This is a genomic window from Hyphomicrobium sp. GJ21, from assembly GCF_001006785.1.
Taxonomy (GTDB): domain Bacteria; phylum Pseudomonadota; class Alphaproteobacteria; order Rhizobiales; family Hyphomicrobiaceae; genus Hyphomicrobium_B.
Genome location: NZ_CDHO01000003.1, coordinates 621,112 through 678,782 on the forward strand (window position 1 = coordinate 621,112; position 57,671 = coordinate 678,782).

The 57,671-nt window shown below is 58.2% G+C and carries 46 protein-coding genes and 2 pseudogenes (1 of these 48 running past the window's edge); 42 read left to right on the plus strand and 6 right to left on the minus strand.

Going from position 1 to position 57,671, the window contains the following annotated elements; translation table 11 throughout:
• The 19 genes from HYPGJ_RS11285 to HYPGJ_RS11375 form a co-directional block, all read left to right on the plus strand.
• A protein-coding gene (locus tag HYPGJ_RS11285; RefSeq protein ID WP_244466099.1) for a CpsB/CapC family capsule biosynthesis tyrosine phosphatase crosses the window boundary here: on the plus strand, positions 1-350 show its end. It extends 448 nt beyond the left edge of the window; only the last 350 of its 798 coding nucleotides appear in the window; its start codon lies beyond the left edge, outside the window; it ends in the stop codon at positions 348-350.
• Between the two features lie 169 nt (positions 351-519).
• Complete coding sequence (locus tag HYPGJ_RS11290; RefSeq protein WP_244466100.1) at positions 520-1,161, plus strand: polysaccharide biosynthesis/export family protein; 642 nt, start codon at positions 520-522, stop codon at positions 1,159-1,161.
• A gap of 37 nt (positions 1,162-1,198) precedes the next feature.
• The gene (locus tag HYPGJ_RS11295) at positions 1,199-3,529 is read left to right on the plus strand and encodes a polysaccharide biosynthesis tyrosine autokinase (protein ID WP_046847256.1); all 2,331 of its coding nucleotides are present in this window, start codon (positions 1,199-1,201) and stop codon (positions 3,527-3,529) included.
• Positions 3,526-4,110, plus strand: a complete 585-nt coding sequence (locus HYPGJ_RS11300) for a molecular chaperone DnaJ (RefSeq protein ID WP_046847257.1) — start codon at positions 3,526-3,528, stop codon at positions 4,108-4,110. The genes HYPGJ_RS11295 and HYPGJ_RS11300 overlap by 4 nt, the downstream gene beginning before the upstream one ends.
• Before the next feature lie 50 nt (positions 4,111-4,160).
• Positions 4,161-5,396 (plus strand): hypothetical protein, encoded by a 1,236-nt coding sequence (locus HYPGJ_RS11305; RefSeq protein WP_244466101.1) that lies wholly within the window; start codon positions 4,161-4,163, stop codon positions 5,394-5,396.
• Positions 5,397-5,620: 224 nt separating this feature from the next.
• Positions 5,621-6,895: an oligosaccharide flippase family protein gene (locus tag HYPGJ_RS11310; RefSeq protein ID WP_046847258.1), complete on the plus strand. Its 1,275-nt coding sequence runs from the start codon at positions 5,621-5,623 to the stop codon at positions 6,893-6,895.
• Between the two features lie 5 nt (positions 6,896-6,900).
• The gene (locus HYPGJ_RS11315; protein WP_046847259.1) at positions 6,901-8,022 is read left to right on the plus strand and encodes a glycosyltransferase family 4 protein; all 1,122 of its coding nucleotides are present in this window, start codon (positions 6,901-6,903) and stop codon (positions 8,020-8,022) included.
• Between the two features lie 16 nt (positions 8,023-8,038).
• Complete coding sequence (locus HYPGJ_RS11320; RefSeq protein ID WP_046847260.1) at positions 8,039-8,908, plus strand: FkbM family methyltransferase; 870 nt, start codon at positions 8,039-8,041, stop codon at positions 8,906-8,908.
• 17 nt (positions 8,909-8,925) lie between these two features.
• Positions 8,926-9,834: an FkbM family methyltransferase gene (locus tag HYPGJ_RS11325; protein ID WP_046847261.1), complete on the plus strand. Its 909-nt coding sequence runs from the start codon at positions 8,926-8,928 to the stop codon at positions 9,832-9,834.
• A gap of 8 nt (positions 9,835-9,842) precedes the next feature.
• Positions 9,843-11,006, plus strand: a complete 1,164-nt coding sequence (locus HYPGJ_RS11330) for a glycosyltransferase (RefSeq protein WP_046847262.1) — start codon at positions 9,843-9,845, stop codon at positions 11,004-11,006.
• A gap of 8 nt (positions 11,007-11,014) precedes the next feature.
• Entirely contained in the window at positions 11,015-12,142 is a 1,128-nt protein-coding gene (locus tag HYPGJ_RS19580) for a glycosyltransferase (protein WP_348270904.1), read from the plus strand.
• Positions 12,130-13,278 carry a glycosyltransferase family 4 protein gene (locus HYPGJ_RS11340; protein WP_046847264.1) on the plus strand — a complete coding sequence of 383 codons (1,149 nt, stop codon included), beginning with the start codon at positions 12,130-12,132 and terminating at the stop codon, positions 13,276-13,278. The genes HYPGJ_RS19580 and HYPGJ_RS11340 overlap by 13 nt, the downstream gene beginning before the upstream one ends.
• Before the next feature lie 82 nt (positions 13,279-13,360).
• Positions 13,361-14,515: a glycosyltransferase family 4 protein gene (locus HYPGJ_RS11345; RefSeq protein ID WP_244466102.1), complete on the plus strand. Its 1,155-nt coding sequence runs from the start codon at positions 13,361-13,363 to the stop codon at positions 14,513-14,515.
• A gap of 38 nt (positions 14,516-14,553) precedes the next feature.
• A complete protein-coding gene (locus HYPGJ_RS11350) occupies positions 14,554-15,891 on the plus strand; it encodes a hypothetical protein (protein WP_046847266.1) in 1,338 nt (445 codons plus the stop codon).
• 2 nt (positions 15,892-15,893) lie between these two features.
• Entirely contained in the window at positions 15,894-17,132 is a 1,239-nt protein-coding gene (locus tag HYPGJ_RS11355) for a glycosyltransferase family 4 protein (protein ID WP_046847267.1), read from the plus strand.
• A complete protein-coding gene (locus tag HYPGJ_RS11360; protein ID WP_046847268.1) occupies positions 17,129-18,289 on the plus strand; it encodes a glycosyltransferase in 1,161 nt (386 codons plus the stop codon). The genes HYPGJ_RS11355 and HYPGJ_RS11360 overlap by 4 nt, the downstream gene beginning before the upstream one ends.
• On the plus strand, positions 18,286-18,861 hold the full coding sequence (locus HYPGJ_RS11365) for a putative colanic acid biosynthesis acetyltransferase (protein WP_083984104.1): 576 nt from the start codon (positions 18,286-18,288) through the stop codon (positions 18,859-18,861). The genes HYPGJ_RS11360 and HYPGJ_RS11365 overlap by 4 nt, the downstream gene beginning before the upstream one ends.
• A gap of 48 nt (positions 18,862-18,909) precedes the next feature.
• Positions 18,910-19,704, plus strand: a complete 795-nt coding sequence (locus HYPGJ_RS11370) for a YdcF family protein (protein WP_046847269.1) — start codon at positions 18,910-18,912, stop codon at positions 19,702-19,704.
• A gap of 50 nt (positions 19,705-19,754) precedes the next feature.
• Positions 19,755-21,062 (plus strand): glycosyltransferase family 4 protein, encoded by a 1,308-nt coding sequence (locus HYPGJ_RS11375; protein ID WP_046847270.1) that lies wholly within the window; start codon positions 19,755-19,757, stop codon positions 21,060-21,062.
• Between the two features lie 49 nt (positions 21,063-21,111).
• Here HYPGJ_RS11375 and HYPGJ_RS11380 read toward each other — a convergent pair whose 3' ends face one another.
• Complete coding sequence (locus HYPGJ_RS11380; RefSeq protein ID WP_046847271.1) at positions 21,112-21,639, minus strand: transcriptional activator RfaH; 528 nt, start codon at positions 21,637-21,639, stop codon at positions 21,112-21,114.
• A 173-nt stretch (positions 21,640-21,812) separates the two neighbouring features.
• Complete coding sequence (locus HYPGJ_RS11385) at positions 21,813-23,444, minus strand: hypothetical protein (protein ID WP_046847272.1); 1,632 nt, start codon at positions 23,442-23,444, stop codon at positions 21,813-21,815.
• A 1,066-nt stretch (positions 23,445-24,510) separates the two neighbouring features.
• Here HYPGJ_RS11385 and HYPGJ_RS11390 point away from each other — a divergent pair.
• The 4 genes from HYPGJ_RS11390 to HYPGJ_RS11405 all read left to right on the plus strand — a co-directional run bounded on the left by HYPGJ_RS11390 (position 24,511) and on the right by HYPGJ_RS11405 (position 30,420).
• On the plus strand, positions 24,511-25,797 hold the full coding sequence (locus HYPGJ_RS11390) for an efflux RND transporter periplasmic adaptor subunit (protein WP_046847273.1): 1,287 nt from the start codon (positions 24,511-24,513) through the stop codon (positions 25,795-25,797).
• A gap of 10 nt (positions 25,798-25,807) precedes the next feature.
• Entirely contained in the window at positions 25,808-29,056 is a 3,249-nt protein-coding gene (locus tag HYPGJ_RS11395) for a CusA/CzcA family heavy metal efflux RND transporter (RefSeq protein ID WP_046847274.1), read from the plus strand.
• A 602-nt stretch (positions 29,057-29,658) separates the two neighbouring features.
• Positions 29,659-30,003, plus strand: coding sequence for a hypothetical protein (locus HYPGJ_RS19215; RefSeq protein ID WP_159108296.1), 345 nt, complete (start codon positions 29,659-29,661; stop codon positions 30,001-30,003).
• 69 nt (positions 30,004-30,072) lie between these two features.
• Positions 30,073-30,420: an XRE family transcriptional regulator gene (locus HYPGJ_RS11405; RefSeq protein ID WP_046847276.1), complete on the plus strand. Its 348-nt coding sequence runs from the start codon at positions 30,073-30,075 to the stop codon at positions 30,418-30,420.
• A 122-nt stretch (positions 30,421-30,542) separates the two neighbouring features.
• Here the strand turns inward: HYPGJ_RS11405 and HYPGJ_RS11410 are convergent, their stop codons facing one another.
• A complete protein-coding gene (locus HYPGJ_RS11410; RefSeq protein WP_046847277.1) occupies positions 30,543-30,890 on the minus strand; it encodes a four-helix bundle copper-binding protein in 348 nt (115 codons plus the stop codon).
• Between the two features lie 227 nt (positions 30,891-31,117).
• Here HYPGJ_RS11410 and HYPGJ_RS11415 point away from each other — a divergent pair, with 227 nt between their 5' ends.
• The 3 genes from HYPGJ_RS11415 to HYPGJ_RS11425 all read left to right on the plus strand — a co-directional run bounded on the left by HYPGJ_RS11415 (position 31,118) and on the right by HYPGJ_RS11425 (position 35,316).
• Entirely contained in the window at positions 31,118-32,422 is a 1,305-nt protein-coding gene (locus HYPGJ_RS11415) for a sorbosone dehydrogenase family protein (protein WP_101536152.1), read from the plus strand.
• A 277-nt stretch (positions 32,423-32,699) separates the two neighbouring features.
• The gene (locus HYPGJ_RS11420; RefSeq protein ID WP_046848347.1) at positions 32,700-33,881 is read left to right on the plus strand and encodes a succinylglutamate desuccinylase/aspartoacylase family protein; all 1,182 of its coding nucleotides are present in this window, start codon (positions 32,700-32,702) and stop codon (positions 33,879-33,881) included.
• 442 nt (positions 33,882-34,323) lie between these two features.
• A complete protein-coding gene (locus HYPGJ_RS11425) occupies positions 34,324-35,316 on the plus strand; it encodes an AI-2E family transporter (protein ID WP_046847279.1) in 993 nt (330 codons plus the stop codon).
• A gap of 51 nt (positions 35,317-35,367) precedes the next feature.
• On the opposite strand, the gene HYPGJ_RS11430 is transcribed toward HYPGJ_RS11425, so the two are convergent.
• Both HYPGJ_RS11430 and HYPGJ_RS11435 read right to left on the minus strand, forming a co-directional pair.
• Entirely contained in the window at positions 35,368-37,116 is a 1,749-nt protein-coding gene (locus tag HYPGJ_RS11430) for a metallophosphoesterase (RefSeq protein WP_046847280.1), read from the minus strand.
• Positions 37,117-37,268: 152 nt separating this feature from the next.
• Positions 37,269-38,294 carry a patatin-like phospholipase family protein gene (locus HYPGJ_RS11435; RefSeq protein ID WP_046847281.1) on the minus strand — a complete coding sequence of 342 codons (1,026 nt, stop codon included), beginning with the start codon at positions 38,292-38,294 and terminating at the stop codon, positions 37,269-37,271.
• Between the two features lie 430 nt (positions 38,295-38,724).
• On the opposite strand from HYPGJ_RS11435, the gene HYPGJ_RS11440 reads away from it, so the two are divergent.
• From HYPGJ_RS11440 to HYPGJ_RS11510, 16 genes and pseudogenes are all read left to right on the plus strand, one after another.
• Complete coding sequence (locus HYPGJ_RS11440) at positions 38,725-40,179, plus strand: GntP family permease (protein ID WP_046847282.1); 1,455 nt, start codon at positions 38,725-38,727, stop codon at positions 40,177-40,179.
• A 79-nt stretch (positions 40,180-40,258) separates the two neighbouring features.
• Complete coding sequence (locus HYPGJ_RS11445) at positions 40,259-40,771, plus strand: Na+/H+ antiporter subunit E (protein ID WP_070104066.1); 513 nt, start codon at positions 40,259-40,261, stop codon at positions 40,769-40,771.
• Complete coding sequence (locus HYPGJ_RS11450) at positions 40,764-41,030, plus strand: monovalent cation/H+ antiporter complex subunit F (RefSeq protein WP_046847283.1); 267 nt, start codon at positions 40,764-40,766, stop codon at positions 41,028-41,030. Before HYPGJ_RS11445 ends, HYPGJ_RS11450 begins: the two co-directional genes overlap by 8 nt.
• An 8-nt stretch (positions 41,031-41,038) precedes the next feature.
• A complete protein-coding gene (locus HYPGJ_RS11455; protein ID WP_046847284.1) occupies positions 41,039-41,335 on the plus strand; it encodes a monovalent cation/H(+) antiporter subunit G in 297 nt (98 codons plus the stop codon).
• Entirely contained in the window at positions 41,332-42,270 is a 939-nt protein-coding gene (locus tag HYPGJ_RS11460) for a hydrogenase subunit MbhD domain-containing protein (RefSeq protein WP_046847285.1), read from the plus strand. Before HYPGJ_RS11455 ends, HYPGJ_RS11460 begins: the two co-directional genes overlap by 4 nt.
• A complete protein-coding gene (locus HYPGJ_RS11465) occupies positions 42,267-42,608 on the plus strand; it encodes an NADH-quinone oxidoreductase subunit K (RefSeq protein WP_046847286.1) in 342 nt (113 codons plus the stop codon). The genes HYPGJ_RS11460 and HYPGJ_RS11465 overlap by 4 nt, the downstream gene beginning before the upstream one ends.
• Entirely contained in the window at positions 42,605-44,137 is a 1,533-nt protein-coding gene (locus HYPGJ_RS11470) for a proton-conducting transporter membrane subunit (RefSeq protein WP_046847287.1), read from the plus strand. The genes HYPGJ_RS11465 and HYPGJ_RS11470 overlap by 4 nt, the downstream gene beginning before the upstream one ends.
• Positions 44,134-45,756, plus strand: a complete 1,623-nt coding sequence (locus HYPGJ_RS11475; RefSeq protein WP_083984105.1) for a proton-conducting transporter membrane subunit — start codon at positions 44,134-44,136, stop codon at positions 45,754-45,756. Before HYPGJ_RS11470 ends, HYPGJ_RS11475 begins: the two co-directional genes overlap by 4 nt.
• A 221-nt stretch (positions 45,757-45,977) precedes the next feature.
• Positions 45,978-47,057 (plus strand): efflux RND transporter periplasmic adaptor subunit, encoded by a 1,080-nt coding sequence (locus tag HYPGJ_RS11480; RefSeq protein WP_046848350.1) that lies wholly within the window; start codon positions 45,978-45,980, stop codon positions 47,055-47,057.
• Positions 47,057-50,125, plus strand: a complete 3,069-nt coding sequence (locus tag HYPGJ_RS11485; RefSeq protein WP_046847288.1) for an efflux RND transporter permease subunit — start codon at positions 47,057-47,059, stop codon at positions 50,123-50,125. The genes HYPGJ_RS11480 and HYPGJ_RS11485 overlap by 1 nt, the downstream gene beginning before the upstream one ends.
• Positions 50,126-50,779: 654 nt before the next feature.
• The gene (locus HYPGJ_RS19475; protein WP_052750887.1) at positions 50,780-52,438 is read left to right on the plus strand and encodes a hypothetical protein; all 1,659 of its coding nucleotides are present in this window, start codon (positions 50,780-50,782) and stop codon (positions 52,436-52,438) included.
• A gap of 12 nt (positions 52,439-52,450) precedes the next feature.
• Positions 52,451-53,200, plus strand: a pseudogene (locus tag HYPGJ_RS18795) (TonB-dependent receptor); the annotation flags it as partial.
• An 86-nt stretch (positions 53,201-53,286) separates the two neighbouring features.
• Positions 53,287-54,330: an ABC transporter substrate-binding protein gene (locus tag HYPGJ_RS11495; RefSeq protein ID WP_046848351.1), complete on the plus strand. Its 1,044-nt coding sequence runs from the start codon at positions 53,287-53,289 to the stop codon at positions 54,328-54,330.
• Between the two features lie 49 nt (positions 54,331-54,379).
• Positions 54,380-55,423: an LLM class flavin-dependent oxidoreductase gene (locus HYPGJ_RS11500; protein WP_052750959.1), complete on the plus strand. Its 1,044-nt coding sequence runs from the start codon at positions 54,380-54,382 to the stop codon at positions 55,421-55,423.
• Positions 55,420-56,439: an iron ABC transporter permease gene (locus HYPGJ_RS11505; RefSeq protein WP_046847289.1), complete on the plus strand. Its 1,020-nt coding sequence runs from the start codon at positions 55,420-55,422 to the stop codon at positions 56,437-56,439. Before HYPGJ_RS11500 ends, HYPGJ_RS11505 begins: the two co-directional genes overlap by 4 nt.
• Positions 56,440-56,465: 26 nt before the next feature.
• Positions 56,466-57,275, plus strand: coding sequence for an ABC transporter ATP-binding protein (locus HYPGJ_RS11510; RefSeq protein WP_046848353.1), 810 nt, complete (start codon positions 56,466-56,468; stop codon positions 57,273-57,275).
• A gap of 139 nt (positions 57,276-57,414) precedes the next feature.
• Here HYPGJ_RS11510 and HYPGJ_RS18800 read toward each other — a convergent pair.
• Positions 57,415-57,555: pseudogene (locus tag HYPGJ_RS18800) on the minus strand (3,4-dihydroxy-2-butanone-4-phosphate synthase); the annotation flags it as partial.
• Positions 57,556-57,671 lie beyond the last annotated feature (116 nt).

The following is a 57,671-nucleotide window of genomic DNA, read 5'->3' on the forward strand; positions in this document are numbered from 1 at the left end:
GATGGGTCTCGGAGCGGTACTCGATATTCGAGCGGCTCGCCCGCCGCGGCGTCTGGATGCAAATCACGGCAGGCTCGCTGACGGGCCGCTTCGGCCGCGAGCCACGTTATTGGGCTGAGCGCATGATCGACGAGGGACGCGTGCACGTCATCGCAACCGACGCGCATGACACGCGCCACCGTCCGCCGGATCTGTCGAGAGGCTTCGAAACGGCCGCTCGGCGCGCCGGCGAGTGCGAAGCAACACACATGGTTTTGACACGTCCGCGGGGTGTATTAGAGAATGAACCGCCATCCAATCTGCCGTTGCCAGTCGGTCTTCAGAACACGGCGTTGCAAGATATGGCCTGAGCAATCTGCGATCATTCAACGCCGCAAATTCCGCTGCCTTTTCGCTATCGCGACGCTCGCCGTCGGGACCTTGCTGAGCGCTTGCGGCACGACGCTCTCCGAAACAGTTGAAGTCGATCCGTCCCAAGTAACGGTTGCTAAAACGGCGCCAACGGAAACTCCTGCGCCGATGCACTCCGTTGCAACCAGCAGCATAGCGTTGCCGCAACAAGCTTCACTCGAAGCAGTTCGCCTAACCTCAGCCGCCGATCCAACAAGCTCAGCCTACAAGATAGGCCCGTTGGATCTCCTCGACGTCACTGTGTTTCGAGTGCCTGAGCTCTCCAAGACCGTGCAGGTGGCCGCCACCGGTACGATCAATCTGCCGCTCGTCGGCGAAGTCCCGGCCGCAGGACACACGGCGCGCGACGTGGAACGCGATCTCACAAAACGCTTCGGCGGAAAATTCCTGCAGTCTCCGCAGGTGAACGTCACGATAAAGGAATACAACAGTCAACGCGTGACGATCGACGGCGCGGTGAGAAAGCCCGGCGTTTACCCGATCCGGGGCGAGACCACGCTTCTGCAATTGATCGCGACGGCCGAGGGGCTGACGGATACCGCGCAGACGGAAATCGCGGTGTTTCGTAAAGCAGACGGAAAAAGTCAGGCCGCGAAATTCGACCTGGATCAGATCAGATCCGGAAACGCCAAAGATCCCGCGATCCTAGAAGGCGATCTTATCGTCGTCTCCGACTCCTCTCTCAAGACGGCGTACCAAGGCTTGCTCAAGGCTTTGCCGATCACGAGCATGTTCATCACCCTTCTATAAGCCAGTCATCCAGATCTGGGACGGACGAGAAAAACGCATGGCGTCTTCCGGCGATGCAAATCAGAACTCCAAAGACGCCAAATCGCGGCAGCTCGAACCCACATCTGGCGTTCCTGGCGACGTCGCAGAAAGCTATCGGCTTTTGCAACCCGTGGGGCGCGATTTCGAGCCCGACGGCCCCGACATCGCGACCAGGATCCGCAACTACCTGCACATCATCAACAAGCGAAAATGGCTCATTCTCGCGATAGCCGCATGCGTGCTGGCAATCGGCACGACCAGAACGCTGATGATGGCGCCGCTGTATACCTCGACGATCCGCCTGCAGATCGATCGCAACGTCGCAAAAATCGTAGACGGTGGAACCGTCACGCCGGTCGAAGGAACCGATAACGAATTTCTCAAGACTCAATACGAATTGCTTCAAAGCCGGAGCTTGGCGGAGCGCGTCGCATCGGCCGCAGGACTCACAGACGACGCAAATTTCTTTCGTCCGCACGAATTTTCGTTCGTGGCAGCGGTGCGAAGTTTCTTAAAGGCAGACGCTGCCAAGGCCCAACAAAGCCGCAGCACACGGATTGATGCCGCCGCTGCAATCGTCCAGGGCAACGTCTCCATACGGCCCGTCGCCGGATCAAGGCTCGTCGATGTTGCTTATTCCGATCCCGACCCCGCTCGTAGCCAGAAAATCGCGTCCGCCTATGCCGACGCGTTCATCGCTTCAAATCTCGACAAGCGTTTTGAAGCCAACGCCTATGCCAAGACGTTTCTCGAAGACCAGATCAAACAGCTGAAATTGAAACTCGAGCAGTCCGAAAAAACCATGCTCGATTTCGCCGAGAAAGAGCAGATCGTCGCGACGAACCAGAACGCCTCCATCACCGAAGCCGATCTCGGACACGCCAACGTCGCCTTGGGAAATATCACGTCAGAGCGCATTCGAAACGAACAACTCTGGCGCCAGGTCGATGCCTCCAACGCGATCAGCTTACCCCAATTTTTGAGCAACGCGGTGATCGACGGCCTGCGCGCCAAGCGCAACGATTTCGTGACCAGCTATCAGGAAAAGCTCGAAACGTTCAAACCCGGTTATCCGGAAATGATTCAGATCAGGAATAAAATTTCGGAGATCGACAAGCAGCTTGCCGCCGAAGTCAAAACCATCCGGGCCTCTCTGAAAGGTGCTTATGAATCGTCCGTCAGTCAGGAGCGGGAGCTCAAGGCACGCGTCGAGCAACTGCGCGCCGATGTTCTCGATGTTCAAAAGCGCTCAATCAAATACAACATCCTGAAACGCGAGGTCGACACCAACCGCGGCCTCTATAATGATCTGCTGCAGCGCTTCAAGGAAGTCGACGTTGCGGGCGGCATCGGAAGCAACAACGTCTTCATTGTCGATAAGGCCAACCTTCCGGGCGCTCCGTCGTCGCCGAAACTCATGCGCGCGATGCTCATCTATCTCTTGATCGGATCTCTCGGCGGGTTCGGCGTCGCCTATCTCCTCGAAGAGTTCGATGATGTCATCGACTCGATCGAAGAAGCCGAGCGCATCGGCGGACTGCCGACTCTTGGCGTCATTCCGTTCACCAGCATCGCAGGCGGCGCCGAAACCGCGCTCGACGACGCGCGTTCGCCCTTGTCCGAAGCCTATCGGTCGCTTTGCACGTCGCTTCAATTCTCGACGGCGCGCGGCATGCCGAAATCTCTGCTGATCACCAGCGCCGATCCCGCCGAAGGAAAATCGATAACGTCCCTCGCCATTGCGCAGCATTTTTCGCGCCTTGGCCTCAAGGTTCTTCTTGTCGATGCCGACATGCGAAGCCCTTCACTTCACAAAGCATTACGAGCCGATAATTCCATTGGATTGAGTTCATGCTTGGCCGGCGTCAGCCAGCCGCCCGATGCAATTCAAACGACGGACATAGAAAATCTGGCTTTCCTCCCATCCGGGCCGTTGCCGCCGAATGCGGCAGACCTTTTAAGCAGCCCGCACCTGATGTCTTTGCTTTCGCTGAGCCTGCAAGCATTTGATCTTGTCGTCATCGACGGCCCGCCGGTTCTCGGCATCGCCGACGCCCCCCTGCTTTCCAACGCGGCGGAAGCGACGGTCTTCGTGATCGGCGCCGGCGTTGCCAGAACAGGGTCCGTCCGCGGCGCACTCAAACGGCTCGATGTCGCAAAAAGTCCGCTCATCGGCAGCGTCGTAACGCGGTTCGATGTCAAACGAGCGGGCTACGGATACGGGAGATACGGCTACGGGTATGGCTACGGATTTTCCTACGGCGAGCACGCATTCTCATATGGCAAATCCGTTCCGCGTTTTGAAACACCGCCTCCGATGGTGCCGTCTCGCGAGCATCCGTCATGAGCGATGCGGATGCCCTGAAAATCGCAATCGATCTTTTCTATCTGCCGTCGCAGGTTCGTGCGACACGCACACGTCCTCTCCCGGAAGGCACGAAGTTCTTATTGCTGATCGCAGCCGGTGATGCCGATGCGATGCTCACAGCACAGGATCTGAGCAGCCGTCCTTCGGCTGCGATTCATGAAGCCGCGACTTTTTTTATCGAGCAAATCCTGCTCGAGCACAGCGCCGACGAATATCGCACGCTCGGCCTCGACCGCACCGCTTCGATCGCCGAATTGCGGGCCCACATGGCGCTGCTGATGAAATGGCTGCATCCCGACATCAACAGCGATGAGCGCCGATCGGCGATGGCGCGCCAAGTTATACGCGCCTGGAAGCAGATCAACTCTCCCGGCAGCGCAACGCGCCGATCACCGAGCATCGGAATCGAAACAGCGGCTTCCCAGAATCGCATCGCCTATTTTGCAACTCCCAAGCGAGGCATGCCCTATCGCGTACCACCCGACGGGTGGCGCATGCGCAAACCCAGATGGATACGGAAGCTCGTCATCGCATTGGCGCGAAAAAGCGCCATTTCATGACGCGAATGGACCATCATCCAAAACATACGCCGTTGCGAATGCGCGCACGAGTGCAACGCCAAGCCTTCAAGTTCGCCGCCGCTGCAGCGTGCTTGGCGTTAGCACTGCTCATTCTTTCGAAATCGATGCTCGTCTCTCTGTTGTCTGCAAACCCGGAGCTTGCGGCTGCATTCGCGAAGTCATCATCCGCTGTTCGGTTTGCGTTGGCCAACCAAACGATCGCCAAAGCTCAGCAGAAAAATCTCGACCAGCTTTTGAAACAGCAAGCCACGGACTGGACAAGCTCGGCTTTGCGAGACGAGCCGTTCAACGCTCAGGGCCTGGAAATGATGGGCTTGCTCGCCGCAAGCGATGCCGATTTTACAACGGCGGAACGCTTCATGTCCGCGGCTTCCCGCCAATCGTTACGGCTGCAATCGGCAGCGTACTGGAACTTGAAAAGCAGATTGGCAGCGCAAGACTACACAGCAGCTGCGGGCTATGCCGACGCATTGCTGCGCGCCAAACCACAATCCATACCCTTCTTGATTTCAACGCTCGTCGCGTTCACCACAAGTCAATCCGGGCACGACGCGTTGGAAAAGTTGCTAGCCGAAAATCCTCCGTGGCGATGGGCGTTCTTTTGGTATCTCAAAGGCCACATCGAAAATCCGTACGTGCCACTGCGGCTTCTTCTGGCGCTGAAAGCAACCTCGCATCCACCGACATCACGAGAAGTCGGCGCTTATCTACGCATTCTGCTGGACAACAAGCTTTATCCATTGGCCCACTATAGCTGGCTGCAATTTCTGAGCGCCGATGAACTTACCCGCACCGGCTTACTCAACAATGGGTCTTTCGAATCCCCACCATCCGGATTGCCGTATGACTGGACGATAAATTCAGGCAACGGCGCCACGATCGAAATCACGCCTAGAGACGATCGCCCTGGCGAACATTCTCTCGCAATCGAGCTCGGTCCCGGCCGCGCCAAGTTCCAGCCGCCGTCTCAACTGTTGGCGCTGTCGCCAGGCCGATACACGCTGACAGGCATGCTGAAAGGAAGCGTCCGAGGCCACAGCGGCTTGATTTGGAAAATCGGATGCCTGCCGAATGCAAAAGCTCTGGCCAAGACCGAGCCATTGTTGGGCGAGCGACGCCAGTGGACCCGCTTCGCCGTTGCGTTCGAGGTACCCAAGGAATGCACGGCGCAAACTCTTGAGCTTGCGCTGGATGCTCACTCAGCCTCCGAAGCCATGATCTCCGGCTTTGCGAATTTCGATGAACTCAAAATCGCGCGGGATTAGTCCCCCACTGCTCACGCTGCAGCGGCCGCAACGAAGCGACTTATCAACAACAGAGCTGCACAAATTATCCCGCAAACGAAACATCTCGTTGCTCCACGAGCGAATTAAGTGTTAGTCCTTTTTAATCATTGGCGCCATTTTCTCCCGCGAGGTGAGTTTCACCAAGCGTGCGGTAGCTTTGCGCATTCCTAATCCATCAGTCGCATCAGCGAGTTTCATCTCTTTTGAAGTCCATTCCAGCATGGTCAGGGTCCGTTGCGACGAACGTTGTCAATCTCGCATTCGGAGTAGCGACCGGCATTCTCGCGGCGCGTCTTCTTGGTCCGCAGGCGCGCGGAGAGCTCGCCGAGATTCAATTCTGGGCAGGCGCAATCGCCGGCCTGGGTATCTGCTCTTTGCCGAGCGCCCTCAGCTATTACATCGCGCGCGGTCAAGGCAGTGTATCGATGGCAGGGAGCGCGCTGACGTCTGCCGTTGCCCTGTCCGCACTCTCGCTGATCGGCGGATTGGTTCTTGTCGCTTTCGCAGTCGGACCCGAACAGCGCAACCTGCAAATTCTCTACTTGCTGGCCTTCCTGCCTGCAAACTTCATCGCACTAACGCTCGTCGCGATCGATCACGGACGCCAGGATTTCGCGCGCTACAATCTATTCCGCTTGCTGCCACAAGCGACGTATCTCGCCGGAATGCTCGTGCTGTGGCAGCAATCAGCGTTGAGCGTTCCTACGTTGCTTGTCGCTTCGTGGCTCGGAACCGCATTGGTGTGTGCCGGCAGATGGAGTCTGATCAGACCTGGCGCAATCAACCTTCCGCGGTTGAGCGAAATGGCTGCACTGCTGAAAACGGGCATTGAATTTCACGCGACTGCCTTCGCGGGCATTCTTTTTCAGAACGCCGATCGTGCCATCTGCATAACCTATTTCTCGCACGCCGATCTCGGACGTTATGCCGTTGCACTGGCGCTGTCGGGGGCCGGACTTGGCGTTGTCTCGAGCGCAACGTCGATCGTGATCTTCCCAAAACTCGCTGCGGCACAAAGCTTCGCCGCACGCCGACACCTCATTCGCAATGCTCTCGGTGCGTCCTGCATCGTAGCGCTGCTCATCAATACAAGCATCGCGCTGGCTATCCCGTTGCTCCTGCCGTTTCTATTCGGGCAGGACTACGCAGAAGCTGTTCCTGCAGCGATCCTGCTTTGTATTGCGCAAATTCCCATGTGCTTCGTGCAAACGGCGACAGTCGCGCTCCGCGCGCTCGATGACTGGCGCGCCGGACCTTACGCTCAAATGACTGCGCTAGCAGTTTTTGTACCCTCCGCCGCCACGCTCATTCCGAACTTGGGGCTCGCCGGAATCGCGGCGTCACTGATGCTTAGCCAGATCGCGGCATCGGCCCTGTTGCTGCGACGCTTGCAGATCTGCATCGGCCTAGGTGTCGTCCAATGCCTGACGCCGGAGTTCCGCTGGATCGTCGATCGACTTCGCTGGAAAAGTGCTTAGGCTAGATGACAGACTACATTCCCAATCCTGCTTCTCGGCTTTTGCGAATCCTCGTGATCGCCGATTCGAAGATCACCGTACCGCCACACGGCTACGGGGGAGCCGAGCGCATATTCGCGCATCTCTGTGAAGGCTTCGCGCGGCGCGGCCATGCCGTTACGCTCATGGCCGCCGAAGGATCAACGAACTACGGCCGCCTTGTCACCTACCCGTGGGCCGGCCAAAGCGCCACTGCCTGGCGAGGCTACTGCAAATTCAATTTCGCCGTCCGAAGCCTGCGCGAACTCCTCGCCGGCCATGATGTCGTACTCGCGGGATGCCGCACCGATTACCTGATTCCATTCCTGCTGGCCGGCACACCTTTGATCTACCGGTTTGGAAATCCGATTGACCGGTCCGATGTCGACCGATTGCAAAATACAGCAAAAGGGCCGCTATCACTCGTCTCGGTCAGCGATCATCAACGCGCTGCATTTCCATCGCGGCGATGGACCACAATCCATAACAGCACCGCCACCCAGCGGGTCGCATTTTCAGAAGAAATCACCGAAGGCTATCTCGCTTTCGTCGGCCGTCTCACGGCAAACAAAGGCGCCGACATCGCGATCCGCGTCGCGAAGCAGACCGGGCTTCCGCTCAAGATCGCTGGAAATATCTCGGACGAGCCGGGCGGCCGCGAATTCTTCGAACGCGAAATCCGTCCTCATATCGGCGGCAACATCGAGTGGATCGGTGAAATCGCCGACAAGCAAAAGTTCGAATTTCTGGCCGCGGCCAGAGGCATGCTTGCGCCGATCCAGTGGGACGAGCCCTGCGCAAACGTCGTCATGGAGTCTCTCGCCTGCGGTACGCCGGTGATTACGACACGACGAGGCTGCATGCCGGAACTCATCCGCGATGGCGTGACGGGCTTCCTCGCGCATGACGAAGATGAAATGGCCTGCGCGGTCACGCGGATCCCGGAACTTTCTCGCTCAACCTGCCGCAAGGAAGCCGAAAACCGCTTCTCGACCGAGCAGATGGTCGAGGCATACCTCGACACCGCATGCGCACTAATCGCCAAGAAACAAATGAGTTCGCGAAAAGCCGAATTACTCGCCGTATCAACCCAACTTTTCCGCAAATAACTTCGAGGTCAACGTCATGGACTCGCACACGACGCTTCGAACCGCTGTCCGCGCAGCAACTCCATTCGCGGTCTGGCAAACGCTTGGCTTCGTCAAACGCATCCCAAGTTATTGGCGCATGGATCGAAGCGAAGCGCTGCGCGTCCGAAACCGCACGCCGGGCCTGCCGCTGTACATCAAAAATGGCGTCACGGTTTTTCCACCCGAGAGCGTGACAGCCTACCTCAACTGGCAGCATCATGGGATCGAGGTCAACGAATCCTCCCTCGAAGCCCGTGAGTTCCTCGAACTCTCAAAGGGTCGAACGGCTCTGATCGACATTGGCGCGCAGACCGGGTTCATGTCCGCGCTTTTTGCACGCTCACGACCGAGCGCGTGCCGCATCCTCTCGGTCGAGCCTGACCCGCAAGTGCTGCCGTTACTGGAACGCGCCGTCACGCTGAACAGCGGTCCACAAACAGAGTGGCGCATCCTGAACGAAGCGGTGTCCGACATTTCAGGCCGCCTCATAATGCCGATCAGCAATCGCCTGCACGAAAACGCGATGAAGGCCATCAAAGCATCCGAAATCGACGTGCCGGTGACGACGCTGCCCGACCTTCTGCGCAAAATCGATTGGCGCCCGGACATTATGAAAATCGACGTCGAATCGTTCGAGCACGAGATCATTTGTTCGTCGCTTTCGGCGATCGAAAAGATCAAGCCCGCGCTGCAGCTCGAAGTCCACTGGCAAATGCTTGAAAAGCGAGGCCGCAACCCGTCCGACTTCCTCGCTCCCCTGGCTTCGATGGGATACCGCGGCATTCGCCGCCAATATCGCGACTTGCAGGCTTGGATGCGCGCCGGACGCTCCGAAGCCGTTTCACGTTTCGCGATTGCCGCTTGACGAACGGGAAAACACACATGCTTCAGCAGAGCACAATCGGTCATGGCGTCAAAAGCCTCGTCAAGGCATCGTTGCCGTCGTCGCTGTTCCGTAGAGCGCGGTTCCTGAAGCGTCTTTCAATCTACTACCGCATGGAAACGTCCGATCTCATCCAGCGCGACATGAACGCCGGAGTCGATTGCATATTTCTAAACCGATCGCTTCGCTTACGTCTTCCGGACGATGCGCTCGCGCACAACGTCTTCCGCTTCATGGCATTCGAAGCCGAAGAATGGCGATCGTTTTTAAAGCTCGCCGCGGGCTGCCGCGCATTCGTCGACATCGGGGCATCCGGTGGCTTCTTCTCGGCGCTGTTTGCCGCAAGCCGCCAGGAACCCGTCCAGATTCTGAGCATCGAGCCGGACCCTCCGTCTCGCATCGTGCTCGCAAATGTGCGCGATCGAAATATGCGTGCAGACACGGAATGGATCATCGACGGCCGCGCCGTCGGATCGGCCCAGAAGGCTGAATTCGTATCGTCTGGATACGGTGTGGCGCGCAGCCATTCGCCAGCCGGAGATGCCGGCACTCAGCAAACCGCTGCCAGAAACGGTCGACCCTTCGCCCGCATCGAAGTCGAATGCGCCACGCTCCAAAGCATATGCCGCGAGCATGGCGTCGTCCCGGATCTACTCAAGATCGACATCGAAGGCATGGAGTGGGACCTCATACGCGCGTCATTGGATTGGCTCGCGCAGCAGCGGCCTCGCATCCACCTCGAAGTCCATCCCGCCTTTATCCGCCGCCAGCACCACGATCCTCGCGTTCTGCTCAAAAACCTCGAGCAAATCGGATACCGCGCGCTCGACGGTGCCGCCTGGGCCAGTGCATTCAAACGTGCGAATGACGACGCGAACTTTCATCTCGACCTCGTGGCTAAGGTCTAGGCACAGCGATGCCACGCAAAGACTGCGTCTTCATCGTGTTGATGTCGCTCGCGGCGGAAGGCACGCCTCGGTTGGCGCTCGAACTCAGCCGCGAATGGATCGACGCCGGGGTGCAGCCGCTCGTCGTCGTCATGCAGCGAACTCCCGATGACCTCGCCTCGGATTTCGCCGCACTCGGACTGACCTGCATCATGCTCGATCTGCCGGACAGAGGCTACGCGCGCTACCTCGCTCTCGCCTACCGCATACTCGCGATAGCACGAGAACATCGTCCGATCGCAATACTGTCAATGCCGCTCGGCTGGCACGCACTCATCGCCCTCGGCGCGCGAATGGCTGGTGTGAAGCGCATCATCGCTCACGTCGGCAATTATCCGAATACCGGCGCGCGAAACGCATTCCGAAAGTTCAAGCTTTTGGTGCAGTTGGGCCGCCCCTTCACAGATTGCTTGGTTTGCTGCAGTCATTACGTTCGCTCGGGCACTGTGCGCCACTTCGGCGTCAGAGCCTCAGAAACCGCCGTCATTTACAACGGATTTCCGGTCGCTTTCGGCGACGGCACGCGCAACACGCATCAGCAAAGCGACGGCGCGCCATTTATCATCGGCATGGTCGCGCGATTGGAAGGGCACAAGGATCAACCCACATTGATCCGGGCCGCGCGCATTCTCCGAATGCGTGGACGCAATGTGGGCATCTGGCTCATCGGCGACGGCAGCCGGCGCGAGGAATTCGAGTCCCTGATCGCAGCAGAAGACGTCGATGATACCGTCCAACTTCTCGGCATGCGCAAAGACATTCCTGACCTCGTAGCGAAAATGCATGTCTTTGCATTCTCGACGACGAAGGACGAAGGTCTAGGCATCGCCTTGATCGAGGCCATGGCAATCGGAGTGCCGGTTGTTGCGAGCAACGTGGGAGCCTGCCGCGAAGTCTTGGAGGACGGCCGCCTGGGAACGCTCGTGCCCCCTGGCGATGCATTGGCAATGGCAAACGCCATCGACGCGATCATCGCCGACGCGACCTTCGCCGAGGCACGCGCACACCTCACCCAAACCAAAGTTGTGCAGACATTCTCTATGGTCGAAATGGCGCGCGGCTATTCCGAGTTGCTTGGCCTGCCGTTGCCGGCAAAACCGGAATACGCTCCAATTCCGGACCGCGCCGCATGAAACGCGTGATGCATATCATCGCAGGACTCGGGACCGGCGGTACCGAAGTTATGTGCTTGCGCCTCGCACGCCACTGGCAAGGCCGTTTCGATCAGCACATTCTCGCTTGGGAAACATCATCGCGAAGCCTGGAACGGGATTTTCAACAGCTCTCGCAAACCAGCGTCAGCGTCATCCCACCCGACAAGCAAACACACCTGCAACGATGGCGATGGGTCAGAGCCAAAGTCGCGCAAGTGAAGCCCGATGCCGTTTTGATTCACTGCTTCGGCATTCCGCACATCATTTCCGCCGTCGCAGCTCGCAGCGTGGGCGTCAATTCCATCAGCGCATGGGCTGGGAACCCTCCCTCGCGAACTCTAATATCGCGACTACAATTCAGCGCAGTTCTAATGGCTTCGCGCGTGGTGCAATGCCCCGTCGTTTCATGCTCCTCAGCGGTCGCACAGGAATTCGGCAAGCTCGGCATCGGGATGCCGGCACGATACGCAATCGTACCCAACGCCATCGACGTTGCGGACATTCTATCAACAGCCCGCAGGTCACGTGACGGCCGGTGCGATCTCACGCCGACGATCGCAATGGTTTCGAGACTGGACGTCATCAAGGATCATGCGACGCTGCTGGACGCTTTCGCGAAAATACACCGCGATATTCCGAACGCGCGCCTTTGGGTCATTGGCGATGGCAGCTTGCGAACGTCACTCGAAGAACGCGCGCACAACCTCGGCATCTCCAGATCGACAACGTTTTTTGGCAATCGTACTGACGTCGCAAGTCTGCTGGGACAGGCCGACGTCTTCGCATTCAGCACGACCCGAGACGAAGGCTTCGGCATTGTCTTGATCGAAGCGATGGCGGCGGGAATCCCCATCGTTGCGACAGACGTCGCCGCCTGTCGCGAAGTCCTGGCGAATGGAGAAGCCGGACTCCTCGTCGCGCCGTCCGATGCAGACGCATTGGCGCTAGCGCTTTGCAACGTGCTGAACACGCCAGAACTGCGGGCACGCATGAGTTCAAATTCGCTCCGCCGCGTTCGCGCCGAGTACAGTATCGAGCGTTGCGCCCAACGCTGGGAAGCACAGCTTTTTGGCACACAACAACCTATCGATAGGCTGGTCGAATGCGAATCCTGACGTGCATTGGCGACGCCACGTCACCCGCGGCCTGGAGCGGCACGCCATTCCACTTGTTCCGCGCCGCGCAACGAGCCGGTTTTCTCGACGACGCCTGGACGCTCGATCCGAGACGCTACCGCCTTCGCAGAGCAATGTGGAATATCTGCTCTCAACTGCGTCACGGCGAACGCGGCGGGTTTCAATACAGCGCCGATTTTCTGCGCCGCCTATTAAGCCAAGCGAGCACAGTTGAAAGCGACGCCGAAGTTATCAGCCACTTCCCGCTATTTCCGCCTCCGAACCACGCTGGGCCGGTGAGCTATTACATCGACGCCACGCTCGCGCAAAACTTCGAGGAATACGGTCTCGCCGACAGCCGCACCGTCAGCCGCCATATGATGGCTGACGCGATGACACGTGAAAAAGAGCAATACAGCTCAGCAAAACACATTGTTTGCATGAGCCGCTGGGCGGCACGCTCCGTGGTTGAGCGTTATCATGTCGATCCCGCGAACGTCCACGTCGTTCCCGCCGGCTCGAATTTCGATGCTCCGAACTTCTCCGACCTCACCGATGTCAAACCGGCGTCGCTGTCGAAACTGCGGTTAGGATTTCTCGGCAAGGACTGGAGGCGAAAAAACCTGAACTTCGTCATCGAGATTGCCGAATGTCTTCACGATCGAGGCTTCGAAGTCGAAGTTGCCGCCGCCGGTTTCGCAGAATCCGACGGGCCGAGTCATCACCTGCTCCGGCCTATCGGATACATCGACAAACACAGCGAGCCGCAACGCTTCCTCGAATTCATGCGATCATGCCATTTCACGTGCCTCTTCTCATCCGCAGAAGCCTTCGGAATCTCAAATCGCGAAAGCCTGAGCCTTGGAATTCCAGTGCTTGCAAGCCGCACCGGCGGCATACCGGATACGGTCCCTGAAGGATGCGGCCATCTGTTCGATGCACAGGCGAGCGCAGACGAGATTGCCGACGTCATTGCGAGCTACGTCGATGACCCAGACAGCTACGCTGCGCTGTGCGCTCGCATCGTCGAGCGCTCCGCTACATTCACGTGGGAGTCTGCCGTCGAAAAGCTGGCGGCGATTTGGAACGGATCGTCCGACTATTCCTATGAACGTCTGAATTCAGACAATGCCTGAACCAAGCCAACTAAAATTCGCGGTTTTACAACCGGGCGCACGCTTGCATTATGCTGTGCCTGCGATCCTCGAACGCTCAGGAATGCTCCAGCGTTTCTACACCGATTTCTGCGCCAGCGTCGGACCGGCTCGCTTCGCGGAACGCATATGGCCCACGCGCCTTAGACCATCATTCGCGCGCCGTATGCTGGGGCGAAAGCTTCCGGCAAATCTCACCACCGCGAACGTGCGTCAGGTGAGCAGCGCCGTCGTCGCAGCACACATCGCCGGAAAAATCGGATTGAGCGCCATCCGAGGATCGATTTCCCACGCCTTGATAAAGCGTGCGCGGAACGACAAGTTGGGCGGCGCCAACGCCATCTATACCGTCATCGTCAACGACGACATCGAATTTTGCGAGGAAGCGAAGGCGCGCGGCTTTCGCATCGTTCACGAAGTGATGCTCAATCCAGATATCGGCCGGCATCTCACCGAAGAGCATCAGCGCTTCCCGGAAGTCCCCTGGAATATCCCGTCGTTCGCAGAAATCAGTGAAGGCCGCACGCGCGACCGGCGCAAGTATGAAGTCGCGGACCTGATCCTCGTACCATCCGAGTTCGTTTATCATTCCGTCATCGCACTCGGCGCCGATCCAAAGAAGGTTGAACTCGTTCCTTACGGCGTTGACGCCAGCTGGCTCGACACGCAACCGAACCCGATACCTGGCCGCGTCTTATTTGTCGGAACCGTCGGGCTTCTCAAAGGAAGTCATTACCTCGCCGCCGCCGCCCGTCTGCTCCGCGAACGCAACGTCCCCTGTGAAATTCGCGTCATCGGTCCCGTTACGAATGCACAAAAATCCGACCCGCTATTCCAAGGTCCAACTTACGTCGGACAAGTTCCGCGAACGTCCGTCCAGCGCGAGTTTCTTGCAGCAGATGTGTTTGTCCTTCCGACATTGTCCGATGGCTTCGCGCTGGCACATCTCGAGGCTCTTGCCTGTGCCCTCCCGGTCATCACGACACCGAACTGCGGCTCCGTCGTGCGCGATGGACAAGACGGCATCATCGTCCCAATACGAAACCCGGAAGCCTTGGCTGACGCGATCGAGCGTATCGTTACCGATCGCGATCTGCGCCAACGCATGTCTCGGAGTGCACGCGACCGCGCCCAAGAATTCACGTGGGAGAGATACGGCGAACGCCTGATCAATGCGTGCTCAAAACTCGAACCCGCCTGCGCTGACAAGCTTCCATGAAATCCCGGCAACACACCCAGCGACTGCAAACGAACTAGATGCCGGGTCTATTCTATGGACTGGCAGGCTTCCTCGCCGTCTTCGGACTGTGGGCAATTTTTCGTGACTGGATGCGATGGCGCGACGTTTTTCATCCGACCATGTTCTGCGTTCCGCAATGCCTGTTCCTTTATACGTGGCTACCAATCTACGGCGCAACCAGCGACGAATTCGAATTCGTCTCTCGAGCCGGCTATTGGGACGAACTGGCCAAATTCCAGCTCGTCGCAAACGTCATGTGCGTTGCGCTGATCCTTGGCATCTGGCGCGGCGGCCGTCACGCGCGCAAAGCCTCTGCTCCGATCCTTCAACAAAATCCAAACGCCATTCTCGCTGTCGGCGTCGCCTTCGGATCGCTGGGCGCACTGACGTGGCTGATCGGAATCATCAACGTCGGCGGATTTGCAGCCGCATACGGCCATGCATATGGCGGCGGCTGGGACGATAGCGGCTACGTTCGCGAAGCGGCGCAGTTCGGGTTTGTCGCAACGCCGCTCATTATACTCTCCAGGCGCCACGGAGGAATGCAGCCGAGGCATTGGATACTCGTGCTCATCTTTCTGACGCCGCTTTTGCTGCAAGGACTGCTCGGCGCGCGGCGGGGGCCGACATTCCTTGCGCTGGTCTGTCTTGCAGGCAGCTACATTCTCGTCTTTCGCCCGCGTATTCCGTTCGTCGTCGCGGCCATCGGCGCGGCATCCGTCGGTGTCTTGCTCCTCTGGCTGGTCGCCAACCGCGACGCAATCTATCTCGGCTCCGAGGAAAAGCTCGACGGCTCGGTATCGACGATGCTCGAGAACTGGTCCGGCAACGAATATCTCTTCAGTTCCGCGATCGTGCGATACGTCGAGGCAACCGACGACACTTTCGGAGGTCGGCGCATTTTCGCGCACATGAGCGCGCGCATCGTCCCGCACTCGTTATGGCCAACGAAATATGCCGACGTCGTTTCCGAGCTGGGCCTGAATATCGATCTGACGCGAGGCGCCGGCATTCCGGTTGATCGCATAGCGACGATCACCGGCTGGGACATCGCGGTGGGAGCCGCTCCGAGCTTCGTCGGAGATTTCTGCCTCGAGTTCGGATATTTCGCGCCACTTGCAATTTTCGCGGTTGGCTTTCTTTACGGCCGACTATGGAAACGGAGCCGCAGCGATCCCCGCGTTCAACCTGCCTACGTGCTGCTCGCCGCTCTCTCGATTTATCTGCTGACTCAAACAATCGAAGCCTGGATGTTTCGGGCGCTGCTTTTCGGCCTCCCGGCGCTGATCATTCTGCGCATCGTTGCGCGCCAGACGCCTACGCGCGCGCCGTATCGCCTTCGGCAATCGGCATAGCAATGGAAAACCGCCACACCTCCGTCAACCCGATGCGCATCGCGCTTTTATTCCGCAGCTACGGACCGTATCACTTGGCGCGCCTCACCGATCTCCGGCGTCGCGCGTCGGTTTTGGCGCTCGAATTCACGGACGTCGACAGCGAATATGACTGGCGCGTATCGGAAGAAAAGAAAAGCGCCGGCGTCGTCTCGCTAGCGAAACGCCAAGACAGTCACGCGCAAAGCTTGACGGCCTTGGACGGCTGGCTGAAGACATTCTCGCCCGATGTTGTCGCCATTCCCGGTTATGCCGAACCGCTCGCACTGCTGGCAGCATGCCTCTGCCAAGGAAGTGGCATTCCGGCGCTCCTGATGAGCGACTCTCACAATCTCAACGATCAGAGAAATCCCATCCGCGAATCTCTGAAGCGCCGGGTATTGTCCCTCTTCCATTCCGCACTCGTCGCGGGCACACCGCAGAAGGACTACCTCGCCGGATTGGGCTTTCCGTCGCGCCGGATTTCGCTCGGATATGATGTTGTCGACAACAGCCATTTCTCAAGCGTCGGAATGCTGCACGAGACTCAAAGCATAAGCAGCAATCTCGTTCGCCCCCGTTTCCTGTGCTGCTCACGTCTCATCGAAGGCAAGAATATCAACCTTCTGATCAACGCTTACCGCCGCTATCGCGACATGGCCGGGGACGACGCCTGGCACCTCACGATTGCAGGCGATGGCCCGCTCTACGCAACGATCGCGCGCCGCATCGCGGAATTGTGTCTGACCGAGCACGTACATCTGGCCGGTCGCGCATCCTACGAAGATTTGCCCGCGCTTTACGCCGCCGCTGGCGCTTTTGTCTTTCCAAGTCTCACTGAAACATGGGGCCTCGTCATCAACGAAGCGATGGCTGCAGGCTTGCCCGTTCTCGTATCGAAAGCCGTCGGATGTCATCGCGACCTCGTGCAGGACGGAGTCAACGGCCACGTCTTCGATCCCGCCGATACGGCGCAGCTTGCGATGCTGCTGGACGATATCGCGACGACTCCGAAGCGGCAGGCGATGGGCGAAGCAAGTCTTCGCATAATCCGCGATTGGGACCTGGATAGATTCTCCTCGGGGATGATCGAAGCAGCAGTGGCCGCCTATCCTCTTCGCTCGAGACGAAGATCGAGCGCCGCTGTCGCTCTCGCAACCGCACTCTCTTATCGCGCACACCGCGCCTCGAGCAATCCGCGCCGCACGATCCAGCCGGAATGAAGGCCGCTCTTGTAACCTCCTCACTGTCGCAGGCTGGCGGCGGCGTATCCGCCGTCGTCGAAGACTTGTCGCGCGCCTTGCTCGCCGTCGTTCCGGACGTGCGCGTAATCGGCTTGCGCGACGCGCAATGGCCGATCAAATCCGCCGAATGGAATGGCGCGCCCGCCTCGGCACTCGCAGTTCGCGGACCGTCCGCACTCGGATACGCACCGGCCGCGCTCGCGCGCTTGAAGGACATCGACGCGGCGATCGTTCATACGCATGGCCTGTGGACGTATCCGTCGCGCGCGGTCTCGCTTTGGGCCTCACGAACGCGTCGACCCTACATCGTCTCACCGCACGGCATGCTCGACACCTGGGCTCTAAGTCATTCGCGATGGAAAAAAGCCATTGCGGCTCGCCTCTACGAAAACGCTCACCTACGCGGCGCAGCCTGCCTGCACGCCCTGTGTGAAGCGGAAGCCCAAAGCATCCGCAGCCTGGGATTCAGAAACCCAATCGCCGTCATTCCCAACGGCGTCGCGCTGCCGTTGCCTTCCGGTGCCGCTGCGCTTCGGCCGTGGGGCGCGCGAGTTCCAGCTGGTGCGAAGGTCATGCTGTTTCTCGGGCGCCTGCACCCGAAAAAGAATCTGACGGCTCTGATCGATGCCTGGCCCAAGCACGAATTGAACGATTGGCATCTCGTGATCGCAGGATGGGATCAGGTCGGTTACAGCCAAATTATCGCAAACAAAATTGATCAGCGATGCCTCACCGATCGCATCCATCTCGTCGGCTCGCTTTTCGGTGTCGATAAAGAGACTGCGTTCAGGCGCGCCGACGCCTTCGTGCTGCCGTCGCTGAGCGAAGGCGTACCGATGGCGGTGCTAGAGGCATGGTCTTATGGGCTGCCTGTGCTGAAAACCGATGCCTGCAATCTGCACGAAGGCTTCTCCGCAATGGCCGCCGAGCGCCTTTCGCTAGATCCGCTCGACATGGCGAATGACCTGTCGCGCTTTTTGACCTCGCAGCCTGCCGAATTGCAGCAAATGGGACGCAACGGACGCGCGCTCGTAGAGCGACAGTTCAGCTGGAGCGCCGCGGCCGAGAAATTCCTCGCCGTCTACGAATGGCTCGTGAACGGCGCCGAACGTCCGGCGAGCGTACAAGTCTCATGAAACCTCGCGACGTGCGGCTCGATACATACGATCGCAAATCATTCGACCGTGGCCGCCCGCGATGGATCGAAGCGCTATGGCTTGTCGTCGAATGCCTTCTCGTCAGCTCACCGCTTCCCGGAGCAGCACATCGTCGATGGCTGCTGCGTTTGTTCGGCGCGCGCATTGGAAACGGCGTCGACATCAAGCCGCGCGTTCGCGTTAAATTTCCTTGGAAACTGACCGTCGGCGACGACAGTTGGATCGGAGAGGGCGTTTGGATCGACAATCTCGCGGATGTGAAAATCGGCTCGCATTGTTGCATATCACAAGCCGCTTACCTTTGCACCGGAAGCCACGACTGGAGCAAGCCAAGCTTCGACCTCATCACAGCGCCGATCAACATCGAAGACGAAAGCTGGATCTGCGCGCGAAGCATCGTTGGCCCCGGCGTCGCGACCGGCGAGGGCAGCGTCCTCGCTTTGGGCAGTGTCGCGACACGCGATCTCGCGTCGTGGTCTATTTACTCCGGAGTTCCGGCGGTACGGATCAAGACGCGCTCCGCTTTGGCAAAGGAAGCCGATCACTCTTGACGTGCCTCCTTCAGTCCATGCACGGTGTTTCGAAACGGAAGGCTGCGCATGTTTCACGCCGTCTCGAAAATTGTATCCTTCTTCGCACAACCGTCGAGCCTCGCCGTTCTTCTCATCGCGGCGGGCTTCATGCTCTATCGGTTTCGACCGTCTGCAGCACGCTGGCCAATCGCGTTGGGATTTAGCTGGCTCGCTGTTGCCGGATTTCTTCCTCTCGGCAATGCGCTCGTCCTTCCCTTGGAACAACGCTTCGAGCAGCGCCAGCCACTACTGCCCGATGGTCATCTGACAGGCATCATCGTTCTCGGCGGATTCGAAGACGGGTGGGTGACGTCAAATCGCGGCGGTCTCGCAATCAACGAGTCTGCGGAGCGCCTCACCGAAGCCGTTCGCATCGCACGCCAGCGTCCTGAACTAAAAATCGTCTTCACTGGCGGCGTCGGCGACCTGTTCGGCGGCTTCGAGGCAAGCGAAGCAATCCGGCAATATGTCGTCGACACCGGCATCGCACCGGAGCGCGTCATCATCGAGAACGGTTCTCGCGACACCTACGAGAATGCTGTCTTGACCCGCCAAACGCTCAATTTAGCGCCGGACGACCGCTGGCTGCTGGTGACATCCGCATATCACATGCCGCGCGCCGTCGGCGCGTTTCGCCAAGCAGGATTGAACATCTCGCCGTTCCCCGTCGATTTCCGCACGCGCGACGCCGGTGACATTCTCCGCTTTCCGATCAGCGTCGCAGCAGGTCTGCAGCGCGCCGATCTAGCAGTAAGAGAATGGATCGGCTTAGTCGTCTACCGCGTTGCCGGTCGCAGCTCGGCAGTCTTCCCTGCGCCGTAAAGCGCGAAACCCACCGAAAATTTGAAACTTCACAACACGCGGAGCGAGCTTTGCGCGCGATCTTCATCAATCGTTTCTTTCATCCTGACCATTCTGCAACCAGTCAGATGTTGTCGGATCTCGCCTTTGGCTTAGCGCAGGACGGCATCGAGGTAACCGTCATCACGAGCCGCCTGCATTACGACCGCAATGATAGAAAGCTCACGGCGCGTGAGACGATCTCCGGCGTCGACGTTCACCGGATCTGGACAACGCGTTTCGGCCGTTCGCGACTGAAACTTCGCGCAATCGATTATCTGACGTTCTATATCAGCGCAGCTTGGACTCTTTTACGGGTTGCGGCGCGCGGCGACGTCGTCGTCGCGATGACCGACCCTCCAATGCTTTCCGTCATCGCCGCACCTATCGTAAAAATGCGCGGCGCGCGCCTGGTAAACTGGCTACAAGACCTTTTTCCGGAAGTCGCCGACGCGCTTTGTTCGGGCGGCAAGCTGAGTGCCGTCCTGCTCCGTAGCCTTCGCAAACTGCGAAATATTTCGCTGCGCCAAGCGGACATGAATGTCGCCATCGGCGAGTTGATGGCCGAACGCCTTCGGCGATCTGACATACCGGCGGAACGCCTCTGCGTGCGTCATAATTGGGCCGATTGCAAAGCCGTCACGCCGATCGCACCGCACGATAATCCACTGCGCGCCGAATGGAACCTCGGGAACGATTTCGTCGTAGGCTATTCCGGAAATCTCGGACGAGCGCATGAGTTCGAGCCAATCCTTACCGCGATCCAAACGGTCGAACACGATAATCGTTCAACGCATCCGTCGATACGCTGGCTGTTCATCGGCGGTGGCCACGCGTTCGAGCGCCTCAAAGGAGAAGTCGACAAGCGCGGATTGACGTCCGTCGTGTTTCGTCCTTACCAGCCGCGACCGCAGCTTGCTCAAAGCCTGTCCGCGGCCGACATTCACATCGTGACCCTGAAGCCGGAGCTCGAGGGGCTGATCGTGCCAAGCAAGTTCTATGGCACCGCGGCTGCGGGCCGGCCTGTTCTCTTCATCGGCGCGTCCGGGGGAGAAATCGACCGACTGACGAAACAGCACAACTGCGGACAGACGGTAGCGAACGACGACGGTGAGGCACTCGCGCATGCTGTCCTCGCATTGTCGCGCGATCCGCAGCTTACCTCGCGAATGGGCAATAACGCACGACACGCCTGCGAAGATTTTTATGATAAATCCATCGCGATCCAAGGCTGGGCACGCATGCTTCGCGGTCTCTCCGTCACTAAAGAAATGCCCAGCGCGGCCGAGGAAGACCAAACATTTCGTACGGAGATCACAGACACTGTTCTGACGGAATAACTTTGCTTCGTACAAGGCAACCTGCATTCGCGCCAACCTAAAGCTGGCGCTAGCAGGTAGAAAGCTGCTCTTCCAGAACCGTAATCTTCGTTTGACGGTTCAAGAGCGTCATCAGAACGACGAGACGATCCTTATCGCAGAGTTCAACGATCTCGGCTGCGATCCCATCGAACGGCCCTCGCGCAAATCGTACGGTCTGTCCGATTTCACGCTGAGACTCCGCACGCACGATGACACCGTCTTTTTCGCGCGCTTTCAGAGCGTCGATAATTGCGCCATCGAGCCGGCTAGGTTCGTCACCGTTGCGCACAATGCTCCGGATACCGACCGTCGATAAAATCGGACGCCAACGCATGTCGGGCGCTGTCCACCGCGCGAACAGATAGCCCGGGAAAAGCGGCGCTAGACACTCGCGGCTCACCCGAGCGTGCCGCGTCGTCTTTCGAATGACAGGCGCATAGACCTCATAGCCCTGCTTTTTCAGATTGCTCGCCGCCACAAACTCGCGGTGAGCCTGCGCGTTCACCACGACCCAGCAGGGCTTCCATTCCACACCATCAACGCCGCCGATCGACATCCAAGCAGGACCTCGCAATCGCATTCCAGCATTAGGACTAACACTAAAATGCTATACTGATAAGACTCAGTCGGATCAAATCCACAGCCAGGATGATACGCCCCGCTGTGCCCCGAAGAGAACGCGAGGCGGCCGCACTTACATAGATGGTCCGCCTCACGACACACGAACGTTTAGCCCGCGTTCTCAGCGCCTCGCTGCAGCAGATATGCCGCCACGTCCTCGGAGAACCGCCTGCGTTTGCCAGCGACGACGACACAATCGGGATCTTCGTTATCTGGTTGCGCTCCAGGCATTCCGTACGCGACGAGCGCCTCGGCGCATCCAACCCAGTCGCCGTCGTCAAGCGGCTGGTTCCACGACGCCCAGCTTAGCGTCCCGCATACGTTGTCTCCAAAACCGTGTTCCTCGGTCCATGAAGCACCACACGCGAGAAGCTGCCGCGCCATCGCAGCGTCGCCGCGAAACACCGCGTGATTGAGAGCGCTGGCGTTCCAGTCACCACCGCGCATCGTGATCGGCCAGCCGAGTTCAGCCATCAGCGCGACAGGCCCTGAGCAGCCCGCAGCAGCGAGCTCCGGAAGCATTTTGAGCTGAGTGTCTTCGAGAGCGGCAGGAAGATCGGGCCTCCGCGCTCTGATGCGCCGCGCCTCCTCTGCATCATTGCGCGCGCAGGACGCCATGAACTGCTCATCTTCACTCAAATCTGAAGCAGCGCCCGCTGCCTTGAGCGCGGCGGCCACATCCGGCAACCCGTATCTCAACGCTTGCACATAAGCGCTGACGCCGTCCTTCGTTTGAACTGCCGGATCGACACCCGCCGCGAGCAAAGCCTTAATATGAGCAGGTGAGCGGCGGCGACGGATTGCCCAGAACAGCAGTCGCCCGCCTTTCAACTCGTCCGTTCCTTCCGCGTGCGATAACAGCAGCTTGAACGTGTCGAGATCGTCGAAGTCGAGGCTGCGAAAAAGCGCGTTCGTGCCGGTGACGGTCGCCCCAAATTCGAGCAGCAGAGGCGTGCAGACGGGCTTGTCCAGCGAGTGATAGAGGGACTCCCCATCGTTCGGATTAGCGCCCGCAGCCAGAAGCCGCCGCGTTAGATCGAAATCGAAATTCACGCCCGCCGCGCCGTGAAGCGCGGAAACACGCCACGCCTGGGGAGGCGCATCAGCGACGCTTGCGGAATTCTTGCTGACACTCAGATTGATGTCAGCCCCGGCATCGAGCAGCAGATCGACAACCTTGTGAAGCCCATCGCGATACTCGGGAACGCGCAGAAAACTGGAGTGCGTCGCGGCGATGAGAGGCGTCAAACCCAAAGGTCCACCGACGCGATTGACCCACGACGGATCGCCTTCCAGCTGGCGGCGAACCAACGCCGCATCTCCGGCTGCACACGCGATCCAAGGGTCACGCGCGGGCAGATCGGGATGCTCCGTCAGCAGCCGCGACGCCGCTTGCGGCCTAGCGCGGTTCGTACCGTCCGCAAGATCCTCGGCATAGACCAACCGGCAAAAAGCCTTCGCCAGAATTGCGGGATCGCCTTCTGACGAACGCCGCGCATCGACGTAAGCCTTGAGATCGGTCCATGAGTCAAAGCCGTACTCACGCGCGATGCACGACTGGGCATCGTGCAGGCGCAAATTCAACCTGCTGACAGATGCTGGATCGCGCCCTGCCGCGAGCGGCAACGCGTTGCGAAAGCGCGCGACGGCGTCCGGAGCGGCGCGCCGGAAGTCCGCAAGCAGGTCTTTCGCCTGCCGCTTCAGGTGATCGATATCGGGTCTGCTGGGAAGCGACTTCATAAATACCTCCGTGCATATGACGCCGAAGACTCGCAACTCGGCTGCACAAAGGCTGGAGAGGTATCAAGCATTCAGAGCAAGTGGGCTATGCCCTTCCCGCGAGTCCGGATGCGGCTTGCCCGCTCACGAGAAGCTATTTCGGCGCGCTCCCCAAGTCAAATGCTCGCAGCGGCCGGACATCGCGCCCGATCCCGCGGAAACACACTGTCCGGGTTGTCGAACGTGGAACCCGGCGGCCTGACAGCGGCAGCGACACGCGTGGTCTTCGCGCAGGCAGCGTCGCGGCCCAGGGGCATTGGAAAAGCCGACGCTCGATTCAGCACAGCGATTCGAAATCACAATTTCTCGGTTCAAATTAATTGACGACTATCGTCAATTAATTGAGCCCAGCCGTCAATTTTCGATCGGCGAATATCTGCACAGTTAGAAAAAGTATGCGGCAAATATGGAATTTTCGTCATTCCGGCTAGTCGTATTCGACGCGCATCTTGACTTCGACACTTTCAATAGCCACCCTTTCGCCATGGCAACCGTGATACAAAACAACCGCGGCTCGAGGAGCGTTACATCCGCTCTCCGATTGCGCGTGTCGCGAGCCAGAAACTTTTTTAAAGCATTGCTGGTCTGCATCCTCGCTCTGGCCCCCTTGCCAGCTGCGTCGGCGCATACGTCGCATTTTTCTGTAGATCGTCACTCGAACATTGGGACGTCCGCCAGCCTGTCTGGTGACAAGACCAATTCTGACGCCGGGGCTGGACTGCTTGGCGGCTTAGAGCACCACGCTTGCAGCTCGCCGTGCCTTTCGACACCGCACTTGCGATCTTACTACGTTGTCGCGTCGTTCGAGGGAGCGCGCATTCGCTACCCAATTTATGCGGACGCCGATCGCGCGTCGTTTAAACCAGATCCCCTGCGAAAACCGCCTCGCTCGACCTATAGCGCCTAAGCGCTCGGCTTCGCGCATTGCGCTTTTGCGCGAGCCTTTCTCACCCCCAATTCATTGATGAACTGAAGCTTGAACGTGCGCTTTTCTGAGCGTCGCGTTCCGTACGGATTGTTCCGCCGAATGAAGAAACTCGGTCTTGTCGTCGGCTGCCTGCTATTGGGCACGGTCGCAGGCGCATACTTTTATCATGCAGAGAGTTTTGCTCCAGCGGTCCAGCCGACCTTGGCGCCGAAACCTGATGCGCAGTCCTCTCCCGTGTCTGAACATTCGGAGCGCACCGGGCCGGACCATGAGCATAAGCCGTCAGAGACGTCTGCTTCTCACGAAGCCGAGCACGACCATGAGAAGGAAGCCGACAAGCTTGCGATGGCCACAGAGCAAATCGCCAAGTCGAATATCGCTGTGCAGCCCGTGGAACCGGGCGTCCTGCGCTCGCGGCTGAGTGTACCGGGGACCGTCATCCCAGACCGCAACCGCGTCGGCCGCGTGCCGTCCAAGGTCGTCGGAACCGTTGCCGAACTGAGAAAGCGACTTGGGGATCAGGTCCAGTCGGGTGAGGTCATAGCGATGCTCGACAGCCGCGAGGTCGCCGACGCCAAAAGCGAATACATCGCGGCCACCGTTAATCTCGGACTGCAGGAAACTCTTTTTCAACGCGAAAAAACGCTTTGGGACAAGCGCGTCTCGTCCGAACAGCGCTTACTCCGCGCCGAAGCGATATTTCGAGAGGCACAGGTCCGCAGAGACCTTGCGAAACAAAAACTTTCCGCTCTCGGCGTCAGCGACGAGTCCATTGCCAGTCTCAAAAGCGGCGCAGGAGAACTGAAGGGCCTCGAGCGCTACGAGATCAAAGCACCCATCAGCGGACGCATTGTCGAGCAGCTCGTGGACATCGGCACGCCCATGGGCGGCGAAGGCCAAGCGCATGAGCTCTACGCGATCGCGGATCTTTCCAAGGTTTGGATTGAGCTGACCGTGTCGCCCCAGGATCTGCCTCTGATCAAGGAAGGTCAGCATATCTCCCTTAACGGCACAGGGAACGGCACCATCATTTTTACTAGCCCAGTTCTGAACCAGGACACGCGTTCGGCGCGTGTCATCGCGTCGGTGGACAATGAAGACGGTGCCTGGCGTCCCGGATCATTCGTCACGGCCGACATCGCTGTATCGGAGGAGAAAGCTAATCTCGTCATCCCGAAAACGGCGCTCCAGACGATCGAAGGGCAATCCCGCGTGTTTGTCCGTACCGCTGAAGGTTTTGAAACGCGGCAGGTCACTATCGGCAAAGACGATGGAAGCACCGTCGAGGTGCTGTCGGGTCTTGAAGCCGGTGAGCCGATCGCTGTTGAGAACACCTTCCTGCTCAAAGCCGAGCTAGGCAAATCAGAAGCACAGCACGACCATTGAGGGTGCCGATATGATCGCGCGATTGCTTTCCTTTTCCGTTCATCAGCGTTGGCTCGTGATATTGCTGACGCTCGCCGCAGCCTCGTACGGCATTTATGCGCTCGATAGGCTGCCTATCGACGCCGTGCCCGACATCACGAACAACCAGGTGCAGATCAATACGGTCGCTCCGTCGCTTGCCCCTGTCGACATCGAGAAACAGGTCACCTTTCCCATAGAAACCGCGCTCGCCGGCATCTCGGGTCTGGAATACACGAGATCGTTGTCGCGCAACGGCTTCTCGCAGGTGACGGCAGTCTTCTCCGAGACGACGGATGTTTATTTTGCCCGCCAGCAGGTCGGCGAACGTCTACGAGACGCCGAGAAAACCCTGCCCGATGGAATAACGCCGAAGCTCGGCCCGATCTCGACAGGCCTGGGCGAGATCTACATGTGGACGGTGCAGTTCGCGCCTGCCGGCACCGTTCAAATCGAAGACACGAAACCCGGACCTCAGAGCGACGGAAGTTACCTGACGCCTGAAGGCCAGCGCCTCACCACCGACGTCGAACGCGCGGCCTACCTCAGGACCGTCCAAGACTGGATTATCCGTCCGCAGATGATCACCGTTCGCGGTGTCGCTGGCATCGACGTCATCGGCGGCTATGAGAAACAGTATGTCGTTCAGCCCGACCCGATCCGTCTGGCGGCGCTTCGATTGTCTTTTTCGGACATCGCCCAGGCGCTCGAACAGAACAACGTCAATCGCGGCGCAGGCTACGTCGAAAAGAACGGCGAGAGCTTTGCTGTGCTCAGCACAGGCCGTCTTGCCAGTATAGAGCAGATCGCCAACGTCGTGATTGCCGCGCGCGACGGCCTGCCGATCCGCATCAAGGATGTCGCGACAGTTGAGATCGGCCGCGAGATCAGATCGGGCAGCGCCAGCGAAAACGGTCAGGAAGTGGTCGTAGGAACGGCGCTCATGCTGATCGGCGGCAACAGCCGCACGGTGGCGGCTGCGGTCGATGCCAAGATGGCGGAAGTCCGTCGAAGCCTGCCGCCGGGCATCGAGGCTCAAACGGTTCTGAACCGCACGCTGCTGGTGGACGCGACCGTAGCAACCGTCAGCAAGAACCTCGCCGAAGGCGCGTTGCTCGTCATCGTCGTTCTCTTTCTCATGCTCGGCAATTTCCGAGCGGCGTTGATCACCGCAATGGTCATTCCGCTGGCGATGTTGCTGACGATGACGGGAATGGTGCAGTCGAAAATCAGCGCCAATCTGATGAGCCTTGGCGCGTTGGACTTCGGCCTAATCGTCGACGGCGCCGTCATCATCGTCGAAAACACGCTTCGCCGGATCGCACAAAGTCAGCATGAACTAGGCCGAAAGCTGGCCCTCGAAGAGCGTCTCGCTACGGTCATCAGTTCCGCCGAGGAAATGATCAAACCATCGGTCTACGGACAGGCGATCATCATCCTCGTCTATGTTCCGTTGCTCACTTTCACGGGCGTCGAGGGTAAAATGTTTCTGCCGATGGCCGAAACGGTCATCATCGCACTGCTTGCCGCATTCGTGCTCTCGTTGACGTTCGTTCCGGCGGCAATCGCCATCGCATTGTCAAAGCCGGTTGAAGAGAAAGAAAACCTTCTCGTTCGCATCCTCCGAAGGTTTTACGAACCCTTGCTGCGCAAGGCGTTGGCAAGACCGTTGATGTGTTTGCTCGGCGCCGCGGTTTTACTTGTGCTTGCAGGATCGCTGTTCTCGAAGCTCGGCCAGGAATTTATTCCGACGCTCGACGAGAAAAACCTCGCCATGCAGGCGATCCGCATTCCGAGCACCTCGCTTTCGCAATCTCAAAGCATGCAAAGCGAACTCGAAAAAGTCATCAGCACATTCCCCGAGGTCGCATTCATTTACTCGAAGACGGGTACGGCTGAAGTTGCATCGGATCCCATGCCGCCGAACGCGTCCGACACGTTCATCATGCTGAAACCGACACACGAGTGGCCCAATCCGAAACTCGGAAAAGACGAGCTTGTCGCCAAATTTCAAGCTGCGATCGAAAAACAGCCGGGCAACAATCTCGTTTTCTCGCAACCGATCCAGATGCGCTTCAACGAGCTTCTGGCAGGCGTGCGCGGCGATCTCGCAGTCAAGGTCTTCGGCGAACAGTTCGAGCCGATGCTGCAAACCGCCAACCAGATTGCATCCATTCTACGTGCCACGGAAGGCGCCACTGACATCAGCGTCGAACAGGCGTCCGGCCTTCCATTTCTCGCAATCACCATCAATCAGGATGAGATTGCACGCCTTGGGCTGAGCGTGATGGCCGTCCAGGACGTCATTGGAAGCGCCATAGGAGGCCGCGATGCGGGCGTCATTTTCGAGGGCGACCGCCGCTATCCGGTCATCGTCCGATTGTCGGACGCCGTGCGCGATGACTTGGAAAAACTCAAGCACCTCCCGGTTCCCTTGCCTCCGGCCGCCAACGGCAAAGCCGCTTCTGTCCTCCTCGAGCAGGTCGCCAGTTTCGCCTTCACCGAAGGTCCAAATCAGATCAGCCGTGAGAATGGAAAGCGGCGCGTCGTCGTCACAGCCAACGTGCGAGGCCGCGACATCGCCTCTGTGGTGAGCGAGGCACAAGCAAAGGTCGCGAGCCAAGTCCAGCTGCCCGCCGGCTATTACGTCGCTTGGGGCGGCCAATTCGAAAACCTGGCCGCTGCGCAGAGCCGAATGATGCTCGTCGTACCGGCGTGCTTCTTCTTGATCTTCCTGCTTCTGTACTCGGCGCTCGGATCGCCGCGTGACGCGCTGTTGGTGTTCTCCGCCGTTCCATTGGCGCTCACAGGCGGAATTGTCGCTCTATGGCTGAGAGACATGCCTTTTTCCGTATCGGCGGCTGTCGGCTTTATCGCCCTCTCCGGCGTTGCCGTCTTGAACGGCCTCGTGATGATGACGAGCATCAATCAATTGATCGAGCAAGGCGTCGAACGCCGCGCGGCTGTGTTCGCGGGCGCCGTAACTCGGCTGCGTCCGGTCGTGATGACCGCATTGGTCGCGTCGCTCGGATTCGTGCCCATGGCTCTGTCGACCGGCACGGGCGCCGAAGTGCAAAAGCCGCTCGCTACCGTCGTCATCGGCGGCCTGATCAGTGCGACGATACTCACGCTTCTGGTTCTCCCGGCGCTTTGCGCCAGGTTCGGTAGCAAGTCGCCGTCAAACGTGAAACCAGAGCCAAAAGTGCCCGCGTTCGCGACATCGGCGGAGGCGCCACAATGATGCTCGAACGCCGTCAGGAATTTTCGCAGAGAAAGGCACGGTTGGCCCGCTTCATCGCCGCCTTGATGCTCATACTGTTCCTGCCTGCCGGAGTCTTCGCGGGGCCGCTTCGCTATTGTTTGGGAGATAACGGGCACCAAGGGATCGAACTCGCGCACTCCGGGAATTCACGCCACGGCGCTTTCTCCGAAAAGCACCATCTGGCGGATGCTGGTCCCTCGCTTCCCGACGTCCAAATCCAGCATTCGCGCTGTCGTGACACGCTTCTCATTCCGGTTGTCGCGAAGTCCGAAAAACGACTTGCAAAAACGCTCAGCCGAAATCCCGCTTCTGCAACGCACCCGAGATTGTCTCTCGCGACACGCGCAAACACGCAGGAGCTCGCGAGTGCCCGCCTCCCGGTAGCGCCGCTCCGCGCCGTCGATCCTCGGCTGGTGACGCTCCGAACGATAGTGCTGCGGAACTAGGGTTCGAAACGCGGCTTCAAGCACTCACTGCGTCAGCCGCTTGCTGTTTTCCAAATTTCGCGAGGCTACCGGAACGAGCGCACACAATGCACCCGGTGCCCAGATTCTATCCATTTTCTCACGAGGACATCATCAATGGCACCTTCAAAAACCCGCCGGATATCAAGACTTGGCGTCGGCATGATCGCGTCAATATTGAGCTTGAACTTTAGCATTCCCGCCGTTGCAGCCGATGACGCAACATCTGCCATCGGCAACGCGCCGACATACGGTCCGTTGGTTGTCGCCGACGCGCATTCCTATCGACACTGCCACAACCAGCTCAAGCGGACCTACTGCCACAAAGCGGATCGCTTGCCGCATAACTCGCCGCCGAACACCGACACGCCTCACCGGACAGCATCTGAAACTGGCGCGCAGAGAGATTGCCAGCTCGATCCAGAGCGCTGCGCCAACAATCTCCTCGCTAGGAAACGATGAGCAGGCGATGCCGTTGAGGAGTTTTGTGCCCCTCAACGGCAATACGCCAAAGTCACAGGGGTGACTTGAATGAGCAAAGCGCAATTCAGTTCAAACAGGCTTCGGGGCCATGCGCGCCGCGCTGCGCCCAACAAGGCGTCCGCCGATGAGGTCGAAATCTTCGAGCAGTGGGCTTCTCGCGTCGATGACGCGAGAAGCACCGTCGCCGAGCAGATCGTTACGTCTGTCAAAGAAAAATGGGGTACGGCTGTTGCCCTCGAGGCTGCGACCGGAATCTGCCGGACGGAGATATCGCGTATTCGTCGCGGAAAATTCGACAGGTTTTCCCTCGACCGACTCGTCTGGCTGCTGGGAGTTGTCGATCCGGACGCCGAAGTTCAGCTCAAGGTGGAGGTCGTCACGAAAAACGAGAAATAAGCAGCGATGGCGAAGCTTGAACATCGCTGGCGCTAACACCCGCGCCAGCAATGTTCATAGCGACGCCAATCGCCGAGCATTCGTAGCACAGCTCGCAATTAAAACACCCGAAGTCTCGGCGTTCACGCGGCGGTCTGTACGCTGAGGCTCATCTCTTCGCAGCTTCGAGCGCACGTTCTGCAAATCTTGGCGCACTCCGTCATATCGCCGATTTTCTCGCAGCTGTCGGCGCACGCCCGGCAGATTTCAGCGCACGCATTACAAACGAACACATGCTGCGGAACACCAATCAGCATCACCGCCGCGGCCGACCTGCAAATCTCGGCGCAAGCCATCATCAAGCGGAAATGCTTCGGCTCCAAATGCTCACCACCGGCCTCCAGGCAGTGGTTCATCGCTTCGCTCAAACACGTCGTGGAACAGGCCGTGCAGAGATCCGCACAAGCCTGCATGTCGTCTGTTAGTCTCATGGCATCCTCCGCAAATATCTCCGGCCAACGACGACAAATTCCATTGGTTCCGCCGGAGGTCGCTCGTGCCGCGCTAAATCGTTTGCAAACGCGGCAATGTCCTCCGCCCGAGTGAGATCAATCGCGTTCGAGCACGGAACCTTCGGCAGAGCGGGACGTAAGATCGTCATCCGGTACGCAGGATTCCGCCCATGCTCTTACGCTCGATCTACCTGATCGCAGGCCTCATGGCCGGATTTGCAGTCTGGACCGCCGCCGTAACCGCTAAAGACGCGAAACAACCTGGATACGGTCCAAACCCCAATCTCCCTGCGCCGCAATCCGGGTTAATCCCAACCGTCAATATCGCGTCGGCCGTCGGCTGGGCCGAGGACGCGAAGCCGACAACGCCGCCCGATCTCGCCGTGACGGCGTACGCGACAGGCCTCGATCATCCGCGCTGGCTTTACGTCTTGCCGAACGGCGACGTTTTGGTTGCCGAAACGAACGCACCCCAGCGGCCGGACGATGCCAAAGGACTGAGAGCCTGGGTGCAAGGGCTCTTTCAGAAATTTGCCGGCGCTAAGACCCTGAGTGCCGATCGCATTACGCTGCTCCGCGGCCTGAAGGCTGACGGGACCGCCGAGATGCGCACGGTTTTTGTCGAACGCTTACACTCGCCATTCGGAATGGCGCTCGTCGGCAATACGTTCTACGTGGCCAATACCGATTCACTTGTAAAATTCGACTATCATGCGGGCGATACCAAAATTACGTCGCCTGCCGTGAAAGTCGCCGACCTTCCCGGAGGCCCACTCAATCACCACTGGACCAAAAACGTCATCGCCAGTGCCGATGGTTCGAAGCTCTACGTTACGGTCGGATCAAACAGCAATGTCGCTGAAAACGGCCTCGACAAGGAATCCGATCGCGCGCGCATCCTCGAAATCAATGCGCAGACGGGCGCGGCGCGCGCCTTCGCGACTGGTCTGCGCAATCCCAACGGCATGGCTTGGGAGCCAACGAGCCAGACCTTATGGACAGTTGTCAACGAACGTGACGATCTCGGCGACGACCTCGTGCCCGATTATCTCACATCCGTGCGCGACGGCGCATTCTTCGGTTGGCCGTTCAGCTATTTCGGTCAACACCTCGACCCGCGCATGAAGACCGAGCGGCCGGATCTCGTCAAAAATGCCATCGCACCCGACTATGCAGTCGGCGCCCATACCGCTTCGCTTGGGCTTGCATTTTCTACCGGAAAATCGTTGCCTTCGCGCTTCTCATCCGGCGCGTTTATCGGGCAGCACGGCTCATGGAACCGCAGCACGCCGAGCGGCTACAAAGTCATCTTCGTCCCATTCGCGAATGGCAAGCCGTCAGGCGCCGCAGAAGACGTTCTGACCGGTTTTCTCAATGCCAATGGCAAGGCGCAAGGCCGCCCGGTGGGGGTTGCGATTGCAGGAGACGGTGCCTTGCTCGTCGCCGATGACGTCGGGAACACGATCTGGCGCGTCACGCCTTCCGGGCAAACGGTTCAAGGCGCACCATAAGCTTTCGGCCGAGCCGCAACGGCGCCGCCACATTAGCTTGCTGCAAAAGCTCAGGCTTCTCTTTGAGCATCGTGCAACACCGATAACCAGCGCGAAGGACAAGATCGACGAGATCTCCAAATTGCGCGCCCCCGTTTTGATACCCGAGTTGTCGCTTTGTGAACCGTCACTCGGATAACAAGCCATGATCTCGCTTGCATCCTTGCTGCATGCGGACTTCTATGTGCCAGACCATATCGTCGTGAGAACGTTGCCGCTGACCGCGGAAGGACCCGCCATGTGGAACAAAACCAAAAAAGACGTCGATCGCCGCGACTTCATGATCGCATCCGCTGCTGTCGGTGCGTTCACGATGCTGGCCGACGCGCGCGCCGAAGGAGTGGAAAATAGCTCCGCCGCCAGGGCAACCGATAAGCCGACCGTTTTCACCGGCGACGTCATTCAAGGAAAGAAAGTCGTCAGCGCACTCGACGTCAACGATCTGGAACCCGGAAAAAAGCACTTTCTATACTTTCAGGGCGTGCAGTTACCGACCGGCCAACATTGCTATGTGTCGGTGACGGTCGCCAAAGGCGCAAAGGCTGGCAAACGCGCTGTCCTTGTCAGTGGCGTCCATGGCGACGAGATGAGTTCGGTGCACACGATCCATGCGATCATGGACAAGCTTGATCCTGCCGAGATGTCGGGAACGGTGACGGCGGTGACCGACATATCCGGGCCCGCGTTAAACAGCATGCAGCGCCGATGGCCGGACTACGGAAGAGGCTCCGGTCTCATCGATATGAATCGGGAATGGCCGGGCAACGAGAATGGCGCCACCGCAGCCAGCCGGCACGCAGCGCAAGTGTTCAACCGGCTGCTACGGCCCAATGCCGATTTCGCGATCGACTTCCATACGGGAACGACCGGGTTTGAAGTCACCGCTTTCAACATCGCCGGCATGGACGTGCCGGAAATCAAGGCGATGGTTGATCTGTACCCGGTTGGTCAAGTGTTCGACAATCATGTCTATCCCGGCGTCCTGCATAACGCGTTTATCGACGCCGGCATTCCGTCCTTTACGCCGGAGATCGGCGCCGCACGCGTCCTCGATCTCGAAATGATCGCGCTGTTCGTGGAAGGCACGATCAACGTGCTGAAGCATCACGGCATCGTTGCAGGAGCCATGGGGCGGACGGCGAAGGATGTGACGGTTTTTACGGGAAACAGTGCGTTTCCGATCCTCGCCACCCAAAGCGGGCTCGTTGAGCATCTGGTCAAGCTCAACGACAAGGTGACGCCCGGACAGAAGGTTGCCATTCAGCGCAACAGCTTCGGCGAGGTCGTTGCCGAATACGCAAGCGCCGTCGAGGGTGAGATCACGGGCCAGCGCAGCGATGCCATGGCGGAGCCCGGCAATCCTTTGACGTTCATCCTTTTCAACAAGTCAACCGCCGGAAATGAAGTCTATCCGGAATAGATCACGTCAGAGCGCGACGGCGTGACCGGCCGAAAGGCCGCCCCATCGGAGCCGTGAGCAAAGCGAACTGGCGCGAGATAAAAGAAGTGGCGCAGAGAGAGTGGCCTCATGAAGTCCGTTTAAATCTGCCGCCTATCCGAAGGTTAGCGGCTTGGGAAATGAGATTATCGAGGGGCCTCGCCGCTAGTCCGCTAACTTCCGGATTCTCGGAAATGGCTCGGGCATATCCTTGAAGTTCATCCATCGATACTAGCGATCTGCGTCGGTGGCATGCGGGCGATGACTCAAATTGTATGACCCATCCTTAATGTCCCGATCGTGACTCGCAAGGACGAGATCGATTGAAGATCATCTTGACTGGCGATGGCCGTACGCTCACACTTTTAGCGTGACTGTTCCTGAACCCGTTTCCCGAACGCAATACGGCCGCGCATCCTTTGCGATGCTTGGCGTGTGCGCGGCCATCCTGATCGCAGGCGCACTTTCGATTGCAGAATCGGTCTTCGCGCCGCTCGCATTTGCCCTGTTCATTATTGCGATGGCTTGGCCGCTGCAGCGTCGATTGCAGGCGAAGCTTCCGCGCCTTTTGGCACTCGCGGTGACGATGGCCGCAACCATGCTGGTGGTTATTATCTTCGCTGCTCTTGTGGCCTGGGCTGCGGGCCGGGTTGGCCGCTTCGTCATCAGTGATGCCGCGAGGCTTCAGGAACTTTATGGTTCGCTCACGGCTTGGCTCGATGGCCACGGGATTACTGTCGCAGGGCTTTGGGAAAATTATTTCAACGTCGATCAGTTGATCCGCTTGGTCCAGCAGGTTTCTGCACGCCTCAACACGGCAATCAGCTTCCTTGTGATCGTCTTCATTTATGTTCTTCTCGGCCTGCTGGAGGTTGACGAAACATCAGCCAAGCTCCGGACTTGGCGGCACGGACAGCTCGGCAAGGTCTTGCTTGCGGGCGGTGAAAAAACCGCCATCAAACTTCGCAGGTACATGCTTGTGCGGACGCTGATGAGCGTCATGACGGGTTTTCTGATTTGGGCATTCGCGCTCCTTACCGGACTGCCGCTTGCTGCCGAGTGGGGCGTCACGGCGTTCGCGCTCAACTTCATCCCGTTCATCGGCCCGCTAATCGCGACCGTTTTTCCGACGATCTTCGCCATGGCGCAGTTCCAGTCCTGGCAGATGGTGCTCTTCGTTTTTATCTGCCTTAACGTCATCCAATTCGTTGTTGGTAGCTATCTCGAGCCGCGGTTCGTCGGTAACGCACTTTCGATTTCACCATTTCTGGTTCTGTTCGCGGTCTTTTTCTGGACGTACTTGTGGGGACTCGCCGGGGCCTTCATCGGCGTGCCGATCGCCATCGCCATTCTTACGATTTGCGCGGAGCATCCCTCGACTCGATGGATCGCGGATCTTTTCGGCGAACCGAGCTAGAGCAAATTCAACCTAGCCAGACGCGTATCAAAACATAACCGTTGATGTGCGCTAGCTCTCCGCAATCGGATGTCCCGGTAAAACGATCCGTTCCGGCTGCAGCAGGTTAAGGTGGCCCTTGCCGTCAACGCAGAGCGTGTGAATATAGAAATAAGTGTCGCGTTCGTCCGTCACGTCCATCACAGGCGATGGCGCGGATACGATAATCAGTTCACCGCACGCTCCGATCCAATCGATGTGGCGATGACCATGCATAATGATGGCGCGCCCGGAAAGCTGCTGCATTTTACGGACAAACCACGTTCCATTGACCAGCGCGGTTCCGATGCGTTCCGACAACGCTTTTGCGGGCTTTGGATATTCGACGACGTGATGATGAAGCGCCACAATCCATTTTGCCTTTGGAAAATGCGCGGTGATTTTTTCGACGGCCTTCATCTGCTCCCTTGTCACGAGACCGAGCGCGTTGGTGAATGAAAAATGCGTCTGCGCATTTGAATCTAGAAGAATGACCCCGAGACCATCGTCACTCTCAGGCGGCAACACCATCGGAAAAGCTTGTGGCCAGACGTTCGCCAATGTCCATGTCAGGGCGATCGATCCGCGATCGGCAAAAGATGCGATTTCCGTGACATGAGCTTGCAGGCGGTCTTTCAGAAGAGTTTCCGGCTTGCCGGTTTTGTCATCGATGATGCGCACGCGGTCGCCTTGCAGACCAACCATCGTCGAGAGCGCCCGGATCTCGCGCAGTCGCTTCTTGGGACTCGTCGGCAAATCGAGGCGGGCCGGGTTGGCTCTGTCCACCACGTTCAAGTCGTGGTTTCCGGGAAGTACAAGCGTCCGTTCCGCTAGGCGCGGATAGGGCTTCAATGCTTCGGCAAACTCCGCCCATTCCGACGACCGTCCCGCGTCAGTAATGTCCCCCGTAATGAGGACGACATCGAGAGGATCGCGCGCATGAATCGCATCGAGTTCGGCAAGCAATAGTTCCAGCCGCTCATTGCCACGGGGGCCGGAGCGGCCACCTTCGATACGAAAGCCGAATCTTTCGCCGACGATATGAATGTCGGAAAGATGGACCACACGCCAAGTTTTTCCGTCCGCAGGCGTAGTGGCGAAATTCGTAAGATCGCACGGCTGAATCATTGTCGCATCCGCGAGGCCCCAAGCTAAGCCCGCGACGGCAAGATAGGCGGCTACGATCACCACGCTGTTGTGAAGCGCGACGTGCATGAGTGTAGAGAATGACGAAAGATGGGAGAGCGAGCCAGTCCAGCGCGAGCCGGGCCAAGCGAGCGTGACGAGCCAGATCGAAACACCGCAAATCAATAGGCCGGACGCCGCGGCGCTGATCGCACGCACCAGATTTCGTGTGTGCTGATCAGTCGTTTTTGGCAAGAACCATTCCGAGATCTGGCGTAACGCTTCGCGCGAAACAGCATAAACGGGTTGGACGGCAAGCGCATTCAAAGACCAGAAATTCGTCTCGATGAGTCGCCACAGCGGTTTGCCGCCAAACCAGCCTATGCCGATGAGGATGACCAAAAGCAAAGGCGGCAACAGCCCCGTGAACAGCATTGCCGCCTTTGTCGATACGGTGCTGATCCAGATCGAAGCGAAGAGGGGAGCTACCCCCAGCAACAACGCCGGCAGGATGATCAGCATCGTCCAGGCGGCAATTAGTTTTGGAATGCTGATTTCGGCCAGCAGGCTGCCGGCCAACGAGATAAGGGTTCGCCGCTTCGTACTTGATGCGTCATCCTCGACATCACCCTGACGCGGGTCGACGATCGGGCGCATCGTTTTCCTTTCTATCGGTGAAACGTGACTCGGGAGATTCACGAGCTAAAGTTGGGACCGTAGATCAACGTGCACTATTTTTTGGCCATCACCTGTCAAATTCATAAATTGAGGTTGATCGACAAGAAATTTTTGAAACTTATGGATGCTGATCAACACTCTGCCAAAAGCACGTCGAGATCGGCGGTCGAGCGGACGCCGACGTCGTTGCCGTGTGCGGAAAGAAATTCATCGGCGCTCTTTCGACCCTGCTCCTTCAGCATGGAAACAAACGCCCATTCGGCGTTAAGCTTGGATGACGCTCCCAAATCCGCGAGCATGTCGGTCAGAATTCGGTGTGTCCGCATCCTTGCCCAGCGGGCCCCTTCGCCATTTCCGGGGTCGGCGACCTGACGCAAAACCGCAATCATCCGCAGCTCTTTCATTAACGGGGAGTTGAACGAAATCTCATTCAATCGATTGAGAATATCGCTTGCGGTGCGTGGCGGTTCAGACCGTTCCCGGGGATTGATCTGCACCAGGATGGTATCGATTGCATCACTTTCACGAATAAGCGGTGTGATCGTCGGGTTGCCTGCGTAGCCACCGTCCCAGTAGTGCTCGCCATCGATTTCAATCGCTTGGAAGAGTGTCGGGAGACAGGCAGAGGCCAGTAGCACATCGGCAGTAATTTCGGCGTTTCGAAATATCCGCCCGCGTCCCGTCCGGACATTGGTTGCCGTCACGAACAGCTTGATCGGTGAACTCGGAAGACGCGAGAAGTCGATACTGTCGGAAAGGATGCCGCGCAGCGGATTGAGGCCCAATGGGTTCAGATCATAGGGCGAAAGCACTCGCGACATCAAATCCATTGCAAGGTATGCTGGAGACGTATCGAGCGCCCAGCGTCCCATCATCACGTCGAGCGGCGATCGCTGCAACGGACTGAATGACGCCGCTTGCGAAACGCGCTGCCAATAGTTGTCGAGTGCTGCGCGCGCTCCTTCGACTCCGCCAGACGTCCAGCCGTCAGCCAATACGGCGGCATTCATGGCTCCAGCCGACGTTCCCGATATGGCTTCTATTTTAAGCCAGGGTTCTTCGAGCAGCCTATCAAGCACGCCCCAGGTAAAGGCGCCGTGAGATCCGCCGCCCTGCAGCGCCAAGTCAACCAGTACGACATCGCGCTTGACGGACACGTTGGACCTCTTTGCGTACAACGAACAGATAGAGCCGAGGCATAACGCAGAGGACGAGCGAAGACATGCGTTTTGCGTTATATCGCCGTAATAGCGGTACGATAGCAATCCGCATTATACATTCAATCAATATGGATACCGCTTATCTTCTGCGCGGCTGTTTACATGCTCTAAGATGCAAACGAATGACGGGCATCTCAGCACATGTAAATGCAAGCGTTGCACTGCCATTAACCGATGTACGACGATCAATTGCTTCGGCTTGCGGAAAATGGAACGTATGCCGAAGCGAGATCATCTGGTAAGATGTCGAACACAATCCACGATAGCCTTTGAGATCAATCTCGTTCGGCGGTTTGGATGATCGGCATCTTTCCGTGATTTTTCCCGCCTGCCGATTTCGATGTGCTTTTGAGCCGAGTACCGCGCAATGGGTTTGTTGGGCATACTGGTCGGTCTCGGTTTCTTAATTTGGCTGTCATATCGCGGCTGGACCATTCTTCTGTTGGCTCCGGCGGCGGCGCTCATCGCTGCAGCTTTCTCGCGTGAACCGCTTCTTGCGCATTGGACCCAGACGTTCATGGGCAGCGCAGCGCAGTTTCTTGCTCAGTTCTTTCCGCTGTTTTTACTCGGTGCGCTATTCGGCAAACTGATGGATGATAGCGGTTCCGTCAGGGCGATTTCGCGTTACATGAGCGAACGCATGGGCCCTTCGCATGCCATGTTAGCAGTCGTGCTTGCGGGCGCCGCAGTGACGTACGGCGGCGTCAGCCTGTTCGTCGCCTTTTTCGTGCTTGCTCCAATGGCGCAGGATCTGTTCCGCGCCGCAAACATTCCTCGCCGTTTGATGCCCGCCGCGATTGCCCTCGGAACATCGACGTTTACGATGTCAGCATTGCCTGGAACTCCGGCAATCCAGAACGCGATCCCGATGCCGTTCTTCGGAACGACACCGTTCGCCGCGCCCATTCTCGGTATCATTGCCTCCGGTATCATGCTGGCGTTCGGCATGTGGTGGCTGAAGCGCAGTCAGGCCGCCGCAGAACGCGCAGGCGAGAGGTATGCAGGCGCAGATATGCTTCCGGCAAATGCTGTCGCCGATGACCAGTTCATCCGCGAACGTGCAACGAGCGCGCGCGAATTCGATACCGCAGAACTTCAACACGGACAGGCGAGCGAGACGCTTCCGCCGGTGGCGCTGGCGGCTCTGCCATTGGCGACTGTCGTGATTGTCAACTTTTTGATGGCGATGCTGATCCTGCCACGGCTCGACTTTTCCTTTTTGGCTGAAGACAAGTGGGGATCGACGTCGCTTTCCGCAGTGGCGGGTGTCTGGTCAGTCGTTGTGGCGCTCGCGACCGCAACGGTGCTTCTCATCCTCATCAATCGGGAGCGCTTGCCGAATCTGCGCGCAAGCATTGACGCTGGCGCCAATGCGTCGGTCTTGCCAGCGGTCAGCGTTGCAAGCCTGGTCGGATTCGGCGCGGTCGTTGCCATGCTTCCGGCCTTTGCCGTTGTCCGCGATTGGGTGCTATCGATTGGCTCCAATCCGCTTGTTTCTCTTGCGACAGCGACCAACATCCTCGCCGCCCTCACCGGTTCAGCTTCCGGTGGCCTGACGATTGCCCTCGATGCGCTCGGTGAAACGTTCGTGCGTATTGCGTCGGAAACCGGCATCGATCCATCGCTGTTGCACCGTGTTGCGGTCATCAGCGCCGGCACGCTCGATAGTCTCCCGCACAATGGCGCCGTCGTGACACTGCTTGCCGTATGCGGCACGAGCCATCGCGAAAGCTACCGTGATCTTGCAATGGTTGCGATCGTCGGGGCGGTCGTCGCGCTCGTGGTGGTTATTGTCCTGGGTTCACTTTTCGGCTCGTTCTGAGGAGACGCGAGAGACGACGAAGGTTTTGGGTTTCTGAAAGCATCGAACTCCTAGATGTTGCCGTTCGAGAGTTGCTTGCATGACTGACATTGCGTCCAACGCGTCGAACTACTGGAGAAGTGCCGCTATTCGAGGAGCGATGTTCTTCGCTCTTTGGGTCATCCTGACATTGGGTGATCGGAACGATTTCGCCGTTGGTATTTTTGCCGCGATCATGGCGACGTGGGTCAGCCTGTTCCTGCTACCCCCAGCCACGACTCATCCGTCTTTGCTGCCATTGCTCAAGTTCACGCTGCATTTCTTTCGGCAGTCCGTCATCGCCGGCCTTGATGTCGCCAAGCGCGCCTTCGACCCGAAGCTTCCGCTTAATCCGGGCTTTGTCCAGTTTTCTTGCCCAATTTCAGCCGGGCCCGCCCGAAGCGCGTTCTGCGCACTTTCGAGCCTCTTGCCCGGAACCATGCCGGTAAAATCCGACGCGACCGGCAACGTTCTCGTTCATTGCCTGGATACTCGTCAGCCGGTCGTCGAGCAGCTTTCCAAGGATGCCGGTCTCTTTCGTGCGGCGGCGGGGGCGGTGCGAAACGATGGATAACTTTCTTTTCGCGGTCGCGGCTTTCGTATTGGGTCTTCTGATCCTCGGACTCGTGTGCGTTCTGAAGGGCGCGACATTGGCCGACCGGATGATGTCGGCGCAGCTTCTTGGAACCAGTGGCATCGCAGCGCTTCTATTGATGGCGACCGCCGTGAGCGAACCCGCAATCATCGACGTCGCGCTCGCGCTGGCGTTACTCGCTGCATTCGCTTCGATCGCGTTCGCCACAAGCTCCGGCGATCGACAGGACCAGGAGTGAAATCGGCAATGACCTTACTCTTGGCGCGAGACATCTTTACGATCGTCGCAGTTACATTTGGCACTTTCTTTTTTCTCGCTGGCACGGTCGGTCTTATTCGATTTCCAGATACGTTGACGCGTCTGCATGCGTTAACGAAGGCGGACAATCTGGGGCTCGGTCTCGTGGCGCTCGGACTTCTACCGTGGGCCGACGGTATTCTCGCTCTCAAAATCGTCTGTGTCTGGGTTCTTGTGCAGTTCTCAAGCTCAACGGTCTCTCAGCTCATTGCCCGATTGGCGCAGCAGGAGAGGCCGCCAGCATGACGGTTGCTCTTATCGTCGATGTAGGCCTCGCAATTCTTATCCTGTTCGTCGCCGGGTGGATCGTCGCCGTTCGCAGCACATTCGCTGCGATTATCGGGTTCGTCGTTTACGGACTACTTTTGTCCCTCGTCTGGGTTCGTTTATGGGCCATCGATATCGCCCTGACGGAAGCGGCCATCGGCAGCGGCGTGACCGGGGCACTATTGCTGCGCACGCTTTCGCGACTACCGGTCGGGCATAGCGAACGCTCCGCAAACGGTTCATTTCGTTTCATCGCCGGGCTGTTCTGCGCTTTTATCTCGCTTGCAATCGCTGCGGTCATTGTCGCCCTGCCGGAACCGCCACCGACGCTTGCGCCAGAAGCCTCGGCGGGGCTTCCGGCTATCGGCGTCGGAAATCCGGTGACGGCCGTTCTTCTCTCTTATCGGGCTTTCGATACATTTTTGGAGAAGGTCGTCCTGGTCTTGGCACTTGTCGGGTGCTGGTCATTGGCGGCGGATCGTGACTGGGGCGGCACTCCTGTGCTTTGGCGCTATTCCGACCCGGACGGCGTACTGAAATTTCTGGCGCAGACGCTGCCGCCAATTGGCGTCCTTGTGGCAATTTATATGCTGTGGACGGGAGCCGATCACCCAGGCGGCGCTTTTCAGGCGAGCGCCATGCTAGCGGCGATGTGGATGCTGACAATCGTCGCCGGTCTCATGCGGATGCCCCGGACAAATGACGATCTCCTGCGGTTGACGCTCGTCTCTGGCGCGAGCGCATTTCTGCTGCTGGGATTTGCGGGCTTTGGAATTGCCGGGTCGTTTCTCGCTTATCCGCCGGACTACGCCAAGGCGCTGATCGTTGCCGTCGAAATACCGATGACGATTGCGGTCGCCGCGACGCTGGTCATGCTGGTCGCCGGACCGCCGCAAAGGGGAAGCGTATCATGACATCGGCGACGCTGTTCGGACTGTGTGGGTCGATATTAATCGGGCTTGGCCTGTTCGAGCTGATTACCGATCCGCATCCGCTGCGAAAGATTCTTGGTTTTAATCTCCTCGGCGGTGGCGTTTTCCTCGTGCTCGGCGTTGTCGCGCGCAGAGGAGCCGCGGCCGGATATTTTGGCGATCCCGTGCCCCAGGCGCTCGTCATCACCGGCATCGTCGTTGCATTTTCGGCGACGGCACTCGCCGTCGCGCTCGTCGTGAGACTGTCGGAAGTCTCAGGAAGTGTATCGCTCACATTCCAATCCTCTGAGCAACCGCATTCAGATGGAGCCGAGGGATGATCGCGGATGCCGCGAGCAGTTTGGACGCCGCAAGCACACATGGATATCTGCTGGTTCTCGCGATCGTCGTACCTGTCGGCGGCGTTCTGATTGCAACTGCTGTGGGGGGACGAACTGCCGAACGCACGGCATTTGCTGTCATCGCGGCTGGGCTAATCCTCGGATTTGCAATCCTGTTGGACGTTTGGACGACGTCTCGGCCATTGGCGTACGTTTTAGGAAATTGGGCGGCGCCTCTTGGAATTACGCTGCGCGCGGACGGCATTTCAGCCGTGATGCTGGTGACGACGGCGCTGATCATCGCCGCCACAGCGTTGTATGCACGCGCCGATTTTACGATACCGCGCGATGGACTTGAAGCACGCGCGCCATTTGTCTTTTGGGTGTTGCTGCTGGCGGTATGGGCAGCGCTCAACACCGTGTTTCTAAGCGGCGATCTCTTTAATCTTTACGTAGCGCTCGAGTTGCTGACGTTTGCCGCCGTGCCTCTCGTTGCCTTATCGGGGCGTGCCGAAGCAATCACGACTGCGTTGCGGTATCTGTTGTTCGCGCTCGCCGGATCGATTTTCTATTTGCTCGGAGTTGCGTTGCTCTACGGCGCTTATGGAACGCTCGATATCGTCCTTCTGCACGACAGAATCCGGCCTGAACTTGCGGTCTCTCTTGCGGTCGCGTTAATGACGGCGGGACTGCTCGCCAAAACGGCGCTCTTTCCGCTGCATTTCTGGCTGCCTCCGGCCCACGCCGGCGCGCCGCCTGCCGCAAGCGCAATCCTTTCCGCCTTGGTCGTGAAGGGATCGTTCTTTCTCATCATTCGTATCTGGTTCGATGTTCTGCCCGGTTCGCGCAGTCTGGTGGCGGCGCAGGTCCTTGGTGCCATGGGCGCGGCAGCCATTCTATTCGGCAGCATCGTTGCCTTCCGTCAGTCGCGATTGAAGCTTCTGATTGCCTACTCGACCGTCGCGCAAATCGGTTATCTCTTCCTGCTGTTCCCGCTCGTCGTGGGCTTTGAAGGAAGTCCCTGGAGCGCCACGGCTTGGACCAGCGGATGGGTTCAGCTCGTGTCGCACGCCTTCGCCAAGGCCGCGATGTTCATGGCAGCCGGTTTGATTGCACAAGCCCTGGGGCACGATCGCATCGACGATCTCGGTGGCGTCGCGCGAGCGTTGCCGTTGACGGTTCTGGCCTTTGCAATTTCCGGAATTTCCCTAATGGGTGTGCCGCCGAGCGGCGGGTTCGTGGCGAAGTGGCTGATGCTTTCGGCAAGCGTTGAAGAAGGCCAGTGGTGGTGGGCCGTGACAGTCGTTGCCGGAGGTCTCATCGCTGGCGCATATGTGATCCGCGTCATGACGCGCATGCTCAGCCCTCGCCTTGAGCTGCCGACGCTCAGTGTAAAGGTCGATCGTTGGCGTCAATCCCTTCCGCTATCGCTGGCGATTTGCGCGATGCTTCTCGGACTGCTGCCATTGCAATCACTGGAGCTTCTGCAGGTTGGCTTGCCTCATTTTCTCGGGAGCGCCGGCCGATGACAGATGCAACGATATTGCTTTCTTCGGCCCTAGCACTGCCCGGCGTTTTGCTGCTGTTTTGTCTCTTTCCTTCGGTACGGGTGCAAATGCCGAAGTTCGCGGTGATTGCACCAGTTCCCGCTCTCGCGGCGGCATGCTTCGCCGGACGCGATCCTTCTGCTGTCTTTGCAGCCCATTTCTTTCAGGTCGATCTCGCGCTCGATATCGCGGGCACCCTGTTGCTTGCCGCTGCAGCGATCCTTTGGATTTGCGCCGGTCTCTATGCGGCCACCGAGATGCGCAGCACGAGGAATGCGGGCAACTTCAGCGCCTGGTGGCTGACGGCGATGCTCGGCAACTTCGGCGTCGTCATGTCAGCCGACATCGCAAGCTTCTATTTGTTTCTCGCAGTCGGAACGATCGGCGCTTACGGCATGATCATGCACACGATGACGCCCGATGCGCGCCGGGCGAGCGTCACCTACATCGGCTTTGCCCTGGCAGGCGAAGCGAGCATTTTGATCGGCCTCGTATTGCTGGCGGCGGCTTCTCCGGATCACAGCCTTCTGATCCGCGATGCCGTTGCGGGATTATCGACATCACCTTGGCGCGATCTCACCGTCGCTTTTCTTGCTCTCGGCTTTGGCCTGAAGATCGGCCTCGTGCCGTTGCATATCTGGATGCCTCTGGCGTACACGGCAGCGCCTATCCCCACCGCTGCCGTGCTGAGCGGCGCCGCAGTCAAGGCCGGTGTGATCGGGCTTATTCGCTTCATGCCGTTTGACGCTGGATCAGTGAACGTCGGCACCGGTTTGGCGATGGTCGGTATAGTCTCGACTTTCTATGGCGTTGCGGTCGGCATCACTCGAGCCAATCCAAAAACCATCCTTGCGTATTCGAGCATTAGCCAGATGGGCGTTATCGCGACTTTGATCGGCATAGGCCTGGCGACGGCAAATGCCGGGGTGGCGATTGCGGCTGCATTCTATGGCGCTCATCATGTCTTGGTGAAAGGCGGGCTATTTTTAGCGGCAGGTATCGGCGTCTCCGACCGGCGTAACGGATGGCTGGTTTTCGTACCGGCGGCAATTCTCGCTTTCGCGCTTGCGGGCTTACCGTTTACCGGCGGTTATCTAGCAAAGGAAGCAGTCAAGCCATTTATAGGAGAAGGGGCATTTGCGATCTTTGCGGCTCTCTCCGCCGCAGGCACAACGCTTTTGATGCTCTTTTTTGTGACTCGCCTCGGCAGCGCGTCGCACGATCCAAGAGGAACGCCGACGGCTTCAGGTTTGCTTGTGCCGTGGTTGGCTACGGCCTTTTTCGCGATCACTATTCCATGGCTCTCGCTTTCGCTGACGGATGCAATTCCAATATCCGAGGTGAACTCAATTGCAGATCTCTGGTCTGCGATCTGGCCGATATTGATCGGCAGCGGTTTGGTTGCTCTTTGGTTAAATCAAAAGCGGCAACCACGGGAAATAGACGTCGCATCTGCGGCGGATATATTTCGACGTGTGATGACGATCTGCGCTTCTACCGTCGAACGCGCAGAAGCCATCTTGCGTCAGTGGCAAGCTGGCAGTATTTCGTTATTGGCAGTTACGACGGTATTGATCGTGATCATTGCCACCGGTCGCTAGCTCTCTAGTCTTCACGAGACGTCTACGTTCCCTTCCCTATTATCTACGAGCGCGCATTGCAGCGGCAAAGTCATTGAGAGGTATGTCGTCATGTAGCGGCATTTTTCAGCGGCTATCTCCGTGGGAAGAGGTTGCCGCCAAGACACGAAGCATTTGGGGGAACCGTTGTCCTTCCTTAGATGGGTTAGCCCATGCTCGTTGTCATTGCCGCTTCTCGTTTCATGCCTCGTATTCTCCGATTTTGCGTGCTGGCGGCTTTGCCCGCTCTCGCTCTTTCAGCCTGCAGTCAACAATCTGAAAACAAAGACGCCCAGGTCCGCCCCGTTCGCACCATTACGGTCGAGAAAAGGGACGCCGGTATTCCGCTGGTCCTGACCGGCCGTATTGAATCGGCCGACGAAGCATCTCTCGGCTTCCGGATCGCCGGGCGCATGTTTGAACGTACTGTGAGTGTCGGTGATCGTGTTCAGGCCGGGCAGATCATTGCGCGGCTTGAACCTCAAAATGAAATGAATGCTTTGCGCTCCGCGCAAGCCAATCTTGCCGCTGCTCAGGCGCAGCTCGTCGAAGCGAGCAATCGCTACGAGCGTCAGGCGAAGCTTCTCTCGCAAGGTTGGACGACGCGCGCCAATTACGATCAGGCGGAAAAAACGCGGCAAACGACGAGGGCTCAGGTTGACGCTGCGGAAGCACAAGTGGAATCGGCACATGATCTCGTAAGTTTCACCGAGCTTAAGGCCGATGCGCCGGGTGTGGTGACGGCGGTAGGCCCGGATTCTCACGAAGTCGTTCAGGCCGGACAAATGATCGTTCGCCTGGCACGGCACGAAGGTCGCGACGCCGTTTTTGACGTACCTGCGCGAGCGTTGCGCGCGGCAGAAGGCGACACCGAAGTTCTCGTCCATTTGACGGATGATCCGAAGGTCACCGCAAATGGGCGCGTGCGGGAGGTGGCGCCGCAAGCCGATCCGACGACGCGAACGTTTCAGGTGAAGATTGGCCTTACCGATCCGCCCGAGGCCATGCGGCTCGGCGCGACGGTGACCGGAACAGTGCACCCGAACGCCGATCCCGTCATCGAGATTCCCGCAAGCAGCTTGACCAGGATAAACGATCGTCCAGCTGTCTGGATCGTTGATCAAACCACCGATACCGTATCGTTGCGCAACGTCGATGTTGCGCGTTTCGACCCTGCAACCGTCGCGATTGCGGAGGGGCTCGATTCCGGCGAGATCGTCGTCACGGCGGGCGTTCAAGCGCTCCATCCCGGTCAAAAAATTCGCATTCTCGGGTCAAACTGATGCGCATCAATCTCTCAGAATGGGCGCTGAAGCACCGCTCGCTCGTTGTTTATCTGATGATTGTCGCGGTCGTCGCCGGCGTAATGTCGTACTTCCGGCTGGGCCGAAACGAGGATCCGGCATTCATTATCAAAACGATGGTTGTCTCGGCCGCGTGGCCTGGAGCAACGATTGACGACACCGTCAAGCAAGTGACAGAGAGAATTGAGCGCACTCTGCAGGAGACTCCGCATCTCGACTATATGCGTAGCTCCACGAGCGCGGGCCTGACGACGATCTTCGTCAATCTGACAGGCGACACGAACGCCCGCCAGGTTGCGGATACTTGGCGGCACGTTCGCGAAATTGTCGGCGACATGCGCCACACGTTGCCCAACGGCGTGCTCGGCCCTGCCTTCAACGATAAATTCGGCGACACATTCGGCATCATCTATGGGTTCACTGCCGATGGTTTCAGTGGGCGCGAGCTTCGCGACTACGTGGAGGACATTCGCTCAAAACTCTTGCAGGTCACTGACGTTTCGAAGATCGAAATACTAGGCGCACAAGACGAGCGGATCTTTGTCGAATTTTCCGTGAAGGAGCTGGCAACTCTGGGTATCGATCGCTCGGCGCTTATCGGCGCATTGCAGGCCCAGAACGTGGTTCGTCCCGGCGGAACGATCCAGACAGGTAATGAGAAAGTCTCGCTTCGCGTTTCAGGCGCTTTCAGATCCGAGCAGGATCTGATGAACATCAATTTTGCCGTGAACGGGCGCATGCTGCGTTTGAGTGATATTGCTCAGGTACGGAGAGGCTATGCCGACCCGCCACAGCCTCTCTTTCGCGTCAATGGCAAACCGGCGATCGGCCTCGCCATTTCGATGCGCGACGGCGGTGATATCCTGGCGTTAGGAACGAATATTAAAAAAGTTATGACGTCAGCGACCGCCGATTTGCCGATCGGTATAGAGCCAATCCTGGTGGCTGATCAGGCCGTCACGGTGAAAAGCGCCATTGGCGAGTTCATGACGTCGCTTTGGCAGGCGATCGCCATTATCCTGGCAGTGAGTTTCATAAGTCTCGGGGTGCGCCCGGGACTGGTCATTGCACTCTCTATACCGCTGACGCTTGCAATCGTGTTTTCGGTGATGGAGCTGGTGCATATCGACATGCAGCGCATCTCTCTTGGCGCGCTGATTATCGCGCTCGCCCTGCTCGTCGATGATGCGATGACCACGACGGATGCGACGCTCAATCGACTGTCTCATGGCGACGACAAGATGGAGGCCGCAACGTTTGCGTTTCGCACGTATGCCTTCTCCATGCTCGCCGGAACGCTCGTGACTATTGCAGGTTTCGTTCCTGTCGGCTTCGCGCAGAGTTCGGCCGGAGAATACACCTTCTCGCTCTTTGCCGTCGTTGCGATCGCGTTGATTGTGTCTTGGTTCGTCGCGGTTATTTTCGCGCCGCTTCTGGCTGTGGTCCTTCTGAAGCCTCCTGCCACGACAGGTCCCGCCGAGCCAAGCAAGATTTTAACAGCCTATCGCAATTTTTTGAGTAAAGCGGTCAAGATGAAATGGGCGACCATTCTGCTGACGGTCGCTTTGTTTGCGGCATCGCTACTGGCTTTGCCGCTCATTCCAAATCAGTTTTTCCCAGCGTCCGACCGCCCAGAGCTTCTTGTTGATCTGAGGCTTCCGCAGAATGCGTCCATCTACGCGAGCGAGGACGTCGCCAAGAGATTTGACGAAGCGCTGAAGAACGATGAAGACGTTCTTCGCTGGAGCGTTTATGTCGGACGAGGCGCCATACGATTTTACTTACCGCTCGATGTTCAGCTTCCCAACGATTTTTTCTCTCAGGCCGTTGTCGTAGCCAAGGACGTAAAGGCACGCGAGCGATTGCAAGCGAAGCTTGAAAAATTGCTTGCGAATGAATTTCCAAGTCTCGTCAGCCGCATTTCGCCTTTGGAACTTGGGCCACCCGTGGGCTGGCCAATCCAATATCGCGTGAGCGGGCCTGAAATCGGGAAAATCCGCGAAATTGCTTTCAAGCTTGCGCAGGTGATTTCATCCGATCCTTTAACGGAAAAGGTCAACTTCGATTGGATCGAGCCCGTTCGCGAGGTGCGCATCACGATCAATCAGGATGAAGCAAGACTTTTGGGTTTGAGTTCCAGCGCACTCGCTTCGGTATTGAATACGGTTGTCTCCGGCGACACCGTTACTCAAGTGCGTGACGATATCTATCTCATAAATGTCGTCGCGCGGGCGACCGATGAGCAGCGCGTATCGCTTGCGACATTGCGCAATCTGCAAGTGTCTCTGGCCAACGGCCGGACCGCACCCTTAAGCCAATTTGCAACATTTGAGTATGCGCAAGACTACCCGCTCGTTTGGCGTCGCGACCGCATTCCGACGCTTACAGTTCAAGCGAACGTCAAAGCAGGATCTCTGCCAGAAACGGTTGCTGATCAGCTTTCAACCGGTATCGATGAGTTAAGAAAGACATTGCCTGCTGGCTATGCCGTCACGATTGGCGGAACGGTCGAAGAAAGCCAGAAGTCTCAGGCATCCGTCGTCGCGGTTATTCCGCTCATGCTGCTCATTATGCTGACGGTTCTTATGGTCGAACTCCGAAGCTTTCAGCGTCTGGGCCTCGTCTTGAGCGTTGCTCCGCTCGGATTAATCGGTGTCGTCGGCGCGCTTCTTCTATCCGGACGTCCGCTTGGCTTCGTGGCCATCCTAGGTATTCTGGCGTTGCTCGGCATGATCATCAAGAATGCGGTGATCTTAATCGGCCAAATCGAAAACGAGCGTGCACAGGGCAAAGAGGTGGTGCAGGCCGTTATCGACGCGAGTAGCCTACGCTTCAGGCCGATTATGTTGACGGCCGTTTCGACAGTCCTTGGAATGATCCCGATCGCCCCGACCGTCTTCTGGGGTCCCATGGCATTCGCGATCATGGGCGGTCTGCTCGTGGCGACAATACTTACGTTGGTGTTCCTGCCGACGGTATATGCGGCATGGTTTGGTCGGGCAAAGGACGCTGCCGTCAAAGACGTCCCTGCTGTAAGCGGGATGTAGGTTCGCTCGAAGCTTTGCCACATTCAGCGGCAGGGTCCTGATCAGCGATAGCCTTTACGGACGCCATATCCATTCCCGTTTTGTCGGAATGTATTCGCGGCTGCTGGAGCAATGGGAGAGGCCCTTTTTATCCAAAGCCTACGAGCGGGCGATAACGCTCCAACCGGCGCTCTCTGCACGAACGAAGGAACCAAGCATCTGGTCCTGCTCGGTGTTTTCCAATCAAATGCAAGACTGAACGAACGCTAGTGTCTTTGATCATTCGTCATAGACGACACGAATGACCGCATTCAGAATTCACACTTGTGGCCGTCGATATAGCTGTATAAATATATCGTAGACGTTACGGCTCGGGGGAGCCGGGTACTTTGGGGGAAGTCGTGTCTGAGTTTTTACGCGCCGCTTATCCGGCTGTGCATCGTCTTGCGACATACGCAATCGTCGGACGTGCCGTCTCAACTGGCATCGCCCCAGACGAGACGGCTTCTTTGACATCGCCTGCAAAAGCCAACGCGCCTCCACAGATCCGCGCGACATAAGGCGCTAACGGCTTCCGAAAGAAGCCGATCACCAAAGCAAACACATTCAAATCAAAACGCTCCGCCCTTCATGGCGGCTTGCGTAAAACCGCGTATCCCGTTGGGAAGAAGCACAATGAAAAAGAAACAACTTGCGCTCAGTGGTGCTCTGCTGCTCGTTCCGATCGCTGCACTTGCTCAACAGGCGAATACCGGCGACGCCGAACAGAATCTTCCTCCAGTCACGGTGCTCTCGGACAAGAAAACTGAGACGCCTAAGCGCAAGGTCAAGAAAAGCAGCGCATCTAAAAAGGCAAAATCGACACCTTCCAACGTGCCGGATCAATCACCGGGCCAGGAAGATTTATTGGCTGGGGATGCGCACGGGTTACAACTCGACAGCCAGGGTATACGACCACCGTCCGTAACAGCGCAGACCGTCGGTGGCGTCATCGTGAGTGATCCGACGCTCGGACGCGTGAGCAGCGTCAGTCGGGAAGGGATCAATATTCTTGGCGGTCCGGCGCAGACGAGCTTCTATCAGGCCGCGAGCATCATACCGTCGGTCAACGTCGAAAGTCCTGACCCGTTTGGTCTCAGCGCCACGCGAAATATCAATATCGCGGGAAAAGGTGACTTTCACCTTTCGCGCACCATCAACGGTCTCCCGATCATGGGAATCGTCGGCGGCAATGACCTCTATGACCTCCAGAACGTTTCGCGCCTCGACGTGTACCGAGGGCCTATTCCGGCCGATAGAAGCCTGGGAATTTCGAATGCTTCCGGCGTAATCAATCAGGTTCTTCTTGGGCCGCAGAGCACGCCCTCGGTCTTTGCCGAGCAGAGCTTCGGCTCGTGGAACTTCAATAAAACGTTCGCCCGCGTCGACACCGGTCTGCTCAGCACGGGCACGGAGCTTTTCATTTCTGGATCAACTGCCAGCGCAGACAAATGGTCGGGATCGGGCGATGAATCGCGCGATAACTTCGCCGTCGGACTGAGCCAGAGAGTTACCAAAGATCTCAAGGTCGACATCAACGCGGTCTACAGCAAGTTCGAGGGCAATCCCTACAAGGCGCTCACCTACGCGCAGACGCAGAATCTCAGCCAATACTACGGACTCGATTACGATAAGACCTTCAATCCGGCGAACAAAGCGAACTACTACAAATTCAATCGCGTAAGTTCTGAGGACTACGCCGTATTCGCCAGCGTCGACTATCGGCTCGCGGAAGGGCAGCACATCGTATTCAAGCCCTACTATTGGAATAACGATGGTGAGCAATGGTCCGGTGTCGGATCGGGCGCTAACGGTCAGCTCCAGATCTGGCGACAGCAGAACGACAATCTCGGTGGCGTGCTGGAATACGACGGGCACTTCGGGACAGGCACGGATGTTGTCGCGGGATACTGGTGGCAGTCGCTTGCACCGCCGCCGCCGCCGACCGATCAGCGCCGGTTCAACATTTCAAATACCGGCGCGCTGACCTTCGCGAACTGGAATACGATCGCGAAAATCGACAACTTCGTCGTCAACAGCCCTTACGTTCAACTGACGCAGGAATTCGGCACCGTATCCGTAACCGGCGGCGTTCGTTACATGAGCCTCGGCGCGCCGGAGATGCGTTATTACCGGACGGCAGGCGTTCCTAACGGAACGCTCGATGAAGCTTTGTCGTATCCCGGCCTTTCGGAATACAGCGACGCGTTCGTGACGGCGCGCGACTACAATGAATTCCTGCCCAACTTCGGCATCACGAACGAATTTGGAGGCGGCTGGAGCGCCAATTTCTAATATGGCCGCAACTTCGGACGTCCGGATTGGGGCCCACAGGCAAGCAATTACATCTCTAATCGCACCACATTCCAGTCGAAGGGCATCGATCTCCAGGATCTCGTCGACAACGTCCGGCCTGAGATCGCGGATCAATTCTCCGCTCAGCTTCGCTACAACAATCACGGGCTGACCATCGTTCCGGGCGTCTTTTACGCACTTCACGACCACAAGCAGGTCAAGATCAATGATCCGGCTGTCAATAACCTCGCGTATTACGTTGGCACGGGGTCGACCACCGAATACGGGGCGGAACTGCAAGCCTCGTACAATTTCGGCGATCAGCTCTTTGCGTTCGCGTCGGCGACGCTGTCGTCCGAAACGTTCGACGGCGATACCCAGACATTGAGCGGCGGCTCTCCGATCAAGACGAAAGGCAATCAAATTCCGAATACGCCGCGCGCAATGTTCAAAGCCGGCGTCACCTATTCCTGGTATGACTTCGCGTTTACGCCGGTCGTTCGCGTCATCGGCGAACGTTACGGCGACGCGCAGAACAAAAATAAGGTGCCCGCCTACACGGTCACCGATTTCACGGTCGCCTACAACATCAGACAGAAGCTCGGCCTGGAAGAAGCTACGCTCAAGTTCGGAGTCGTGAACTTGTTCAACAAGGAATACATCTCGGAGATTTCGCCGAGCGACACCGATCTCAGTTCGGATGCGCAGTACTACGTCGGTGCGCCGCGGACCTTTATCGGCACCGTCGCGGTCAAGTTCTGAGGATCGCCAATGGGGACGCTGCCAGCGTCCCCATTTTCCATTTGAACGACGGAGGGCAAAGTCCGTCGATAGCTGGATACCGCTTCATGCGCGTTCGATGCCCAGGCGTCCTCCATTTGCGAGCTTTATGGCTTGCCATCCTTCTCGCAGTCGCGACCGCGGTGCCGTCGTTTGCCGGTCGACTCGTGACGGACATGGCCGGGCGCTCCGTTGAGGTGCCCGACAAGATCACGCGAGTTGGAACGATCGGGCCAGTTCCTGTTCTCAACAGCTTCGTTTTCGCGATCGGGGAAGCGGGATCGATCGCAAATAACCTGCCGCCAAATCTCGGCGGTCCGCGCTGGCGGTTTCAGTACGTCGTCGCGCCGGGTCTGGCGAGCCGTCCAGTCATCCAGACTGGACAGGGTCCGAACATCGAAGGTGTGATCGAGGCGTCGCCGGATGTCGTCCTGACGATGGATCGCGCGACGATCGATCAGCTCGCGCGCACGCATGTTCCGGCGCTGTACTTGTCGTGGCAAAAACCCGACGACGTCAAATCCGTGATGCATCTGCTTGGCGAGCTATTTGGAAGGCACGATGCGGCGGACGCCTATAACAAATATTTTGATCAAACGATGAAGAGGGTCGCCGACCGCACGGATGCATTGCGGGACGATCAGCATCCGCGAGTGCTTTATGCCAATTACAGAAGTCTTACACAGCCGCATAAAATCGCCGAGTGGTGGATCGCCAAGGCGGGCGGGCGCAGCGTCACCGATGATGGACGGATCGGAGAAGCGTTCAACTTTTCGATCGAGCAAATTCTCGCATGGGATCCGGAGGTGATCATCGTCACAACCGAGAACGATATCCCAAATGTCTACGGTGATGCGCGGCTCGCCAACGTATCGGCCGTCAAGACCAAGCGCGTTTTCGCCATTCCAATGGGAGTGCACGCCTGGGGAAATCGAACCGTCGAGCAGCCGCTTACGGTGCTATGGGCGGCGAAGCTATTTCATCCCGATCTCTTTGCCGATGTCGCGATCGAAGACGAAGTCCGAAATTTCTATTCCAACTTCTTCAAGGTCGAACTCAGTCGCGATGATGCGGAGACGATTTTGACGGGTCGCGCCGGAGCACCGAAATGATTTGCAATCATTCGAGCGATTCTTTCGCCGCTGTAATAATGAGGGGATGATGCGGCAATACATGAAGCCTGCAGCGCCAACATTCCGCATCGGCCTTTCCGGGTGCGCGGGAGGGCTTGAAGCGATATCGTCGTCGCGGCTGCTCGACTTGGCGGAACAGGCCGAGGCGTTGGGCTTCGAAGGCTTGTGGCTCAATGAAGAGCACTTTCAGGGTAGCATCGTCGAAGTCGAAGGACGGCGTTGTCTTTCGCCGCTTGTTCTCGCTTCGGCGATGCTGGCGCGTACGCGGCGCCTTCGAATCGGGTTCTCGGTGTTGCTGCTGGCGCTGCATCATCCGGTACGGCTAGCGGAAGAAATCGCGACGCTCGACGTCATTTCGGATGGGCGCGTGGACTTCGGAATCTCACGTGGAGCCAACCCACGCTACCTCGAGGTTTACGGCATCGATCCGGAATCGGCGAATATCAGTTTTCAGCCGAGGCTGGAGTTTTTATTCGAAGCTTGGCAGGATCGCAAAGTACCCTTCGGCGAGAATTCGTATTCCATCGAACCGAAGCCCGTTCAGAAGCCGCATCCACCCGTTTTCATCGGAACGTATACGGAGGAAACGGCCGCATGGGCGGCGCGCCAGGGGCACGCGATCATCTGTCATGGCATTACGAACATGGCGAACCAGCGGCGCATGATGCGGGCATTCAAGGACGCGGGCGGTGATGTCACCCGCGTGCCGTTCGGGCGTTTCGTCTACGTCAGCGAGACGGATGCCAGCGCGCGAGAAGAGCTCTGGCCGACGGTTTTAAAACTTGCAGGCAGGCTGAAGGGCTTCGGTCTTTTCAATCGCAAGGGGATTTTGACGGAAGGCGACCTCGATCCCGAGGTGTTCTACCGCGAGATGGTGATCGCCGGGAGCCCGGAGACCTGCGCGCGACGCTTTCTCGAACTCCATGACGAACTCGGCATCACCTACCTCAACGCACTGAGTGCATTCTTCGGGTTTTTGCCGTTTGATCTTTTGGATCGCTCGCTCACGCTTCTCGGGCGCGAAGTTCGGCCCCGCGTCGAGCAAGCTCTCACTTCGCGGCTGACGGCATGAAGCCCGGCGGCGCGGCCGCGCCAATATTTTCGTTGGGTGTTGTGCTGCTTGCCGCCATGGCGTTTTCTCTGGCGCTCGGACGCTATCCGCTCACGCTGAGCGATATCGGAGAATTTGTGCAAGCGAGCCTGGGATTGCGCGAGCTTGCGCCCGAACGCTATGCGCTGCTTCACAACATCATTGTCGATATTCGTCTGCCGCGTGTACTCGCCGCCGCGCTGATCGGTGCGGCGCTTGCGATTTCCGGCACGGCGTTCCAAGCGATATTCCGCAATCCACTCGTCTCACCCGGGATTCTGGGCGTGCTTGGCGGCGCAGGTTTTGGTGCAGCGATCGGCCTACTGATTTCCGGGCACTGGATCGTGGTGCAGTTGCTGGCGTTTGCGATGGCACTGCTGGCGGTGGCGCTCGGCATTCTGATTGCCAATCTGTTTGGCCCCGGAACGATGGTCACGCTCATTCTCGGCGGGATCATCAGCGGAGCACTCTTCACCGCGCTGCTATCGATCGTCAAATATACCGCCGACCCTTACAATCAGCTGCCCGCGATCGTTTATTGGCTGATGGGAAGTTTGCAGTCGATCGAGATGAAGCATATTTCCGTTGTGACCGTACCGATTATGGCGGGTATCGTCGGATTGACGCTGTGTGGCCGGGTGCTCGACGCGTTGTCGATGGGTGACGACGAGGCGCGCACCCTCGGCGTTCCCGTCAAGGCCGTGCGTTACGGCGTGATCATTGCGGCAACGCTGATCTCGGCGCTCTCAGTCTCGATTGCTGGCATCATCGGTTGGGTCGGTTTGATGGTTCCGAATTTCGCACGATTGCTCTTTGGGCCTTCCAATGCGCGGTTGCTGCCGCTTTCCGCGTTGCTGGGTGCGTTGTTCCTACTGTGCGCCGATTGTCTTGCGCGCGGCGTCACCACGGCGGAAATTCCGATCGGCATCGTGACGGAGTTGCTCGGGATTCCGGCGTTCATTCTGGTGCTTGGCCGCACGCGGCGGGCGTGGCTCTAACAGTTCGGAACGGAACGTTGACGGACGTGCAGCGAGAAGCCGGATCGGATGTTCCTTCGGCAGGACGCGTTGAAGCCCGCGATGTGCATTTTTGCTTCGATAAGCGTGAGATATTGAAAGGCGTCAGCCTCGTCTTGGAGCGAGGCGAGGTTGTATCTCTCCTCGGCGCCAACGGAGCTGGAAAAACAACGCTGCTGCGGCTGCTGCTGGGGTTGCTGGCTCCGACCCAAGGAGAAATCTTCGTTGAGAATTTGCGTCTCGCGTCGTTGAGTAGCCGACAGATCGCGACGCGCATTGCCTATGTGCCGCAAGTCCACACGACGCCGTTTCCTTATACGGTTCGCGAAGTGGTGTTGATGGGACGGCTGCCAAAAAGAAGCCTATTGAGTAGCCCCCGAGAAGTTGATCATGTCGCCGTACAGTCGGCGCTTGATAAACTCGAGATTCGTCATCTTGCGGACCGGGTCTATAGCGGTATTTCGGGCGGCGAGCGCCAGCTAGTGCTTATCGCACGCGCACTCGCCCAGGAGGCTTCCACCCTAATACTGGACGAGCCGTTATCAAATTTGGATTTCGGCTATCAAGTAAAGATCGCGCAGCATCTGAAGGATCTCGCGAAAGACGGTCATTCGGTCCTGATAACCTGTCATGATCCTCAATTCGCTTATCAAGCGTCTAGCCGCGTCGCATTGCTCATCAACGGCCGCCTGGCTCAAGAAGGAAGTCCTCACCAAATCCTGAATAGCGCAAGCTTGCGAAGCCTCTACGGAATCGATGTCGAATGTGTTTCGCTGAGTAAAGATCGCGCCGCATTTTTCCCGCGCGAGCCAAGCTAGACAGTCCAATGGAGCCCGTTGAATTGAGCACCTGGCGACAGTTTCTGATCGGATTTTTGAGCCGCGTTGGAGTTCGGCGAGGAGCACGCAGCCGGCGCGCATGCGCAGGTGATGCATGAAATCCAGATGCAGTTCCTGCCCGCGCCTGCGTCAACGTCAGGCAGACAAGTCCGCGACCATGCTTAGCCATGAAGTTGACGGCGTCCGGCGTCGCCATCTGCGTCGGAATAATGAGGTCGCCCTCGTTCTCGCGGTCCTCCGCGTCCACCAGAATGACCATGCGGCGCGCCGGGGATTTTGCCGCCCCATGTCGTGACCGTCAGGCTGTGCGGAACTCGGACCCCGTCGCCAGCGGCTTGATCGAAGTCGCAGTCAGGCAGACGCCGTTGCAGCAGA

What these genes read in the sequence shown, in the direction of transcription:
- HYPGJ_RS11410 (WP_046847277.1), bottom strand. Translation starts at nt 30,890, where the DNA reads ATGAGACTAACAGACGACATGCAGGCTTGTGCGGATCTCTGCACGGCC.
- HYPGJ_RS11445 (WP_070104066.1), top strand. Translation starts at nt 40,259, where the DNA reads ATGACTGACATTGCGTCCAACGCGTCGAACTACTGGAGAAGTGCCGCT.
- HYPGJ_RS11425 (WP_046847279.1), top strand. Translation starts at nt 34,324, where the DNA reads ATGCTTGGCGTGTGCGCGGCCATCCTGATCGCAGGCGCACTTTCGATT.
- HYPGJ_RS11350 (WP_046847266.1), top strand. Translation starts at nt 14,554, where the DNA reads ATGCCGGGTCTATTCTATGGACTGGCAGGCTTCCTCGCCGTCTTCGGA.
- HYPGJ_RS11450 (WP_046847283.1), top strand. Translation starts at nt 40,764, where the DNA reads ATGGATAACTTTCTTTTCGCGGTCGCGGCTTTCGTATTGGGTCTTCTG.
- HYPGJ_RS11440 (WP_046847282.1), top strand. Translation starts at nt 38,725, where the DNA reads ATGGGTTTGTTGGGCATACTGGTCGGTCTCGGTTTCTTAATTTGGCTG.
- HYPGJ_RS11290 (WP_244466100.1), top strand. Translation starts at nt 520, where the DNA reads ATGCACTCCGTTGCAACCAGCAGCATAGCGTTGCCGCAACAAGCTTCA.
- HYPGJ_RS11470 (WP_046847287.1), top strand. Translation starts at nt 42,605, where the DNA reads ATGATCGCGGATGCCGCGAGCAGTTTGGACGCCGCAAGCACACATGGA.
- HYPGJ_RS11380 (WP_046847271.1), bottom strand. Translation starts at nt 21,639, where the DNA reads ATGTCGATCGGCGGCGTTGATGGTGTGGAATGGAAGCCCTGCTGGGTC.
- HYPGJ_RS11395 (WP_046847274.1), top strand. Translation starts at nt 25,808, where the DNA reads ATGATCGCGCGATTGCTTTCCTTTTCCGTTCATCAGCGTTGGCTCGTG.
- HYPGJ_RS11430 (WP_046847280.1), bottom strand. Translation starts at nt 37,116, where the DNA reads ATGCGCCCGATCGTCGACCCGCGTCAGGGTGATGTCGAGGATGACGCA.
- HYPGJ_RS19580 (WP_348270904.1), top strand. Translation starts at nt 11,015, where the DNA reads ATGCATATCATCGCAGGACTCGGGACCGGCGGTACCGAAGTTATGTGC.
- HYPGJ_RS11475 (WP_083984105.1), top strand. Translation starts at nt 44,134, where the DNA reads ATGACAGATGCAACGATATTGCTTTCTTCGGCCCTAGCACTGCCCGGC.
- HYPGJ_RS11460 (WP_046847285.1), top strand. Translation starts at nt 41,332, where the DNA reads ATGACGGTTGCTCTTATCGTCGATGTAGGCCTCGCAATTCTTATCCTG.
- HYPGJ_RS11320 (WP_046847260.1), top strand. Translation starts at nt 8,039, where the DNA reads ATGGACTCGCACACGACGCTTCGAACCGCTGTCCGCGCAGCAACTCCA.
- HYPGJ_RS11345 (WP_244466102.1), top strand. Translation starts at nt 13,361, where the DNA reads ATGCTCCAGCGTTTCTACACCGATTTCTGCGCCAGCGTCGGACCGGCT.
- HYPGJ_RS11390 (WP_046847273.1), top strand. Translation starts at nt 24,511, where the DNA reads ATGAAGAAACTCGGTCTTGTCGTCGGCTGCCTGCTATTGGGCACGGTC.
- HYPGJ_RS11465 (WP_046847286.1), top strand. Translation starts at nt 42,267, where the DNA reads ATGACATCGGCGACGCTGTTCGGACTGTGTGGGTCGATATTAATCGGG.
- HYPGJ_RS11365 (WP_083984104.1), top strand. Translation starts at nt 18,286, where the DNA reads ATGAAACCTCGCGACGTGCGGCTCGATACATACGATCGCAAATCATTC.
- HYPGJ_RS11315 (WP_046847259.1), top strand. Translation starts at nt 6,901, where the DNA reads ATGACAGACTACATTCCCAATCCTGCTTCTCGGCTTTTGCGAATCCTC.
- HYPGJ_RS11505 (WP_046847289.1), top strand. Translation starts at nt 55,420, where the DNA reads ATGAAGCCCGGCGGCGCGGCCGCGCCAATATTTTCGTTGGGTGTTGTG.
- HYPGJ_RS11330 (WP_046847262.1), top strand. Translation starts at nt 9,843, where the DNA reads ATGCCACGCAAAGACTGCGTCTTCATCGTGTTGATGTCGCTCGCGGCG.
- HYPGJ_RS11385 (WP_046847272.1), bottom strand. Translation starts at nt 23,444, where the DNA reads ATGAAGTCGCTTCCCAGCAGACCCGATATCGATCACCTGAAGCGGCAG.
- HYPGJ_RS11300 (WP_046847257.1), top strand. Translation starts at nt 3,526, where the DNA reads ATGAGCGATGCGGATGCCCTGAAAATCGCAATCGATCTTTTCTATCTG.
- HYPGJ_RS11495 (WP_046848351.1), top strand. Translation starts at nt 53,287, where the DNA reads ATGCGCGTTCGATGCCCAGGCGTCCTCCATTTGCGAGCTTTATGGCTT.
- HYPGJ_RS11295 (WP_046847256.1), top strand. Translation starts at nt 1,199, where the DNA reads ATGGCGTCTTCCGGCGATGCAAATCAGAACTCCAAAGACGCCAAATCG.
- HYPGJ_RS19475 (WP_052750887.1), top strand. Translation starts at nt 50,780, where the DNA reads ATGAAAAAGAAACAACTTGCGCTCAGTGGTGCTCTGCTGCTCGTTCCG.
- HYPGJ_RS11360 (WP_046847268.1), top strand. Translation starts at nt 17,129, where the DNA reads ATGAAGGCCGCTCTTGTAACCTCCTCACTGTCGCAGGCTGGCGGCGGC.
- HYPGJ_RS11420 (WP_046848347.1), top strand. Translation starts at nt 32,700, where the DNA reads ATGTGGAACAAAACCAAAAAAGACGTCGATCGCCGCGACTTCATGATC.
- HYPGJ_RS11405 (WP_046847276.1), top strand. Translation starts at nt 30,073, where the DNA reads ATGAGCAAAGCGCAATTCAGTTCAAACAGGCTTCGGGGCCATGCGCGC.
- HYPGJ_RS11370 (WP_046847269.1), top strand. Translation starts at nt 18,910, where the DNA reads ATGTTTCACGCCGTCTCGAAAATTGTATCCTTCTTCGCACAACCGTCG.
- HYPGJ_RS11340 (WP_046847264.1), top strand. Translation starts at nt 12,130, where the DNA reads ATGCGAATCCTGACGTGCATTGGCGACGCCACGTCACCCGCGGCCTGG.
- HYPGJ_RS11480 (WP_046848350.1), top strand. Translation starts at nt 45,978, where the DNA reads ATGCCTCGTATTCTCCGATTTTGCGTGCTGGCGGCTTTGCCCGCTCTC.
- HYPGJ_RS11455 (WP_046847284.1), top strand. Translation starts at nt 41,039, where the DNA reads ATGACCTTACTCTTGGCGCGAGACATCTTTACGATCGTCGCAGTTACA.
- HYPGJ_RS11355 (WP_046847267.1), top strand. Translation starts at nt 15,894, where the DNA reads ATGGAAAACCGCCACACCTCCGTCAACCCGATGCGCATCGCGCTTTTA.
- HYPGJ_RS11485 (WP_046847288.1), top strand. Translation starts at nt 47,057, where the DNA reads ATGCGCATCAATCTCTCAGAATGGGCGCTGAAGCACCGCTCGCTCGTT.
- HYPGJ_RS11415 (WP_101536152.1), top strand. Translation starts at nt 31,118, where the DNA reads ATGGCCGGATTTGCAGTCTGGACCGCCGCCGTAACCGCTAAAGACGCG.
- HYPGJ_RS11500 (WP_052750959.1), top strand. Translation starts at nt 54,380, where the DNA reads ATGCGGCAATACATGAAGCCTGCAGCGCCAACATTCCGCATCGGCCTT.
- HYPGJ_RS19215 (WP_159108296.1), top strand. Translation starts at nt 29,659, where the DNA reads ATGGCACCTTCAAAAACCCGCCGGATATCAAGACTTGGCGTCGGCATG.
- HYPGJ_RS11325 (WP_046847261.1), top strand. Translation starts at nt 8,926, where the DNA reads ATGCTTCAGCAGAGCACAATCGGTCATGGCGTCAAAAGCCTCGTCAAG.